The sequence below is a fragment of the Nocardioides lacusdianchii genome (genome assembly GCF_020102855.1).
Taxonomy (GTDB): Bacteria; Actinomycetota; Actinomycetes; order Propionibacteriales; family Nocardioidaceae; genus Nocardioides; species Nocardioides lacusdianchii.
This window is the reverse complement of record NZ_JADHZD010000024.1, coordinates 1-42081: the sequence shown is the minus strand read 5'-3', so window position 1 is coordinate 42081 and position 42081 is coordinate 1. Positions and strand designations below refer to the sequence as shown.

44 protein-coding genes are annotated in these 42081 nt (G+C 72.2%); 23 read left to right on the top strand and 21 right to left on the bottom strand.

Annotation, left to right across the window (positions count from 1 at the left end):
* The first annotated feature begins 177 nt into the window (after positions 1-177).
* Positions 178-1011, top strand: coding sequence for a CPBP family intramembrane glutamic endopeptidase (locus IRX98_RS21075; RefSeq protein ID WP_224280170.1), 834 nt, complete (start codon positions 178-180; stop codon positions 1009-1011).
* 19 nt (positions 1012-1030) lie between these two features.
* Here the strand turns inward: IRX98_RS21075 and IRX98_RS21070 are convergent, their stop codons facing one another.
* The 3 genes from IRX98_RS21070 to IRX98_RS21060 form a co-directional block, all read right to left on the bottom strand.
* Positions 1031-2869 carry a reprolysin-like metallopeptidase gene (locus IRX98_RS21070; RefSeq protein WP_224280169.1) on the bottom strand — a complete coding sequence of 613 codons (1839 nt, stop codon included), beginning with the start codon at positions 2867-2869 and terminating at the stop codon, positions 1031-1033.
* A 77-nt stretch (positions 2870-2946) separates the two neighbouring features.
* Entirely contained in the window at positions 2947-3369 is a 423-nt protein-coding gene (locus tag IRX98_RS21065) for a DoxX family protein (protein WP_224280168.1), read from the bottom strand.
* Positions 3370-3379: 10 nt separating this feature from the next.
* Positions 3380-4792, bottom strand: coding sequence for an FAD-binding oxidoreductase (locus tag IRX98_RS21060; RefSeq protein WP_224280167.1), 1413 nt, complete (start codon positions 4790-4792; stop codon positions 3380-3382).
* Between the two features lie 203 nt (positions 4793-4995).
* On the opposite strand from IRX98_RS21060, the gene IRX98_RS21055 reads away from it, so the two are divergent.
* The gene (locus tag IRX98_RS21055) at positions 4996-6801 is read left to right on the top strand and encodes a sensor histidine kinase (RefSeq protein WP_224280166.1); all 1806 of its coding nucleotides are present in this window, start codon (positions 4996-4998) and stop codon (positions 6799-6801) included.
* Here the strand turns inward: IRX98_RS21055 and IRX98_RS23805 are convergent.
* A complete protein-coding gene (locus IRX98_RS23805) occupies positions 6785-7252 on the bottom strand; it encodes a GNAT family N-acetyltransferase (protein ID WP_372456103.1) in 468 nt (155 codons plus the stop codon). The genes IRX98_RS21055 and IRX98_RS23805 overlap by 17 nt on opposite strands.
* 91 nt (positions 7253-7343) lie before the next feature.
* Here IRX98_RS23805 and IRX98_RS21045 point away from each other — a divergent pair, with 91 nt between their 5' ends.
* Together IRX98_RS21045 and IRX98_RS21040 are read left to right on the top strand one after the other, a co-directional pair.
* Positions 7344-8255 (top strand): glucose 1-dehydrogenase, encoded by a 912-nt coding sequence (locus IRX98_RS21045; RefSeq protein WP_372456102.1) that lies wholly within the window; start codon positions 7344-7346, stop codon positions 8253-8255.
* 87 nt (positions 8256-8342) lie between these two features.
* The gene (locus tag IRX98_RS21040) at positions 8343-8843 is read left to right on the top strand and encodes a hemerythrin domain-containing protein (RefSeq protein ID WP_224280163.1); all 501 of its coding nucleotides are present in this window, start codon (positions 8343-8345) and stop codon (positions 8841-8843) included.
* A 7-nt stretch (positions 8844-8850) separates the two neighbouring features.
* Here IRX98_RS21040 and IRX98_RS21035 read toward each other — a convergent pair whose 3' ends face one another.
* From IRX98_RS21035 to IRX98_RS21015, 5 genes are read right to left on the bottom strand one after another with little or no spacing between them, the layout of a single operon-like run.
* Positions 8851-9669 carry an NAD-dependent epimerase/dehydratase family protein gene (locus IRX98_RS21035; protein ID WP_224280161.1) on the bottom strand — a complete coding sequence of 273 codons (819 nt, stop codon included), beginning with the start codon at positions 9667-9669 and terminating at the stop codon, positions 8851-8853.
* On the bottom strand, positions 9666-10610 hold the full coding sequence (locus IRX98_RS21030; RefSeq protein WP_224280160.1) for a PfkB family carbohydrate kinase: 945 nt from the start codon (positions 10608-10610) through the stop codon (positions 9666-9668). The genes IRX98_RS21035 and IRX98_RS21030 overlap by 4 nt, the downstream gene beginning before the upstream one ends.
* On the bottom strand, positions 10607-11149 hold the full coding sequence (locus IRX98_RS21025; RefSeq protein ID WP_224280158.1) for a cysteine hydrolase family protein: 543 nt from the start codon (positions 11147-11149) through the stop codon (positions 10607-10609). The genes IRX98_RS21030 and IRX98_RS21025 overlap by 4 nt, the downstream gene beginning before the upstream one ends.
* A gap of 24 nt (positions 11150-11173) precedes the next feature.
* On the bottom strand, positions 11174-11998 hold the full coding sequence (locus tag IRX98_RS21020) for an ABC-2 transporter permease (RefSeq protein ID WP_224280156.1): 825 nt from the start codon (positions 11996-11998) through the stop codon (positions 11174-11176).
* Entirely contained in the window at positions 11995-12891 is an 897-nt protein-coding gene (locus tag IRX98_RS21015; RefSeq protein ID WP_224280154.1) for an ABC transporter ATP-binding protein, read from the bottom strand. The genes IRX98_RS21020 and IRX98_RS21015 overlap by 4 nt, the downstream gene beginning before the upstream one ends.
* Positions 12892-13033: 142 nt before the next feature.
* On the opposite strand from IRX98_RS21015, the gene IRX98_RS21010 reads away from it, so the two are divergent.
* Positions 13034-14173 carry a hypothetical protein gene (locus IRX98_RS21010; RefSeq protein ID WP_224280152.1) on the top strand — a complete coding sequence of 380 codons (1140 nt, stop codon included), beginning with the start codon at positions 13034-13036 and terminating at the stop codon, positions 14171-14173.
* Positions 14174-14219: 46 nt separating this feature from the next.
* Positions 14220-15050 carry a hypothetical protein gene (locus IRX98_RS21005; protein WP_224280150.1) on the top strand — a complete coding sequence of 277 codons (831 nt, stop codon included), beginning with the start codon at positions 14220-14222 and terminating at the stop codon, positions 15048-15050.
* Between the two features lie 18 nt (positions 15051-15068).
* Here IRX98_RS21005 and IRX98_RS21000 read toward each other — a convergent pair whose 3' ends face one another.
* Complete coding sequence (locus tag IRX98_RS21000) at positions 15069-16241, bottom strand: pyridoxal phosphate-dependent aminotransferase (protein ID WP_224280148.1); 1173 nt, start codon at positions 16239-16241, stop codon at positions 15069-15071.
* Positions 16242-16280: 39 nt separating this feature from the next.
* Between IRX98_RS21000 and pyrE the strand changes: the two genes are divergently transcribed.
* From pyrE to IRX98_RS20985, 3 genes are read left to right on the top strand one after another with little or no spacing between them, the layout of a single operon-like run.
* Entirely contained in the window at positions 16281-16817 is a 537-nt protein-coding gene (gene pyrE, locus IRX98_RS20995; protein WP_224280146.1) for an orotate phosphoribosyltransferase, read from the top strand.
* A 30-nt stretch (positions 16818-16847) separates the two neighbouring features.
* Positions 16848-17513, top strand: a complete 666-nt coding sequence (locus IRX98_RS20990) for a DedA family protein (protein WP_224280144.1) — start codon at positions 16848-16850, stop codon at positions 17511-17513.
* A 45-nt stretch (positions 17514-17558) separates the two neighbouring features.
* Positions 17559-18203, top strand: a complete 645-nt coding sequence (locus tag IRX98_RS20985) for a TrmH family RNA methyltransferase (protein WP_224280173.1) — start codon at positions 17559-17561, stop codon at positions 18201-18203.
* Positions 18204-18281: 78 nt separating this feature from the next.
* On the opposite strand, the gene IRX98_RS20980 is transcribed toward IRX98_RS20985, so the two are convergent.
* From IRX98_RS20980 to IRX98_RS20970, 3 genes are all read right to left on the bottom strand, one after another.
* On the bottom strand, positions 18282-19019 hold the full coding sequence (locus IRX98_RS20980; RefSeq protein ID WP_224280142.1) for a septum formation family protein: 738 nt from the start codon (positions 19017-19019) through the stop codon (positions 18282-18284).
* An 80-nt stretch (positions 19020-19099) separates the two neighbouring features.
* Positions 19100-19597: a SigE family RNA polymerase sigma factor gene (locus IRX98_RS20975; protein WP_224280140.1), complete on the bottom strand. Its 498-nt coding sequence runs from the start codon at positions 19595-19597 to the stop codon at positions 19100-19102.
* Positions 19594-20508: a hypothetical protein gene (locus IRX98_RS20970; protein WP_224280137.1), complete on the bottom strand. Its 915-nt coding sequence runs from the start codon at positions 20506-20508 to the stop codon at positions 19594-19596. Before IRX98_RS20970 ends, IRX98_RS20975 begins: the two co-directional genes overlap by 4 nt.
* A gap of 117 nt (positions 20509-20625) precedes the next feature.
* Here IRX98_RS20970 and fbaA point away from each other — a divergent pair, with 117 nt between their 5' ends.
* Positions 20626-21660 (top strand): class II fructose-bisphosphate aldolase, encoded by a 1035-nt coding sequence (gene fbaA / locus IRX98_RS20965; RefSeq protein ID WP_224280135.1) that lies wholly within the window; start codon positions 20626-20628, stop codon positions 21658-21660.
* 96 nt (positions 21661-21756) lie between these two features.
* Here the strand turns inward: fbaA and mctP are convergent, their stop codons facing one another.
* The 3 genes from mctP to IRX98_RS20950 all read right to left on the bottom strand — a co-directional run bounded on the left by mctP (position 21757) and on the right by IRX98_RS20950 (position 24266).
* Positions 21757-23475 carry a monocarboxylate uptake permease MctP gene (gene mctP / locus IRX98_RS20960; RefSeq protein WP_224280134.1) on the bottom strand — a complete coding sequence of 573 codons (1719 nt, stop codon included), beginning with the start codon at positions 23473-23475 and terminating at the stop codon, positions 21757-21759.
* Positions 23472-23759: a DUF3311 domain-containing protein gene (locus tag IRX98_RS20955; RefSeq protein WP_224280132.1), complete on the bottom strand. Its 288-nt coding sequence runs from the start codon at positions 23757-23759 to the stop codon at positions 23472-23474. Before IRX98_RS20955 ends, mctP begins: the two co-directional genes overlap by 4 nt.
* A gap of 84 nt (positions 23760-23843) precedes the next feature.
* Positions 23844-24266, bottom strand: coding sequence for a DUF3151 domain-containing protein (locus tag IRX98_RS20950; RefSeq protein ID WP_224280130.1), 423 nt, complete (start codon positions 24264-24266; stop codon positions 23844-23846).
* Between the two features lie 37 nt (positions 24267-24303).
* Between IRX98_RS20950 and IRX98_RS20945 the strand changes: the two genes are divergently transcribed.
* Positions 24304-24768, top strand: a complete 465-nt coding sequence (locus IRX98_RS20945) for an acyl-CoA thioesterase (RefSeq protein ID WP_224280128.1) — start codon at positions 24304-24306, stop codon at positions 24766-24768.
* Positions 24769-24890: 122 nt separating this feature from the next.
* On the opposite strand, the gene IRX98_RS20940 is transcribed toward IRX98_RS20945, so the two are convergent.
* Together IRX98_RS20940 and lysS are read right to left on the bottom strand one after the other, a co-directional pair.
* Entirely contained in the window at positions 24891-25943 is a 1053-nt protein-coding gene (locus tag IRX98_RS20940; protein ID WP_224280126.1) for a type IV toxin-antitoxin system AbiEi family antitoxin domain-containing protein, read from the bottom strand.
* Between the two features lie 224 nt (positions 25944-26167).
* Positions 26168-27889 carry a lysine--tRNA ligase gene (gene lysS, locus IRX98_RS20935; protein WP_224280124.1) on the bottom strand — a complete coding sequence of 574 codons (1722 nt, stop codon included), beginning with the start codon at positions 27887-27889 and terminating at the stop codon, positions 26168-26170.
* A 181-nt stretch (positions 27890-28070) separates the two neighbouring features.
* On the opposite strand from lysS, the gene IRX98_RS20930 reads away from it, so the two are divergent.
* Positions 28071-29060: a helix-turn-helix transcriptional regulator gene (locus IRX98_RS20930; protein ID WP_224280122.1), complete on the top strand. Its 990-nt coding sequence runs from the start codon at positions 28071-28073 to the stop codon at positions 29058-29060.
* 15 nt (positions 29061-29075) lie between these two features.
* Here IRX98_RS20930 and IRX98_RS20925 read toward each other — a convergent pair whose 3' ends face one another.
* Positions 29076-29990 carry a diacylglycerol/lipid kinase family protein gene (locus tag IRX98_RS20925; RefSeq protein WP_224280120.1) on the bottom strand — a complete coding sequence of 305 codons (915 nt, stop codon included), beginning with the start codon at positions 29988-29990 and terminating at the stop codon, positions 29076-29078.
* Between the two features lie 117 nt (positions 29991-30107).
* On the opposite strand from IRX98_RS20925, the gene IRX98_RS20920 reads away from it, so the two are divergent.
* Genes IRX98_RS20920 through purB form a run of 4 tightly spaced genes read left to right on the top strand, consistent with a single transcriptional unit; the run spans position 30108 to position 34616 of the window.
* Positions 30108-31391: an adenylosuccinate synthase gene (locus IRX98_RS20920; protein ID WP_224280118.1), complete on the top strand. Its 1284-nt coding sequence runs from the start codon at positions 30108-30110 to the stop codon at positions 31389-31391.
* Positions 31388-32656: a phosphoribosylamine--glycine ligase gene (gene purD / locus IRX98_RS20915; protein ID WP_224280116.1), complete on the top strand. Its 1269-nt coding sequence runs from the start codon at positions 31388-31390 to the stop codon at positions 32654-32656. The genes IRX98_RS20920 and purD overlap by 4 nt, the downstream gene beginning before the upstream one ends.
* Positions 32649-33194: a ribonuclease FAU-1 family protein gene (locus tag IRX98_RS23685; RefSeq protein ID WP_224280113.1), complete on the top strand. Its 546-nt coding sequence runs from the start codon at positions 32649-32651 to the stop codon at positions 33192-33194. Before purD ends, IRX98_RS23685 begins: the two co-directional genes overlap by 8 nt.
* A 3-nt stretch (positions 33195-33197) precedes the next feature.
* On the top strand, positions 33198-34616 hold the full coding sequence (purB, locus tag IRX98_RS20905) for an adenylosuccinate lyase (protein ID WP_224280111.1): 1419 nt from the start codon (positions 33198-33200) through the stop codon (positions 34614-34616).
* Here purB and IRX98_RS20900 read toward each other — a convergent pair.
* The gene (locus tag IRX98_RS20900) at positions 34613-36064 is read right to left on the bottom strand and encodes an MFS transporter (protein WP_224280109.1); all 1452 of its coding nucleotides are present in this window, start codon (positions 36062-36064) and stop codon (positions 34613-34615) included. The genes purB and IRX98_RS20900 overlap by 4 nt on opposite strands.
* A 48-nt stretch (positions 36065-36112) precedes the next feature.
* Between IRX98_RS20900 and IRX98_RS20895 the strand changes: the two genes are divergently transcribed.
* The 7 genes from IRX98_RS20895 to IRX98_RS20865 all read left to right on the top strand — a co-directional run bounded on the left by IRX98_RS20895 (position 36113) and on the right by IRX98_RS20865 (position 41318).
* A complete protein-coding gene (locus IRX98_RS20895) occupies positions 36113-36382 on the top strand; it encodes an acylphosphatase (protein WP_224280107.1) in 270 nt (89 codons plus the stop codon).
* 85 nt (positions 36383-36467) lie between these two features.
* Positions 36468-37016 carry an antibiotic biosynthesis monooxygenase gene (locus tag IRX98_RS20890; RefSeq protein ID WP_224280105.1) on the top strand — a complete coding sequence of 183 codons (549 nt, stop codon included), beginning with the start codon at positions 36468-36470 and terminating at the stop codon, positions 37014-37016.
* Positions 37017-37035: 19 nt separating this feature from the next.
* Entirely contained in the window at positions 37036-37929 is an 894-nt protein-coding gene (locus IRX98_RS20885; protein WP_224280103.1) for a phosphoribosylaminoimidazolesuccinocarboxamide synthase, read from the top strand.
* Positions 37818-38369 (top strand): SRPBCC family protein, encoded by a 552-nt coding sequence (locus tag IRX98_RS20880; RefSeq protein ID WP_224280172.1) that lies wholly within the window; start codon positions 37818-37820, stop codon positions 38367-38369. The genes IRX98_RS20885 and IRX98_RS20880 overlap by 112 nt, the downstream gene beginning before the upstream one ends.
* A gap of 32 nt (positions 38370-38401) precedes the next feature.
* Positions 38402-39976, top strand: coding sequence for a long-chain-fatty-acid--CoA ligase (locus IRX98_RS20875; protein WP_224280101.1), 1575 nt, complete (start codon positions 38402-38404; stop codon positions 39974-39976).
* Positions 39976-40161, top strand: a complete 186-nt coding sequence (locus IRX98_RS20870) for a hypothetical protein (RefSeq protein WP_224280099.1) — start codon at positions 39976-39978, stop codon at positions 40159-40161. Before IRX98_RS20875 ends, IRX98_RS20870 begins: the two co-directional genes overlap by 1 nt.
* Positions 40162-40304: 143 nt before the next feature.
* A complete protein-coding gene (locus IRX98_RS20865; RefSeq protein ID WP_224280097.1) occupies positions 40305-41318 on the top strand; it encodes a hypothetical protein in 1014 nt (337 codons plus the stop codon).
* Here the strand turns inward: IRX98_RS20865 and IRX98_RS20860 are convergent.
* A complete protein-coding gene (locus IRX98_RS20860; protein ID WP_235746070.1) occupies positions 41300-41965 on the bottom strand; it encodes a DUF72 domain-containing protein in 666 nt (221 codons plus the stop codon). The genes IRX98_RS20865 and IRX98_RS20860 overlap by 19 nt on opposite strands.
* Positions 41966-42081: the final 116 nt, after the last annotated feature.

Here is a 42081-nt window from a genome sequence, read left to right as displayed (position 1 = left end):
GGAAGCTCAACACCCGACCACGCAAGACGCTGGGCTGGGCCACCCCAGCCCAGCGACTCGAAGAGCTACTCTGCGGACACCAAATCAATCGTGGTGCAACGACCGGCTGAATCCGCCCGGCGTTACAGCGCGCGCGGCCCGCCGACGCCGGTTGCGGCGTGGGGGATGCTGGGGCGCGTGAGTGCCACCGCCGACGACGTACGCCCGTGGTGGCGGTTGCGCGACACCCCGGTCCCCGGCGGCGTGCCCGACCTGGCGCGGGCGCTGCTGTGGACCGAGCTGGCGATCGTGCTGCTGCTCTCGCTCGGCCGGTCGGCCGTCTACAGCATCGTCAGCATCGTCTCGGCGCTCACCGCACCGGGTCCGTTGTCCTCGCAGGCCGCGAACCTCAACAACTCGCTCGCCCCCGACCGGCCGTGGCTCGACCTGACCTACCAGCTGCTGAGGATCGGGTTCGCGCTCGTCCCGGTGGCGCTGGCGGCGTACCTCCTCGTCCGGTCGGGAAGCCGCCTCAAGGACGTCTGGGCGCGCGACGGCGGCTGGAGCACGTGGCGGGACTGGGGTCGCGGGGCGTGGCTCGCGGCGGGCGTCGGCTCGGTGGGGGTGGTGTTCTATCTTGCGACCTTTGCCCTCGGCACCAACCTGACCGTCGTCGCGCAGTCGCTGCCGGGACAGTGGTGGCAGGTGCCGGTGCTGGTGCTGGCGGCCGTCGAGGCGGCCGTCGTGGAGGAGTACATCGTCCTCGGCTTCGTGATCGTGCGGTTGCGCCAGCTCGGCTTCGGCGACACCGCAGCCATCGGGCTGGCGGCCCTGCTGCGCGGCAGCTACCACCTCTACCAGGGCCTCGGCGGCTTCGTCGGCAACCTCGCGATGGGGCTGCTCTTCGGCTGGCTCTTCCGCCGCTGGGGACGGGTGATGCCGTTCGTCGTCGCCCACACCCTGCTCGACGTGGGCGCCTTCGTGGGCTACGCCGCCCTCGCCGGGCGGGTCAGCTGGCTGCCGACCCTCTGACCCGCCCGGCACGAGGCGGTCAGCGCCGGATCTTCACCTTCTTCGACGACCGCACGGCCTTGTCGTACGCCTTCTTCTTCGCGGTGACGCGGACCGAGATCTTCTTGCCGCGGTCCTTGGCGCGCACCCGGTAGGTCGCCTTCTTCGCGCCCTTGATCTTCTTGCCGTTCTTCAGCCACTGGTAGCGCACCTTGACGCTCTTCTGCTTCGGCTTGGGCTTCCAGCCCTTGACCGACACCGACAGCAGCCGCCCGGCGCGCGGCACGCCACGGAGCTTGGGCCGCTTGGTCCGGAAGAGCGCCTTGCCCACCACGACCGGCGCGCTCATCGTGGCGACCGAGGCGTAGTAGGGGGCGGCGCCGACGACCTGCACCGACACGGTGCGGCCGATGTCGCGCCGCGAGAACCGCACGGCGCTGGTGGTGGCGCCGGGGACGGGTACGCCGTCGAGGAACCACTGGTAGCCCAGCGACACCGCCGGTGCCCACGGGGTCGAGCTCGCGACGGCCGTGCCGCGGTAGCGCGCCCGGCCGGTGACGGACACCGCGCCCGGGTAGATCTGGGACTGTCGGTAGCCCGCGACGGCGGCGGCCTGCTCGGCAACGGCCTGTGCGTTGTTGTCGGCCGGCGTGCCGGTCACGCGTCCGTTCAGGGCGACGTTGGGGTTGGAGAAGTGCGTGATGCGGGTGCAGCTGAAGCCGGCCCGGGTGCACTGGTCGTTGTAGGCCATGATCGTCGTGGTTTGGGCGTCGAGGTCGACGTAGCCGCGCGCGTAGGGCTTGTAGCCGTACGGCGGCGACGAGGCGCCGGCGTCGTGGTCGGCGCTGAGGTTGTGGCCGATCTCGTGGGCGAAGGTGAGGTTGCCCGTGGCGCACCGGTCGCCGTACATCACCGTCCACGCGCCGCGCTCGGCGTCGGTCTTCGGCTGGGTGCCGCCGAGCGAGCCCAGGCCGCACGAGGATCCGGCGGGGTACTGGCCGCCGAGCCACAGGCTGACGAGGTCGGCGTGGGTCTCCTCGCGCAGCGCCTGCGCCTCGTCGAAGACGCCGTCGCCGGGGGTCTGGAGCGAGTTGTAGTTGGCCAGCAGCGTCGAGGCCTGGGTGGCGGCGACCTGGCGGGTGCCCACCAGTCGCACCTGGGTGCCGACGCCCGAGGCGGCGAGGCCCTGGTTGGTCTGGGCGATGCCGAGCGCGAACTGCGCCTGCATCTCCGCGGGCCCGAACCACGCGGGCAGCGAGGCGGGGTAGACGATCGCGACGTCGATCACCGACGGGGCGTCCGCCCCGGCGACGGGGGCGCCGGTCGTGCTCGGGACCCGGGCCGACCCCTCATCGGCGTGGTCGGCGTGGTCGGCGTGCCCGGCCCCGGGCTTCGGCACCACGGCGTCGTCGCCGGTGGGCAGCGGGGCGACCTCGGTCACCTCGTAGCTGCCGCCGCGGACGCGGCTGACCTCGAAGGTGCCGTGCTCGGCGGAGGCGATGCTGAGGTGCACCACCCCGTCGACCTCCGCGGCGGTGAAGGTGCCGCCGTCGCCGACGAGCCCGCCGGTCCACGTGGTGGCGTCGCCGCTGGTGTCGCGACCGTCGATCGACGCGGTGACGGTGGTGCCGTCGAAGAGCGTCAGCGCGAGGCGGTCGCCGGCGCGTACGTCGTCCAGCGCGGCGGTGTCGATGCGGACCGGCCGCGAGCGCTCGCCGTCGGTCTCCGTGGTGGTGCGCGCCGAGGGCGCGGTGAGCAGCTCGACGCTGCGGGTGTCCTGGTCGTCCGCGGCGGCTGCGGTCGTGGCGGGTGCGGTCGTCGCGGCCAGCGCGAGCGCGCACAGGCCGGCGACGCCGGCCCAGCTCCTGGTGGTGGGCATGGTGGGTCCCCCTCTTTCGTGTCGGACCCCTCGTGCCCCCCGTGGGCGCGCGCCAAACCAGCAGCGCGGGGTCGGTCTCAGGAGGAGTGTGCAGGCAGGTCACGGTCCGTGCGCGACCGGTCCCCGAGCAGGCCTCCGCCCCACAGCGCCCACAGCACCAGCACCGGCTGGAAGAACAGGCGCACGAGCCGGGCCCGGTCGGTGTCGAGACCGAACGCGTCGGTGCCCTCGACGTACTGCGCGATGTTGCCGGGGAAGATCGCGACGAAGAAGGCGGCCAGCAGCATGCCGATCGTGCGGCGGTGGCGCGGCAGCGCGACGAACGCCGCGCCGAGCCCGATCTCGACGACCCCGGAGCCGAGCACCGTGAGGTCCTCGTCGACCGGGAACCAGTCGGGCACCTGCGCGCGGAACTCCTCGCGCTGGGTGGTGAGGTGGAGGACGCCGGCGGTGACCATGAAGCCGCCGAGCAGGACGCGACCGAGTGTCTGGGCCTTCATGGAGGCCAGCCTACGGAGCGGTCAGCAGCACGCCCGGGTTCATCAGGTCGTGGGGGTCGAGGGCTCGCTTCACCGCGCGCATCAGGTCGACCTCCACGTCCGACTTGTACGCCGCCGCTGCCGCCGCCTTGCTGCGCCCCAGGCCGTGCTCGGCGCTGATGGAGCCGTGCGCCGCGGCGACCGCGTCGTGGATCGCCGTCGTGAGGTCGCCGGCCGCCGCACGGAGGTCGTCGTCGCGACCGACCGGCGCGTTGAGGTTGTAGTGGAGGTTGCCGTCGCCGACGTGGCCGTAGGTCACCGGCCGGACCCCGGGCAGGACCTCCTGCAGCACCGGGCCCATCGCATCGGTCCACCTCGCGAGGTCGGCGATCGGCAGGGTGACGTCGTGCTTGAGGGTGGCGCCCTCGACCTTCTGCACCTCCGAGATCCCCTCGCGCAGCGACCACAGTGCGCTCCGCTGAGCGGGACTGCCGGCGACGGCCGCGTCGCTCGCCGTCCCAGCCTCGACCGCTTCGCCGAGCAGGGCCTCGAGCGTCGCGTCGAGACCGTCGTCGGAGGCCGACCCGGCGAGCTCGAGCAGGACGTACCACTCGCTCGGCGCTGCGAGCGGGTCGACGGCTCCGGGCAGGTGCGCGAGGACGAGGTCGACCGCCTGCCGGTTGGCGATCTCGAAGGTCGACAGGTGCACCCCGGAGTGCTCCTGCGCGGTGCCGAGCAGTGACACCGCAGTCGCGACGGACGGCACCGCGACCCACGCGGTCGCGTGCCGGGGCGTCGCCGGGAAGAGCCGTAGGACGGCGCCGGTGATCACCCCGAGCGTCCCCTCGGAACCGACGAAGAGCTGGGTGAGGTCGTAGCCCGTGTTGTCCTTGCGCAGGCCCCGCAGTCCGTCCCAGACGCGGCCGTCGGGCAGCACGACCTCGAGACCGAGCACCAGCTCGCGCGTCATGCCGTAGCGGAGCACTGCTGTGCCGCCGGCGTTGGTGGCGAGGTTGCCGCCGATCGTGCAGCTGCCCTCCGAGCCGAGCGACATCGGGAAGAGGCGGTCGGCGGCTGCGGCCGCGGCCTGCACGTCGGCGAGCACCACCCCGGCGTCGACGGTGATCGTCCCGGCGACCGGATCGACGTCGCGCACGGTCCGCATCCGGCCGAGCGAGAGCACGACCGCGGTCCCGGAGCCGTCGGGCACCCCGCCGCCGACCAGCCCGGTGTTGCCGCCCTGCGGGACGAGAGGCGTACGCGTCTCCGCGCACGCGCGCACGACCTCGGCCACCTCGGCCGTCGCCCCGGGTCGGACCACCGCGAGCGCACGCCCGCGGTGGGTGCCGGTCCAGTCGACGACGTGTGCCGCCACGTCGTCCGGCGCGGTCAGCACGTGGTCGTCGCCGACGGCGGACCGCAGGCGGGCGAGAAGGTCGTTCATGCGCACTCCTTGGGGTGGGGGCGTTGGCCATCCTGCCCCGGAGGGTGAACCTCCGGAGGCCGCCTGGCGCGATCCTCCTGCGCGGCGGTCCGTGTACCGCGCGGTCGTCACCGCCTGACGGGTGGACTAGTCAGGGTTTCCCTGCGCTCTGCGCCGCCTGAGGCTTATGGTCGTCCTGTTCCGCGCCGATGGCAGGGGGTGCGATGTCGGACGACACACGAGGCGAGCGCCGCGTGGCGGCTGCGACGTGGGTCGACGACCAGACTCGTGAGCACCTCCAGGTCCTCGTCGAGAGCGTCGCCACCCTCGCCGGGTTCGAGCAGTCCTCCCTGACGCTGCGCCGCGACCACCACTTCGAGGTCGTGGCCGCCGCCGGGGTCGCGGACGGCTTCGTCGGCACGCAGGTGCCACTGCAGTCGATCGAGGACGACCTCGCCGGCGCGGACGAGTGGGGCGTGTGGCGCTTCGTCCCGCACGACCGCGCGAGCGCCGAGGCCCTGGCCTACAGCCACATCCCCGACGTGACCCCGCTCGACGGCGAGGACGCCTGGCATCCGCTCGACCTCCTCGCCGCACCCATCTTCGACGACCAGGGCCGGCTGCGCGGCCTGCTCTCGGTCGACAGCCCGCGCGACGGTCGGCTGCCGGGCCCGGAGAAGCTCGAGGTGCTCACCCAGTACGCCGGTGTGGCGCGGACGCTGGTCCTGCTCGCGCTCGAGCGCGAGGAGCTCTCCGAGCGGGTCCGACTCGCCGGCGAGGCGCGCGCGATCGTGCGCAAGGCCCTGGGCGAGCCGACCCTCGAGCTCGTGCTCGGGGCCTGCCGCCACGCGGTGGTGTCCTGCTTCGACGCGGTCGGGATGTGGCTCACCGCCTTCGACCCCGCCGGCGGGGCCACCACGACGTCGTACACGTTGGGTGACGCCTACGTCGTGCCGTCCTTCGCGGAGATCGACGACGTCGTCGTGCGCCTCGCCCACCGCTACTGGACCGAGCAGTACGTCGCCCCCTTCTCCCGCCTGCACGCGGCCCAGCCCGGCCTCCCTCCGGAGGACGCCGAGCGGCTGCTGGGCGTCCTGGACCGCATCGGGATCGGCTCGGTGCTGTTCGTGCCGTTGGGGGTGGGTCCCGAGTGCGTCGGCTTCCTCGTCCTCACCCGGGTCTCGGAAACCCGGCAGTGGACCGACGTCGAGCTCGACACTGCCCGCGAGATCGGCCACGACCTGGGCCGCGCGGTCGCCAACGCTCGCCAGCTCGCCCTCGAGCGCGCCGTCGTCGACCGGCTGCGCCGTCTCGACAGCTATCGGGTCGAGGTGGTCAACACCCTCGGGCACGAGCTGCGCAACCCGCTCTTCTCGATGAGCGCCAACCTCGAGCTGCTCGAGGTCGGGCCCCTCGACCCCGAGGCACGGCGCTCGGTGCAGGCCGCCTCGCGGGGCGCGTCCCGGATGCGCGCGGTCATCGAGGACATGCTCACCATGGCGCAGATGGCCGACCCCCACCGGGAGTTCGACCCGATCGACGTGGACCTGCGCCGGGTGCTGCGCGACGTCCACCAGGAGTGCCACGCCGCCGCGAGCGCGGCGCAGGTCGTCTGCGAGCCGGACCTCCCCGCCGAAGCCGTCGTGGTGCGGGGTGAGCCGGAGGAGCTCTTCCAGCTGTTCTCCAACCTGGTCGGCAACGCCATCAAGTACTCCGACCCCGGCGGCCGGGTCGCCGTACGGGTGGAGCTGCGTGACGGCGCGGTGGTCACGACGGTGGAGGACACCGGGATCGGCATCTCCGCCCACGACCAGGAGCAGCTCTTCCGCGAGTTCTTCCGCTCCACCAACCCCGAAGCCCTCTCGCGCCCGGGCACCGGCCTGGGCCTGGCGATCGTGGCCCGCATCGTCAAGCGGCACTCCGGCACCATCGAGGTCGACTCCGAACGCGGTCGAGGCACCACCGTGACGGTCACGCTGCCCGTCTGGGCCGGCGCGGTGGCCAACGACCACGTCAGCGCAGAGCGCTGAGCCCGAGCGTCATGAAGGTGCTCAGCGGGTCCTCGACGTAGTCGCCGAACGGCGGGCACCACACGAACCCGGCGCGCGCGTAGAACGCCCGCGCCGGCGCGAAGAACTCCATGCTCCCCGTCTCCAGCGAGACCCGCTCGACACCCCGCGAGCGGGCGTCGTCGAGGAGGTGGGCGAGCAGACGCGACGCGACGCCACGGCCGCGGAGCCGGGGCTCGGTGCGCATGCTCTTGAGCTCCTCGTGGTGCGGCCCCAGCCCCGCCAGGGCCGCGGTGCCGACCAGTTCTTCGCCGTCGATCGCCACCCACAGCCGCACGTGCGGCTGGCGGAGCGCCGACAGGTCGAGCGCGTGCCGGCTCTCCGGCGGCGCGGTGGGCTCCATGTCGTCGAGGTGCGCCTGCAGGAAGGCGGACAGCCGTGGGTCGCCGAAGTCGGCACGGGAGATCTGCACGGGCCCATCATCGTCGAGCCCACGGCGGGCGCATCGGTGGCACGGGTGCGGGTACGGACGGGGTCCGAACGCCCCCGAGGAAGGACGCGACGTGAGCAACGACGACCAGAGCCGGCAGGACCCCACCCGCGCGCACGCGCAGCCCGACACCGAGGGCGAGGAGCTGCCCCGCCCCGGCGACGAGGACTCCGTGACCCGGGAGATGGACGAGAAGCCCGACCACGGCGAAGAGTCGTACGTCGGCCACGACCGGTTGCTGGACCAGGTGGCCGTCATCACCGGTGGTGACTCCGGCATCGGCCGCGCGGTCGCACTGGCCTTCGCGCGCGAGGGCGCGGACGTGGTGATCGCCTACCTCGAGGGGGAGGACGACGACGCCCGCGAGACCGCACGCCTCGTCGAGGACGCGGGGCGCCGGGCCGTGCTGGTGCCGACCGACCTCGTCCGGGAGGAGGCGTGCCAGGCGCTCGTCGACAGGGCGGTCGACGAGTTCGGCCGCATCGACGTCCTGGTGAACAACGCGGCCTACCAGATGGCCCAGCCGGGCGGGATCGCCGACATCACCACCGAGCAGCTCGACCGGGTGATGCGCACCAACGTCTACGCCATGTTCTGGCTGTGCCGGATGGCGCTGCCGCACATGAGGGCCGGGTCGTCGATCATCAACACCTCGTCCATCCAGTCCTCGCAGCCGTCGCCCGCGCTGCTCGACTACGCCTCCACCAAGGCCGCGATCGTGAACTTCACGCGCGGCCTGGCGCGCTCGGTCGCCGACGACGGCATCCGGGTGAACTCGGTCGCGCCCGGCCCGATCTGGACGCCGCTCATCCCGGCGACGATGCCGGACGACAAGGTCGCCTCGTTCGGCGAGGACACCCCGCTCGGCCGCGCCGGCCAGCCGGCCGAGGTGGCGACGGCGTTCGTCTTCCTCGCCTCTGCCGAGTCGAGCTACATCACCGGCGAGGTCATCGCGGTGACCGGGGGCAACCCGGTCACGATGTGACGCAGGGCGCGGGGTGCGGGGCGTTGTCCCGCGCCCCGACGGGTACTGAGCCGCACACGCACGACCGAGGCCGGGAGGCACGCCCACATGTCGAATGACGCCATCGTCCTGCTCAAGGACGACCACCAGCAGATCCGCAAGGTCTTCAAGGACTTCCAGGCAGCCGGCGACAACGCCGAGAAGCGCAAGGGACAGCTCGTCGACAAGATGATCGAGCTGCTCACGCAGCACACCTACATCGAGAACGAGGTCATGTACCCCCGCGTGCGGGAGCTGCTCCCCGAGCTCGAGGACGACGTGCTCGAGTCCTACGAGGAGCACCATGTCGCCGACGTCCTGGTCGTGGAGCTCTCGTCCATGAAGCCCAGCGACGAGCGCTTCGACGCCAAGACCACCATCCTCATCGAGAACGTCACGCACCACATGGACGAGGAGGAGCAGGACTGGTTCCCGAAGGTCCGTGAGGGCCTCGGGCGCAAGACCCTCCAGGAGATCGGCGAGGCCATGCTCGAGGCGAAGAAGACGGCGCCGAAGCGGCCCTCTCAGCCGAGCGCGCTGAAGAAGACCATCGACGCCGTGATCTTCTGACGATCCCTCACTCCTCCGTCGCGCCGGCGTAGCCCTCGCGGTAGGACGGCAGCGCCGGCGCCCAGCCGGTCGCGCGGAGCCGGGCGTTGGACAGCCGCTTGCCGTGGCCCTGCGCCGGGTCCGCGGCCGGGGGAGCGGGCGCACCGAGGAGACCGGCCAGGTGGGCGGCGACGTCGCCGAGCTGGGCGGGTTCGTCGTCGGTGCCGAGGTAGAGCCGCTCCGGGGTCTGCGCCATCGTGAGCAGGTGGACCACGGCAGCGGCCGCGTCGCCGCGGTGGATGCGGTTGGTCCAGCGGTGGGGATCGTCGATCCGGCCCTCGCGGACCTGGTCGAGCAGCCGCGTGCTGCTGCCGCCGTACAGCCCCGAGAGGCGCAGCACCGTGCCGTGCGGAAGCCGCTCGTGGAAGGCGTCCTCGGCGGCGACGAGCATCCGCCCGGGACCGTCGGCCGGTGCGGTGGGGGCGGTCTCGTCCTCGAGTTCGGGCAGGTCGCGGCTGCCGTGGACCGCGGTGGACGACACCAGCACCGCCCGCTCGGGCGGCTCGGCGAGCGCGTCGAGGGCGCGGGCCATGCCGTCGACGTAGGTCGCGCGGTAGGACTCCTCCGAGCGCGGTCGGGCGGTCAGCGCGACGACCACGAAGCGGGGGCGTACGTCGGACAGGTCGGGCGCCTCGCGGGTCAGGTCGACGGCCCGGCCGACCAGCGGTGCCGGCACCTTCGCTGCGTTGCGGCGCAGGGCCAGCACGTCGTGGCCGAGTGCGGCCAGGCGCAGGCCGACCTCGGCACCGAGGTCGCCGGCGCCGACGAGGAGGACGTCGGCGCTCATGCGACCACCCCAGCCAGGAACTCGTCGACCTCGGTCGCCGTCGGGGCCGACTCCGGCCCGCGCCGGGTCACCTTGATCGCAGCGGCAGCGTTGGCCCGGCGGCACCCCTCCACCCAGGGCGTGCCGGCGGCGACCTCGGCCAGGAGGGCGCCGGTGTGGGTGTCGCCCGCGCCGTTGGTGTCGAGCGGCTTCTGCGGGAACCCCGGCACGTCGGTCGTCTCGCCGTCCACGTGCACCGCGCAGCCCTCGGGGCCGTCGCGGACGATGGCGACGGCGTCGCCGCGCAGCAGCGGGGCGACGGCCGTCGTGAGGCCGGCCAGGTCCTCGGGGACCGGCCTGCCGGCCGCGCGCAGCAAGCCCTCGGCCTCCTCGGCGTTGCTCGACCACACGTCGGTCACCTCGAGCATCGCCGCGCGCACGTCGGTCGGCAGCTCGGCGAAGGCCGCGCCCGGGTCGAGCACGACGACGACGTCCGGGTCGAGCGTCGGCAGCCAGGCGAGCAACGGGTCGCGGGTGCGGTCGAGGGCCAGCGAGAAGCCGGTGACGCACACGAGGTCACCGGCGCGCGGGGCGGAGGTGGCCAGGGACTCCACGCTGATCTCGCGCTCGGCGCCGAGCGTCGTGACGAAGGTGCGCTCCGCGCTCGGCTCGACCATGACGACGCAGATGCCGGTGTCGAGAGCGGCGACGGCCGGGGCGGAGACGGCGATGCCCTCCGAGTCCAGCGCCGCGCGGACCAGGTCGCCGTGCGGGCCGGTCCCGTGCGCTCCGGCGTGCACGCACGCGGCGCCGAACCGGGCGGCCGCGACGAGCACGGTGACGGCTCCGCCTGCATAGTCGGTGGCCGATGCGGCCATCACGTTCTGGCCGCGCACCGGCAGGTCGGGCACCTCCACGACCACGTCGACCAGGGCCTGGCCGGTGTGGATCACCCGGCTCACGCGAGGACCTCGTCCGTGGTGGCGAGCGTGATCTGCGGCGGGTAGAGCGACATCACGTCCATGGCCGCGCGGTGGTTGTCCGGGGTCGAGCCGGCACAGGCGTCGGTCACCACCGTGATCGTGGCGCCGGCGTCGGCGGCGGCCAGGGCGGTAGAGACGACGCAGCAGTCGGTCGACACCCCCGCCAGCACCAGGTGCGGTGTCGGGCCGGTGACCGCTTCGAGGGCCGGGCCCCACTTGCCGAAGGTCGGGAGCGAGACGACCTCGCTCCCCAGCCCCTGCGCCTCAGGCACCAGCTCGAGCAGCGGGTCGTCCTCGGGCACGTCCGCGAACGGCCAGGCCTCGAGGTACGCCGCCCAGCTGCCCCGCGGCTCGGCGGCGGGCACCCACCGGGTCACGACCGTACGCCGACCCGCCGCGGTGGCGATTCGGCGTACGGGATCGACGATGGCGGGGAACATCGGGGAGCCCCACGGGCTCGAGGCGTCAGCGAAGATGCGCTGCGGGTCGATGACGACCAGCCAGGCGTCGGGATGCATGGCGCCCAGCCTGTCAGAGCCGCGCTACTTCACCTCGGCGCGCAGCACCGCGCGGAGGCCGATGGCCAGCGGGATCCACAGCCACACGAGCGTCGTGACGCCGAGCTGCTGCCAGTACTCCGCCGTCATCGAGGAGTCGAAGAGACGCGTGGTGGCGTAGTTGACGTCGACCCACGGCTGCAGGTCGCGGAACCACTCCTGGAAGGCGGCCAGCGTGCCGAGGGCGGCGGGCAGGACGAGGGAGTAGACGAAGTAGCCCACGATCGCCGCGGCCGAGCTGCGCATCAGCACGCCGAGGGTGAAGCCGATGAGCATCCCGAGGACGTTGGCCAGCACGATCTGGCCGAACTCGGTGACCGTGACGTTCCAGACCGGGTCGAGCCCGGTGATCGCCGACCCGACGAGGTTGCCGACGGCACCGACGGCCAGCGCGAGGAACATCGAGGCGACGCCGATGGCGAGGGTGACCAGCATCTTCGCGGTGATCACCCGACCCCGCCAGGGGACGAGGGTGTACGTCGTCAGGCCGGTGCGCTGGCTGTACTCGCTCGTCACCGACAGCAGGCCGATGATCGGCAGGATCACCGACAGCGGGAAGCCGATCGCGCTGGAGAAGGTCTCCTGGTCGATGGCGGAGTCGGGTGCCCAGATGATCACGGCCGCGGTGGCGAGCACCGACACGATGCCGACGCTCGCCATCAGCCAGAAGCCGGCGCGGGTGTCGAACATCTTGCGCAGCTCGACGCCCATCAGGCGGGTGAGCGGGATGGGAGCGATGGCGCGGGTGGCGCGGGCGGGCCGCTCGTCGGGCGGAGTCGTCGGGATCGGGGTGGCGGTTGCGGTGGTCATGCTGCTGCTCCTTCACGGGCGGTGTCGGCGGTGAGCTCGAGGAACATCTCCTCCAGGCCGGCGCCGTCGGCGCCGCGCAGCTCACGGAGGGGTACGGCGGCGCGCAGCGCGACCTCGCCCACGGTCTCGGGTTCGGCGTCGACGCGCAGTCCGCCGTCGACGGGGTGGGCGACGAGCCCGGCCTCGGTCAGCGCCCGGGCGAGGACGTCGGTGTCGTGGGTGCGCACGATCGTGCCGGCTCCGGCCAGCAGCTCGGCCTTGGTGCCCTGGGCCACGATGCGGCCCTGGCCGATGACGACGAGGTCGTCGGCGATGACCTCGATCTCGTGCAGCAGGTGCGAGGACAGCAGCACGGTGCCGCCGTCGTCGGAGAAGCCGCGCAGCAGGTCGCGCATCCATCGGATGCCGGCCGGGTCGAGGCCGTTGGCGGGCTCGTCGAGGATGAGCACGTCGGGGTCGCCGATGAGCGCGGTGGCGAGGCCGAGGCGCTGGCGCATGCCGAGGGAGTAGTTGCGCACGCGGCGCTCGGCCTCGTCCTCGGTGAGGCCCACCCGGGCGAGGGTCTCCGCGACCCGGGTGCGGGGCAGCCCCATCGTCTGCTGGGCGATGGCGAGGATCTCGCGACCGCTGCGGCCGGCGTGCTGGGCGGAGGCGTCGAGGAGGACGCCGACCTCCAGGCCGGGGTTGGCCAGCTCGCGGTAGTCGCGACCGCCGATGGTCACGCGACCGCTGGTCGGACGGGTGAGGCCGACCATGACGCGCATGGTGGTGGACTTGCCGGCGCCGTTGGGGCCGAGGAATCCGGTGACGCGGCCGGGAGCGGCTGTGAAGGACACGTGGTCGACGGCCGTGAAGCGGCCGTACTGCTTGGTGAGGGACTCGACGCTGATCATGGGTCGAGCCTCGCGGCGCCGGGGTGTCGCGCGCATCGGGGACGAGGCCCCGTCCGTCCCTGAGGGCGACCCTGAGAAACCCCGCACCGCCCGCGCGCGACCGCGATGAGGGCTCTTGGGGGCCACTGGGGACAATGGAGGGGTGAGCAAGCCCACCGAGCAGCGTCCGCCCCAGGTCACCCTTGCGTCGGGCATCGTCATGTTCGCCTCGTTCATGGTGCTGGTCACCGCCTGGGAGCAGGTCTCCACGATCGGCTCCCTGGAGACGCAGGAGTCGATCCGCGACGTCCTCGCCGAGTCGCCGTTCTCCTCCCTCGGCCTCGACGTCAGCAGCGCCTCGGACCTGCTCCGCTACGCCTGCATGGTCGCTGCGGCCGCCGCCTGCGCCACCGGCATCCTGGGCTGGTACGTCCGCAAGCCCGACCGCTCCGCGCGGCTGGGGCTCACGATCTTCGCGATCCCGGTCTTCGTCACCGGCCTCGCCGCCGGCGGGCTGGCCGGCTCCTTCGTCGCGGCCGGTGCCGCGATGCTCTGGATGGCCCCCGCACGCGAGTGGTTCGCCACCGGCCGCTGGACGCCCCCGGCGCCCGCGCCCGAGAAGGACAAGGGCAAGGACAAGGGCAAGGGCGCCGACCGCGCGGCCGACCCCTGGCGTACGCCGACCAGCGTCGGTGCGCCCGACGCCCGGTCCACGCAGCCGGGCGGGCCGTCGACGCCCCCGCCGGCCACGCGGCCCTTCGGCCAGCCCGACACCGCGACCCACTCGCCCTACGGCCAGCCGCTCGCCCGGCGCGGTGGCGACGACCGCCCCGCCCCGCCCGCCGCTCGGCAGCAGCAGCTGCTGCACGAGCGTCCCGGCGCGATGGTGGCGGCCTTCGTGATCACCGTCGTGACCGCGGGCGGCCTGCTCAGCCTGTCGCTGCTGTGGATCGCGATCGCCGGGCTGTCCCCGGACTTCCTGATGAGCGTGATCGAGGAGCAGCAGCCGCAGGTCGTCGAGGACGGACTGAGCCTCGAGCAGCTGCGCGGCACCGTCCTGGCGCTGGCCGGCGGGTTCGTCGCGTGGTGCACGGTCGCGCTGGTGCTGGCCGGCTTCGCGATGGCGCGCCGTGACTGGGCGCGCCGCGGGCTGATCGTCAGCGCCGCCTTCAGCGCCGGTGCGTGCTTCGCCCTGGTGCTCAGCACGCCCCTCACCCTGATCCCGGCCGCCGCGGCGGTGGCGACCGTCCTGTGCCTGCGCCGGGTCGAGGTGCGGCGCTGGTTCGCGGTCGACGCGCGCTGAGCCTCGCGCCCTGCGCCGACCACCGAGCTCGTGGTGAGATAGCCCCATGAGCGACCAGGAGCCCGGGCCGACCCACACGCCGTACGGCCAGCAAGACCCGTACGGCCAGCAGGGACAGTCGTCCCCCTACGGACAGCAGCCGTCCTACGGCGCGCCGCCGGTGCAGGGCGACCGACGTCCCGGCACCGTCACGGCAGCGGCCTGGATCACGATCGTCTTCTCGGGCCTGACCGCGGTGCTCTTCGGCTTCGCAGGTCTCGCCCTGCTGGTCGCCCGTGACCAGGTGATCACCGAGATGGAGCGCGTCCCGGAGTTCCAGGACGCGGGGATCGACGCCGACGCCGCGGTCGGCGTCCTCGTCGCCTTCATCCTGGGCCTCGTCGTCTGGGCGGTCATCGCGCTCGTGCTCGCGGTCTTCGTCCTCCGCCGCTCCAACGTGGCGCGCATCCTGCTGGTCATCTCCAGCTCGGTCGTCGCGCTGCTGTCGCTGCTCGGCATCACCAGCGGCATCTCGGCCATCACCCTGATCGCCTCCGTGGCCACCATCGTGCTGCTCTTCGTCGGCGGCGCCGGCGACTGGTTCGCCCGCAAGGGCTCCGGCGGCGGCCACCCCGGCGGTGGCTACCCCTCCGCCGGCTACCCCGCCACCGGTTACGGCACCGACCCCTACGGCACCGGCAGCCAGGGCGACGGCGCCTACGGCTCCAACCCGTACGGCACCCAGCCGGCGCCCGAGGCGCCGCGGGCCGACAACCCCTACGGCCAGCCGCCGTCGTCCGACAACCCCTACGGCCAGCCGCCGTCGTCCGACAACCCCTACGGCCAGCCGCCGTCGAGCGGGTCGGACTACCCGCCGAAGGACTACCCCGGCCGCTGAGGCCCGCGCCGCCCGGCGTCAGCGCGCGAGGTCGGCCGCTGCGAGGCGGCGTACGCCCTCGGCGATGACGTCGGGCTGCTTGCAGAAGGCCCAGCGCACCAGCTGCCGACCGGCGTCGGCGTCGTCGTGGAACCCCTGCGTGGGGATCGCGACCACGCCGGCGCGCTCGGGCAGCGCGAGGCAGAACTCGCGGCCGTCGGCCCAGCCGAGGTGCGAGATGTCGGTGGTCGTGAAGTAGGTGCCCTCGGGCACGCGGGGCGCGAGCCCGGCCGCGGTGAGGCCCTCACACAGCAGGTCGCGACGCGACTGCAGGTCCCGGGCGAGCTCGATCGGCCAGTCGGGCTCGTGGTCGAGCGCGTGCGCGACGGCGGGCTGCAGGGGCGAGCCCGAGGTGAAGGTGAGCCACTGCTTGGCCGCGAGCACCGCGCCCACGAGCGGCGCGGGGCCGGTGGCCCAGCCGACCTTCCAGCCGGTGAAGGACCACGACTTGCCGGCGCTCGAGAGCGTCAGCGTGCGCTCCCACATCCCCGGCAGCGTGGCGATCGGGACGTGCGAGTGGCCGTCGAAGACGAGGTGCTCGTAGACCTCGTCGGTGATCACGAGCACGTCGTGCGCGATCGCGAGGTCGGCCACGACCTGCAGCTCGTCGCGGGTGAGCACGGTCCCGGTCGGGTTGTGCGGGGTGTTGAGCAGGATGGCCTTGGTGCGGTCGGTGACCGCGGCCCGCAGCTCGTCGAGGTCGGGCCGGAAGGCCGGCGACCGCAGCGTCACCGCGCGCCTGACGGCGCCGCACATGTCGAGCATCGCGACGTAGGAGTCGTAGTAGGGCTCGAGCACGACCACCTCGTCGCCGGGGTCGACGAGGCCGAGCAGGGCGGCAGCGACCGCCTCGGTGCAGCCGGTCGTCACGACCACCTCGCGGTCGGGGTCGACCTCGAGGCCGTAGTGGCGCTGCTGGTGCCGGGCGATCGCGGCGCGCAGCGACGGCACGCCGATGCCGGGGGCGTACTGGTTGGCGCCCTCCTCCAGGGCCCGCTCGGCCGCCTCCACCACCGACCGCGGACCGTCGACGTCGGGGAAGCCCTGCCCCAGGTTGACCGCACCGGTGCGCAGCGCGAGCGCCGACATCTCGCTGAAGACGGTGGGCGGGATGTGGGCCAGGCGTCGGGAGAGCGGGTTCGCAGTGGGCACGCCCCCACGCTACCCAGCGGCGTCGCTAGGGTCGGGGGCGTGAGCACCGACCCCACCCTCGCCGCCGACATCGACGCCACCTGCCGCCTCACGGGGGAGTTCACCCTCCGCTCCGGGCAGGTCGCGGACACCTACTTCGACAAGTACCTCTTCGAGGCGCAGCCGGCCCTGCTGGACCGGGTCGCCGCGCAGATGGTCGACCTGCTGCCCGAGGACACCGAGCTCCTCGGCGGCCTCGAGCTCGGCGGCGTGCCGATCGCCACCATGGTCAGCGCCCGCACCCGCCTGCCCGCGCTGTTCGTGCGCAAGCAGGCCAAGGAGTACGGCACCGCGAAGCTCGCCGAGGGCCCGGACGTGTCCGGACGGCGGGTCACTCTCATCGAGGACGTCATCACCACCGGTGGCGCGGTCCGCGACGCGACCCGCGCGCTGCGCGAGCTCGGCGCGGTCGTCGAGGTCGTGGTGTGCGCCATCGACCGCTCGCCCGAGGGCGACGACCCGTTGGCCGACGTCGGGCTCGAGATCCGGTCGGTGCTGACCCGCGCCGACCTCGACGCCGTACGCGCCGTTGGCTGACTCCGCGGACCCGTGATCTAGGGTCACGGGGTGCTTTCCCGCCTCCTCGCTGCCCAACCCGGTGCTGAGCTCGACGGCGTCGCCGGCTGGGCCGTCGACCTCATGGAGCGCCTCGGGCCCGTCGGCGCGGCCGTGGTCATCGCGGCGGAGAACCTCTTCCCGCCGCTGCCCAGCGAGGTCATCCTGCCGCTGGCCGGCTTCACCGCCAGCCAGGGCTCCTTCACCCTCGCCGAGGCCCTGATCTGGACGACCGTCGGCTCGGTGGTGGGCGCCTCGCTGCTCTACGCCCTGGGCGTGCTGTTCGGTCGCGACCGGATGTACTGGGTCTGGGAGCGGCTCCCGCTGACCAAGACCTCGGACCTCGAACGCACCGAGGAGTGGTTCGCCCGCCACGGTCGCAAGGCGGTCTTCTTCGGCCGGATGGTGCCGATCTTCCGCAGCCTGATCTCGGTGCCTGCCGGGATCGAGCGGATGCCGATCTGGCAGTTCCTCGGCCTGACGCTCGCCGGCAGCGCCATCTGGAACACGATCTTCGTCCTCTCCGGCTACTACCTCGGCGAGCAGTGGCACGTGGTCGAGACCTACGCCGGCACCTTCCAGAAGCTCGTCATCGTCACGGTCGCCGCGGCCGTGGCGTGGTGGGTGCTGCTGCGGGTCCGCTCGCTGCGCCGCCGCTCCTCCTCGCCGACGGACTGAGCCGTCGTGGGTGAGGAGCCGCAGGAGCGGGCGCCCTACGACCCGATGCCCCACGGCGCGCCCGAGGTGGGCGTCGGCCCGTGGGAGGGCCCGTGGCCCGAGGGCGAGCGGTGGGACCCCGACCTGCTGCGCGAGGGCGACCGCCGCAACGTCGTCGACCGCTACCGCTACTGGACGATGGAGGCCATCGTCGCCGACCTCGACACGCGCCGGCACGGCTTCCACGTCGCGATCGAGAACTGGCAGCACGACTTCAACATCGGCACGATCGTGCGCACCGCCAACGCCTTCCTCGCCGCCGAGGTCCACATCGTCGGCAACCGCCGCTGGAACCGGCGCGGCGCGATGGTGACCGACCGCTACCAGCACGTGCGCCACCACCCGGACGCCGCGGCGCTGGCGGCGTACCTCCACGGGCTCGAGCAGCCCGTGCGCCTGCTCGGCATCGACAACCTCCCGGGCAGCGAGCACCTCGAGACGATGGAGCTCCCGCGCCGGGTCTGCTTCCTCTTCGGCCAGGAGGGACCCGGGCTGTCGGAGTCGGCGCGCGAGGTCTGTGACGGGACCTTCTCGATCGCGCAGTTCGGCTCCACCCGCTCGATCAACGCCAGCTCCGCCGCGGCGATCGCGATGCACAGCTGGGTCAGGGCGTACGCCGACCTCGGCAGCGCCGACGCCTGGCGCGGGTAGTCCTGCCTGGCCGAGCGCGGCCGGGGCCGGGATGTCCCCACGGCACCCCGGACCCGACCGCGGGTCCTCGTGGTGCGCCTAGCGGCGCGTCTTGGAGTAGCAGAGAAGCGTGTGGTCGCCGGCCTTCCACGCCACCTTCGACGGCCAGCCGAAGCGGTAGGTCCGCGAGGTGACCGCGGTGCGGCAGCGCTTCGTGCCGATGCGCTTCCACGCCTTCTCGCTGGGGAACCGGTCCGCCTTGATGGTGATCGCGGCCGTGGCGCGGTAGGTGTGCTTCGCCGAGCAGACGGTGAGATCGAAGTCGCGGCCGGCCAGGCAGCGCGAGACCGACTTCTCGAACGGGTAGGAGCCCACCCGGAGCTTCGCGGGCAGCGGCTGCAGGTCGTCGGGGCTGCCCAGCACGAGGTCGCAGCGCAGCCACCGCGCGCCGGCCGCCTGCTGCTCGGGGGTGGGACCGAAGTAGCCGAGCGTGTACGCCGTCAGGCGCAGGCCGCGGATGCTGGTGCCGAGCACCTTGCGCTGCACGGGCACGCAGGTCTCGAGGGCGAACCGTGCCAGTGCGCGGCTCTCGTAGGCGAGGCCGTCGGGGAGCACGGCCACCGCGATGGTGGTGGAGGTGTGGGTAGCCGCGCAGTCGACCGGGGCCTCGGTGTAGGCCGCCGAGGCGAGCTCGGCGGAATCCATGTCGAAGCACTGGCCCACGACCGGGGCCTGGAACAGGGGGTCGGCTGCTGTGGCCGACTGGCCGCCCGCGAGGGTGATCGTCGCGGTGAGGAGTCCGGTGAGGGCGGCGCCCCATCCGAGTCGTCGGGTCATGGGCGTCAACCTAGGCCTGACGCAGCGCAGACGCCATACCCGTGCGGGTGCAGTTCCGCCCCCTCCGGAGGGCAGATGGCTCAGCCGTGCCGCTGCGGCGCCAGCACCGCCTCGAGCGCGGCCAGCCCGCGGCTGCTGTGGCTCTTCACCGTCCCCTCGACGATGCCGAGCTCGGCAGCCGTCTCGCGCACCGACAGCCCGAGCCAGTGGCGCAGCACGACCACCTTGCGCTGCTGCTCCGGCAGTGCCTGCAGGGCGTCGAAGAGCGCCGAGCGTTCCTCGGTCGAGGTCGGCCCCTCCGCAGCCATCTCGGGCAGGTGCTCGCTGGGCCGTTCGCGCCGCCACGGCCGGCGGGACTCGTCGATGTTGGCCCGCACCATGATCTGGCGGCAGTAGGCCTCCTCGTTGCCCTCGTGGCGGATCCGCGGCCAGGCGACGTACAGCTTGGTGAGGGCGGTCTGCAGCAGGTCGTCGGCGCGGTGCCAGTCGCCGCAGAGGGCGTACGCGATGCGGCGCAGGTGGGTCTGCCGGGCGGCGACGAAGTCGCTGAAGGCCGCGTCGCGGTCGGCGCTCCTCATCGCATGCCGTCGCCGGTGGCGTACTGAGCGGTCGCCCAGGTGATGAACGCGCTCATCGACTCGAAGGTGCCGCCGGCTGGTTCGATGTTGAGTTCGTCGTCCCACACCGTGAAGGCCGCGAACTCGCTGCGCCCGTCCACCAGGAGTCGTACGACGCCGGCGCGGGTCGCGCCCTGGCCGAAGTTCCCGCCCAGGTCCACGTCGGTGCGCAGCTCCACGATCACCACGCCCGGACGTGCGGCCTCGATCTCGCCGCCGGGCGAGAGTGCCAGCCATGGCATCCCGCTGATGTCACCGCTGGCGGGAGTGACGCCGTTCGCGACGTCGAGGGTCGACTGGCTCCGCACCGCCTGGGCGAGCCAGCCGGCGAAGTCGCCGGTCTTCCAGACCATTGTCGCCGACGAGCTGTTGGGATAGACGGTGAGGAAGCCGTACTGCTCCTTGCCGTCCTTCATGACACGGACCCCGACCGAATGGCCCTGGGCGGCGGTGTACCCCATGGGGTTCGGCACCTCCTCCAGCACGGGCCCCTCGCCGGGTGCGAGGACCAGCTCACCGTCCTGGGTCAGGGCGACCGGGTTGTCGAACTGCACGGCCTGGTTGCGCGCCATGTCCCGCATCCGTGTGAGCGAGCGCTTGCGCTGCGCCGCGTCCTCGGACTTCTCGGTCGGGTCGTCGGGGTGAGGGCTCGCGGGCTGCGTGGCGACCGGCGCGTCGCCGCGCGGCGTCGTGCCCGGGCCGCCCCAGGCGGCGCCGGCGCCCACCGTCATGGCCACCACGATCGCGACGGACACCGCCCTGCGACGGCGTACGGCCCGGTGGCCGGCTGCGACGTAGTGCCCGGCCGGCACGTCGGCTCCGCTGCCGAACGACGAGTCCAGCTCCCGCTGCCAGTCGATCTCGGTGTCCATGGAGCCGGGGCGTGATCGGTTGTCACGTGCTGAGACGGGGCCTCACGAAATTCCCGACCGATCAGTAGCCACTAGGGTTGGGAGCGCCTGTAGGACCCCTTCTGAGGAGAACCGCCGATGCCCATCGCCACCCCCGAGGTCTACGCGCAGATGCTGGACGCCGCGAAGGCCAAGTCCTTCGCCTACCCGGCCATCAACGTGTCGTCCTCCCAGACGCTCAACGCCGCGCTGAAGGGCTTCGCCGACGCCGGCTCCGACGGCATCATCCAGGTGTCCACCGGCGGTGCGGAGTACCTCTCCGGCCCGTCCGTGAAGGACATGGTGTCCGGCTCGGTGGCCTTCGCCGCCTACGCCGCCGAGGTCGCGAAGAACTACCCCGTCAACATCGCGCTGCACACCGACCACTGCCCCAAGGACAAGCTCGACGGCTTCGTCCGCCCGCTGCTCGACATCTCCGCCGAGCGCGTCGCGCGCGGCGAGGCCCCGCTCTTCCAGTCGCACATGTGGGACGGCTCCGCGGTGCCGCTGGAGGAGAACCTCCAGATCGCCGAGGAGCTGCTCGCCAGGTGCGCCGCGGCCCGGATCATCCTCGAGATCGAGGTCGGCGTCGTGGGCGGCGAGGAGGACGGCGTGGCCAACGAGATCAACGACCAGCTCTACACCACGCCCGAGGACGCGATCGCCACGATCAAGGCGCTCGGCGCCGGCGAGCGTGGTCGCTACATGACCGCCCTCACCTTCGGCAACGTGCACGGCGTCTACAAGCCCGGCAACGTCAAGCTGCGCCCGGAGATCCTCAAGACCGCGCAGGAGGCCGCCGCCTCCGAGCTGGGCCAGGGCTCCGACGCCCGCCCCTTCGACCTGGTCTTCCACGGTGGCTCCGGCTCGAGCGCGCAGGAGATCAGCGACGCGGTCGACTTCGGCGTCATCAAGATGAACGTCGACACCGACACCCAGTACGCCTTCACCCGCCCCGTCGCGGCCCACATGTTCGCCCACTACGACGGCGTGCTGAAGGTCGACGGCGAGGTCGGCAACAAGAAGCAGTACGACCCCCGCGCCTGGGGCAAGGCCGCCGAGAACGGCATGGCCGCCCGCATCGTGGAGGCGTGCCAGAACCTGCGCTCCGCGGGCACCTCGCTCGCCGGCTGACTGCACCGACACGAACCGAGCGGTGCCCCACCCACCTCCGCGTGATGCGGAATGTGGGTGGGGCACCGCTCGAGTGCCGTCCGGGGGCGTACGCCGTCAGCGCGCCGGCGCGTTGCCCGGGATGTCGTCCGGGTCGCCGTACGGCGTCTCGTGCGAGCTGTGCTCGACGAGGTCCTTCTGCACCCGCGGGTCGTCGGCGTCGGCGAAGTAGTCGAACGGGATCGTCTCATCGCGACCGTTGGACACCTTCGCCGCCCGCAGCGCCACCGTCAGCACGGCCGCGATGGCCACGTTGATGACGAAGGCCGTCATCGCGATGTAGCCCATCTCGCCGATGCCGGGGATGTTGTCGAGCGAGCCGCCGAAGGCCTTCCCGGTGACGGGGTTCTTCACGTTGTAGGCCCCGACGGTTCCGTAGACCATGCCGACGGCCCAGCCGACGAGCAGGCCGTAGCGGTGGAACCACCGCGTGAAGAGGCTGAACACGATCACCGGGAACGTCTGGAGCATCCAGATGCCGCCGAGGAGCTGGAAGTTGATCGCGTTCTGCTTGTCGAGGGTGAGCACGAAGATCAGCGCGAACGCCTTCACCAGCAGCGACATCAGCTTCGAGACCTTGGCCTCCTGCGCGGGGGTGGCGTCCTTCTTGAGCCACTCCTTGTAGATGTTGCGGCTGAAGGTGTTGGCCGCGGCGATCGACATGATCGCGGCCGGCACGAGCGCGCCGATCGCGATCGCGGCGAAGGCGACACCTGCGAACCACGCCGGGAACATGTCCTCGAACAGCTGCGGGATCACCAGCTGCGCGTTGGGCTCGCCGTCGAGGCCGATCGGCTGCGTGCCTGCGGCGATGGCGACCCAGCCGAGCAGGGCCAGCAGGCCGAGCACGAAGGAGTACGCCGGCAGGATCGCGGCGTTGCGACGGATCGTGTTGCGCGAGTTCGACGACAGCGACGCGGTGATCGAGTGCGGGTACATGAACAGCGCCAGCGCGGAGCCCAGCGCCAGGGTGGCGTACGCCCAGCCCTGGCCGGCGCCGGGGATGAACGACCCGGTGGGTCCGCCGGTGGCCTCGTTGGTGGCGGCCATCTTGTCCTCGGCCGCCCCGAAGATCGCCTCCCAGCCGCCGACCTGACCCGGTAGGTAGATGATCGCCACGATGATGACGAGGTAGATGAGGATGTCCTTGACGAACGCGATCACCGCGGGCGCGCGCAGGCCGCTGGAGTAGGTGTAGGCGGCGAGCAGCGCGAAGGCGATGAAGAGCGGCGCGTCCTTCTCGATGATGTTGTCGCCGCCGCCGAGCCCGGCCACCTCCAGCACCGCCTGAATGCCGACGAGCTGGAGCGCGATGTAGGGCATGGTGGCCACGAAGCCGGTGACCGCGACGGCGAGCGACAGCCCGCGGTCGTCGTACCTGCCACGCACGAAGTCGGCCGTGGTGACGTAGCCGTGGCGGTGGCTCACCGACCACAGCCGCGCCATGAAGATGAAGATGATCGGATAGAGCACGATCGTGTAGGGCACGGCGAAGAAGCCCGCGACCGCACCGGTGGCGAACATCGCGGCCGGGACGGCGACGAACGTGTACGCCGTGTAGAGGTCGCCACCCAGCAGGAACCATGTGATCCAGGTGCCGAACTTGCGCCCGCCCAGTCCCCACTCCTCGAGCGACTCCAGCGAGTCGGCGCGCTTGAAGCGGCTGGCCATGAAGCCGGCGATCGTCACCAGTGCGAACAGGGCGATGAGCACGGACAGGGCGACGCCGTTGATGCCGTCGGTCTCGGCGGCCATCACCGTCAGCTGGGGCGTCATCGGTCCCCACCGACCTTGTGCGTGGTCTTCCCGCGGGCCGACAGCGTGAGCTTGTAGGCCGTCCAGGTCAGGGCGGAGCAGATGAAGACCCAGAGGAACTGGTACCAGAAGAAGAACGGGAAGCCGAGCAGCGTCGGCTCGACCTTCGCGTAGTGCGGCACCCAGAGGAGCACGACGATGGGGATGAGGAGCAGGACGGCGGCGAGCGCCATCTTGCCCTTGTCGGTCGGGGGGACGCCCGGGTCTTCAGGGCGCGACTGTGGAGGTGTGTTCCCGGAATTCACCCGCGAGACCTTACCGGCGCCGTGACGGCCGTCACCCCTCCGTGGGGGTGGCTCGACCAGCGGTCGATCTCGCGCGACGAGCGGTCAGAGCAAGTCGTCCGCCGCCGCCGGGCTGGAGTCGCGCAGGAAGGTCGAGCAGCGCTCCCACTCGGCGGTCTCGCCGATGGCGCGCGCAGCGATGGCGAGGAGGGCGAGCGAGCGCAGGAAGCCACGGTTGGGCTCGTGCTCCCACGGCACGGGGCCGTGGCCCTTCCAGCCGTTGCGGCGCAGCTGGTCGAGCGAGCGGTGGTAGCCGACGCGGGAGTAGGCGTAGACGGTGACGTCGTCGGCGCCGGCCTGCTGGGCCTCGGCGGCCATCGCGGCCCAGGCGGCGGGCGACTCCGGGTGGCGGCGTACGACCGCGGCGGGGGCCTCGCCACCGGCCAGCTCGGCGTCGGCGGGGTCGGCGGGAAGGAGGGTGGGCGGGGGACCGGCCATCAGGTCGCCGCCGAAGGGTCCGGAGGTCATGGCCCAACCCTAGGCGTGCGTCCGACACACTTCGGTCATGGGCCAGACCTTCACCACCGAGATCCAGGCGCGCTACCGCGACATCAACCTCGCCGGGCACGTCGACAACGTCGAGGCCGTACGCGTGCTCGACGAGGCGCGCTACGAGTTCCTGCGCTTCGCGCACCTGCCGGGCCTGCCCGAGGGCGCGACCGGGTTGCTGCACGCGGTGGGGGACGGCGTCTCGGAGCTGGTCGCGTCCCAGGCCATCGAGTACCACGGCGAGATGCGCTTCGTGCCCTACCAGCCGTTCCTGGCCTCTCTCTGGGTGACGCGGGTCGGCCGGTCGTCCTTCACGGTCGCGGCGGAGCTGCGGGTCGAGGCGGGTGGCGCCCCGGCGGCGGTCTGGGAGTGCGTCAACGTCCTGTGTGACCACGCCGCGCAGTCGGCCTGGCCGATCAGCGACGACGTACGCGCCGACCTCGAGCGTTACCTCGGCGAGCCGGTCAGCTTCCGCAGCTGACCGGCCCGCTCGGGCGGTGGTCCGGGTCCAGATCCCGGCTCGAGCGGACCAGGGTCCGCTCGACGCGCGCCATGCCGTACGTCAAGCGTCCACGTCGGGGTCCCAGCCCGCGGCGCCGCTCCTCAAGCCGCCCTGCCGATCCCCGGTGTCCAGAGCCGTGACGTGGGCCTCCGCGGGTTCGCCTCCGCGAACTCGAGGAGGTGAGGCGCAGGCGTCCGCCCGAACCTGGCCTCGGTGACCTCGTACTCCTTCCGCAGGCGTTCGCGAGCCCTGTCCCGACCGGAGCCGAAGCAGTCGGCCCAGACGATGCGTGACATTCCGAACCCCTCGGAGCAGATGTCCGTCCGGCGGGCCTGTTGCTTCCAGACCACTGCCTCCGGCGTCTCCGACGCCACACCACCGCGGTCGGCGGGGATCAGCTTCAGCATGCCCTCGCACTCGAACAGGTGGCACCCGACGCGTATGTCGCACCAGACCACCCGTCCGCCAGTGAGACGTATCGCGAACTGGGTCTGCACCTCACCGATCCCGAGCGAGGCCACGAGCTCGCGACCGAGGGACTCGAGCACGGACTCGGCTCCGTCGTCGGAGTCGGCGAGTGCAGCATGTGCGCGGGCGATGTGGGGGTGGTGCCTCATGCGGTCGAGCTCGGCCGCGAAGTCTGCCTCCGGCACTCCGAGCCACCGCGCTGAGTCGATCGCGACCAAACCGTGTCGATAACCGTGCCAGCGGGCGATGTCGATTGCTGTCCGTGCGTACGACGTGGCGACCAGGTCGTCGACGCGCTCGACGCACAGCGGTTGGAGGTCGCGATGCCGGGTCAGCCCACTGTTGGTGCGCGTGCCGCGCAGCCCGTGGAGGGTGAGGTGGCTCGCTGCCGATGGCGGATCGAGTGTGTCGAGCTGCAACAGCCTCGCCGCAGAGTCGTGGCTCAGCACGGCCGGTCGCCGGCTGGACAGAACGGCGGCCCGGTCCTTGAGCAGCCATCGGGCTCGCGCATCCAAGGGCTCCAAGAAGTCGCGCTGACAGTAGACGCCCATGCGCACCACGGCCCATTCTCCGTCGGGTCGTGTGAGCGCCTTGATCTCGCGCTCGGTGTAGCCGGCGCCCAAGGCCTGGCTGCGCGAGAAGATGCCGTGCTGTCGGTCGGCCGCAGGGACGAGTGAAGGTCTCATGACGTCGAGGTTGGTCATGCGCGGCGCGGTCCACCAGTACGCCAGGTACGCGCTGTGGACAGCCCACGTCGACGTCGATGTGTGGACGGATGCTGGCCTTGGTCTGCCCTGTGGGCCCGACTGGGAAGCCGTCGTGGACGCCTGACGTACGGCATGCCGGTGGTTGAGCGGACCGTGGTCCGCTCAACCGGCCCCGTGCCGGAGGTCGCCCGACCTGAAACGGCTCAGGCGCCGAGCAGCCGGCGTACCTTCTCCGGTCCGAGCGCCAGCACCAGCGTCGGCAGGCGCGGGCCGCGGTCGGCGTCGACCAGCAGGTTGTAGAGCAGCCGGAAGAAGTCCTTCTGGTCGGCCTTCACCTGGTCCGTGGGTGCATCCTCGAAGCCGAGCCCTCGGGCGACCTTCGGCACGCCGTAGACGACCGAGGTGACCGCGTCGAGGTCGCCGTCCTCGGGCAGCCGGTCGAGGAAGATCCGCAGCCACAGCTCCTCGTCCTCGCTCAGCGAGGCCAGCCGCTCGGTGTCGGGCGTCTCGCGCACCGTGGTCCGCTCGTCGGAGGGCACGTGCTCGACCGTCCACTGCATGGCCTTGGACAGCCGCGGCTCGAGGTCGGCGACCGAGTCGTGCGGGAAGCCCGAGGACTCCACGATCCGCGAGATGAGCTCGGCCGATCCCGCGGTCACGTCGGCGACCGAGGAGAGGGTGCGGAACGGCACGGGGACCGCCGGGGTGGGCAGGCGGCCGGCGGACGCCGTCTCGGACGCCCGGTGCCAGGCCAGCGTGGCCACGTCGGCCTTGGCGGGGTCGGCGGCCTTGCGGCCGAGCGCGTCCCACTCGTCGTAGAGGCGCACGACGGCGGGGCCGAAGTCGATGTCGAAGGCCTGCGTGGGGGCGCGGCGGACGTAGAGCCAGCGCAGCATCGGCGCCTCGAGGATCCGCAGCGCGTCGGTCGCGGTGGGCACGCCGCCGGCCGACGAGGACATCTTCTGCACGCCGGCGAACCCGACGAAGGCGTAGATCACGCGGGCGGGCGCGCGCCAGTCGAAGATCGAGGGGGCGATCTCGGTGCCGACGGTGTAGGACGACCCGGGCGTCATGTGGTCGCGACCGGCCGGCTCGAAGTTGACCTTCTCGTAGGCCCAGCGCATCGGCCAGTCGACCTTCCACACGAGCTTGCCGTCGTTGTCGCTCGACAGGTCGGTGGTGCCGTCGTGGCCGCAGGAGGAGCAGGTGTAGGACAGGGTCGTGGTGGCCTCGTCGTACGCCGTCGTGGTGACGGTGTCGCGGCCGCACTCGCGGCAGTAGGGGCGGTAGGGGAAGCGGGCGATCGAGTCGGGGGAGCCGCCAGCGGTCGCCTCGTCGGCGTCCTCGTTGGCGACCGAGTCGGCGAGGTCGGCCGCCTCCTGCGCGGAGGCGTCCTCGCCGGCGCTCACCTTCTTGGTGCGGTGCTTGGCCAGCACCGCCTCGATGTCGTCACGGCGCGCCACGGCCTCGAGGACCTGCTGGCGGTAGGCGCCGGAGGTGTACATCTCGGTCTGGGAGATCTCCTCCATCTCCACGCCGAGCTCGCGCAGCGCGTCCTGCAGGGGTGCCTTGAAGTGCTCGGCCCAGCTCGGGTGGCACTCCCACGGGTCGGGCACCGCGGTGAGGGGGCGCCCGATGTGGTCGGCCCACTCGGCCGGCACGCCGGCGGGGACCTTGCGGAAGCGGTCGAAGTCGTCCCACGAGTGGAGGTGACGCACCGGCTCGCCGCGTCGGCGCAGCTCCTCGGCGACGAAGTGGGGCGTGATGAACTCGCGCAGGTTGCCCAGGTGGATCGGACCGCTCGGCGAGGCGCCCGAGGCGACCGTCACCAGGTTGCCCTCACCGGCGTGGCGTACGGCGTCGTCCGCCGCGCGCGTCACCCAGTCGACCGGCTCACCCTGTCCCTGACGTCCACCTCGTGCCATGGCGCCAAGGCTATCGGTGGACATGGGAAGCGCCGGAGCCGTCCCCCGAGGCGACTCCGGCGCTGTGCTCCCAAGGAGCTGACCTGGCCGCACACCCCCGCACGCGACTGGTCGACTCAGTATGGAGTGGCCGGTCGCTGCCAGATGGGTCGCGAGTGCCGCTGGCACTAAACTGCCAGCTATGGCCGGTGACCCCTCCTCCGTGCTCGCGGCGCTCGGGCTCGCCCGCGACGCCGAGCAGCTCTACTTCCGCCTGGTCCCGGTCTCGGGCCACACGCTCGTCGGCGTCGCCCGCCTGGTCCAGGAGCGGCCCGAGGGCCTGCTCCGTGCGCTGGCGCCGCTGCAGGAGCGCGGGCTGGTGGCCCTCGACGGCGAGCGGCTCGTCGTACCCCCTCTGGCGGAGGTGCTGTCCGAGCTGGTGCGCAAGGAGTCGCAGCAGGCAGCGACCTCCGCGGCGCGGCTCCGCGAGCTCGCGAACGCGGTGCCGCACCTGGTCGCCGCCGCGACCCGGCCCGACGAGGACGACCTCACGGAGATCCGCCCACTCGACGGGGAGCTGAGCTCGGGTGGCAACCCGCTGGAGCTGCTCCAGCTCATGCTCCGCACCAGCCGCGGCGACATGCTCTGGCTGCGGCCGGACGCGTGGGCGATGCCGCGTGAGTCGCGGGTGAGCACGGTCCTCGCCGAGGCGATGGCGACGGGACGCCGGTCCCGCGCGATCTACCCCGTGCGCGCCCTGACCGAGGCGCCCGACGCCCTGCGCACGCGTGCCCAGCTCGGCGAGCAGGTGCGGGTGATGTCCGAGCTGCCGACCAGGATGTTCATCCTCGGCGACGCGCACGCGGTGCTGCCCGAGCCGCTCGGCTACGCCGACGAACCGCGCATCCACGTGCGGCAGCGCTCCATCGTCTCGGCGCTCACGCTCTGGTTCGAGCTGCTGTGGGCGCGGGCCGCCCCCGTCCCCGAGCTGGAGTCGGGCCAGGGGCGCCCGGACGAGCGCCAGTTCCTCCTCGAGCAGCTGATGGCGGGCGTCACCGACGAGGTGATCGCCCGCAAGCTCGGGATCGGCCTGCGCACGGTGCGCCGCCGGATCTCGGCACTGATGACCGAGCTCGGCGTCGACACGCGCTTCCAGGCAGGCGTGGAGGCCGTGCGCCGCGGCTGGCTCTGAGCCGCGGCAGGAGCGTCAGGCAGGCAGGATGAGACGGTACGCCGCCGGCTCGAGGCGCCAGCTCCGGCTGCGCTCGGGACCGGAGATCTCGCCGTCGGCCGACAGCCAGAACTCGTCGCCGCTGACCTTGACCGTGCGTCCGCGCAGGGTCACCACGTCGTCGCGCTCGTCGTGGTCGCCCGTACGCAGGCGAGCGACGTAGCCGATCTTGGCGAGTGGCTTCACCGCACGGCTGATCATCACGTCGAGGCGCCCGTCCTCGGTGTCGGCGTCGGGGTTGAGCTCGGTGCCGCCGCCGACGTTGCCGCCGTTGCCGATCGCGACCATCAGGACGGGGCGGTCCACGTCGTTGACGACCCGGCCGTCGATCTCCACGCGCATCCGCCAGCTCGGCGGGTGGAAGGCCGACAGCGCGGCGCCGATCGGGTAGCCGAGCTTGCCGAGGTTGACCCTGCCCACACCGACCGCGCCGAGGCGGGTCTTCCACTTGTGGCCCTTGCGGCTGGCCTGGGCGCCGACGCCGACGTGGACGTTGTTGACGACGATGTTGCCGACCTCGTCGACGAGCAGGTCGACCGGGCGGGCCTCGCCGGTCAGCACCAGACGGGCGGCGTCCTCGATCTCCAGGGGGATCTGGTTGCCGCGGGCGAAGTCGTTGCCGGTGCCCATCGGCAACAGGGCCAGGGTGGCCTCGGCCAGCTCGTGGCGCTTGTGGAGGGCCTTCACGACCGCGTGCATGCTGCCGTCGCCGCCGGCGACGACGACGGTGCGGCCGCCGGCGCGGTGCAGCACGCCGTCGAGCTCGCCCGGGTTGGAGGTCTTGGTGACCTCGACGGAGGCGTCCTCGCGCAGGATGGCGAGGGCAGTGGCCAGGCGCTCCTCGTCGGAGGTCCCGGCATCGGCGTTGGTGATGACGAGGAGTGAGCGCACGAGGCGGACACTAGTCCACGGCGCCCAGTCCGAGGTGCGGTAGCGTGGCTCCGCAAGAGCCCCGATGCCTTGTGCCGGGGCTGTTCTCATTTCTGCCTAAGACAGAGGAGGGCTGAGATGCCCGCAATCGTCGTGCTCGGCGCCCAGTGGGGCGACGAGGGCAAGGGCAAGGCCACCGACCTGCTCGCCACCACCGACCCGATCGACTTCGTGGTCCGCACCAGCGGCGGCCACAACGCCGGTCACACCATCGTGATCAACGGCGAGAAGTACGCCACGCACCTGCTGCCCAGCGGGATCCTGACGCCGGGCGCCACCTCGGTGATCGCCGGTGGCGTGGTCGTCTCGCCGGAGGCGCTGTTCCGCGAGCTCGACGGCCTCGTCGCCCGCGGCGTGGAGGTGGCCGACCTCAAGGTGAGCGCCAACGCCCACGTGATCGCCAGCTACCACGCGACGATCGACAAGGTCACCGAGCGCTTCCTGGGCAAGAACCAGATCGGCACCACCGGGCGCGGCATCGGCCCCGCCTACGCCGACAAGATCAACCGGGTCGGCGTACGCATCGCGGACCTCTTCGACGAGAAGATCCTGACCCAGAAGGTGGAGGCGGCGCTCGACGTGCGCAACCACCTGCTGACCAAGGTCTACAACCGGCGCGCCATCGAGGTCGACGCCGTCGTCGAGGAGCTGCTCTCCTACGCCGACCGCCTGCAGCCGATGGTGTGCGACACCTCGCTCCTGCTCAACCAGGCGCTCGACGCCGGCCAGACGGTGCTCTTCGAGGGCGCCCAGGCCACCATGCTCGACGTCGACCACGGCACCTATCCGTTCGTCACGTCCTCGAACCCCGTCGCGGGCGGCGTCTGCGTCGGCGCTGGGGTCGGTCCGACCCGCATCGACCGCGTCATCGGCGTCATCAAGGCCTACACGACGCGCGTCGGGGCCGGTCCCTTCCCGACCGAGCTCTTCGACGAGGACGGCGTCCAGCTGCAGAAGCTCGGCGGCGAGATCGGCGTCTCGACCGGGCGCACCCGCCGCTGCGGCTGGTACGACGCGGTCGTCGCGCGCTACGCGAGCCGGGTCAACGGCCTCACCGAGTTCTTCCTCACCAAGCTCGACATCCTCGGCGCGTGGGACCGCATCCCGGTCTGCGTGGCCTACGAGATCGACGGCAAGCGCGTCGACGAGATGCCGATGACGCAGACCGAGTTCCACCACGCGAAGCCGGTCTACGAGTACTTCGACGGCTGGAAGAGCGACATCTCCGGGTGCCGCAGCTTCGAGGACCTCCCCGCCAACGCGCAGGCCTACGTCCGGGCCCTCGAGGAGATCTCGGGCGCGAAGATCTGGGGCGTCGGCGTTGGCCCCGGCCGGGAGCAGACCGTGGTGGTGCACGGGTGAGGGTCCTCGTCGTCGGCACCGGCGGACGCGAGCACGCCCTGGCCCTGGCCCTCTCCCGCGACCCGGCGGTGACGGAGGTGCACGCCGCCCCCGGCAACCCCGGCATCGGCGAGGTCGCCACGCTCCACCCCGTCGACCTGATGGACGGCGACGCCGTCACCGCGCTCGCGACGTCGATCGGCGCGGACCTGGTGGTCGTCGGGCCGGAGGCCCCGCTGGTCGCGGGTGTCGCCGACGCCGTACGCGACGCCGGCATCGCCGTCTTCGGTCCGTCCCGCGCCGCGGCCCTGCTGGAGGGGTCGAAGACCTTCTCCAAGGAGGTCATGGCAGCCGCGGGCGTGCCGACCGCCGGCTCGCGCACGTGCACCACGACCGAGGAGGTCGCGGCGGCGCTGGACGCCTTCGGTGCGCCGTACGTCGTGAAGGACGACGCGCTCGCCGCGGGCAAGGGCGTGGTGGTCACCACCGACCGCTCCGAGGCGCTCGCCCACGCGGCCGCCTGCGACCGGGTCGTGGTGGAGGAGTTCCTCGACGGTCCGGAGTTCTCGATCTTCGTCGTCTGCGACGGCACCGTCGGCCGCCCGCTGCTGCCGGCCCAGGACTTCAAGCGCATCTTCGACGGCGGCCGCGGCCCCAACACGGGCGGCATGGGGTCCTACGCCCCGCTGACGTGGCTGCCCGACGGCATCGTCGACACCGTGATGGCCGAGGTCGTGGGGCCGACGCTCGCCGAGATGCAGCAGCGCGGCGCTCCCTTCGTCGGCTGCCTCTACGTCGGCCTCGCGCTGACCGACGCGGGTCCGAAGGTCATCGAGTTCAACTGTCGCTTCGGCGACCCCGACATCCAGCCCGTGCTCGCGCTGCTGACCTCGCCGTTCGGCACGTTGCTGCGCGCCGCTGCCGACGGCGACCTGTCCACGGCGCCGGAGCCGACGTTCGCCGACGGCGCGGCGGTGTCGGTCGTGATGGCCAGTGCGGGCTACCCCGAGGGCTCGAGGAGCGGCGACGTCATCGTCGGCACCGAGACCCTGGCCGTCGAGACCGACGTCGACGTGATCCACGCCGGCACTGCGCGGACCGACGCTGGGCTGGTGACCGCCGGCGGCCGGGTGCTCGCGGTGCGCGCGACCGGCTCGGACGTCGCCGACGCCCGCGCGAAGGCGTACGAAGGCATCTCGTCGGTCAGCTTCCCGGGCGCCCAGTGGCGCCGCGACATCGCCGCGGAGCCGCTCGGTGTCGTCGAGGGTGCCGCCTCCCGTGGCTGAGCCGTACGCCGCCGGCGCAGCGCTCCGCGTCCGCGAGGTGCTGCACGGCGCCGAGTGGGCGTCGTGGGACGAGCGGGTGGTCAGCGACGACGGGGTCCTCGTCAGCGTCCGGGCCGACGGCACGCCGATGGCGTTCCCCGAGCACCCCGTCCCCCACCCGTGGGGGCACCTCGACGCCTGGCGCGGCACGACCGTGCTGAAGATGCGGCGCGAGGGCGACTGGTACTCGGTGTGGCGGTTCTTCGACGCCGACGGCGCGTTCGTCGGTTGGTACGTCAACTTCGAGACCCCCGTCGTGCGCACCGACGACGGCATCGAGGTCAACGACCTCCAGCTCGACATCGTCATCGCCCCCGACGGCGGCTGGCAGTGGAAGGACGTGCAGGATCTCGCGCCCTCGCTGGCGTCCGGTCGGATCACCCAGGACGAGCTGCTCGCGGTCCTCGCCGAGGCCGACCTCGTCGCCGGCCTGCTCGACCGCGACGAGCGCTGGTGGGCACCGTGGGACGGCTGGACGCCGCAGGGTGGGATGATCTGAGCCGTGAGCGTCCCCAACGTCCTGGCCACCCGCTACGCCGGAGCCGACCTCGCCGAGATCTGGTCGCCCGAGCACAAGATCGTCCTCGAGCGGCAGCTCTGGATCGCAGTGCTCAGGGCCCAGCGCGACCTCGGCATCGACGTGCCCGACGGCGTCGTCGAGGCCTACGAGTCGGTCGTCGACCGGGTCGACCTCGACTCCATCGCCGCCCGTGAGCGCGTCACCCGCCACGACGTGAAGGCCCGCATCGAGGAGTTCTCCGCGCTGGCCGGGCACGAGCACATCCACAAGGGCATGACCTCGCGCGACCTCACCGAGAACGTCGAGCAGCTGCAGGTACGCCGCTCGCTCGAGGTGGTGCGAGACCGTGCCGTCGCCGCGCTGGTCCGCCTCGGCCGGCTCGCTGCCGAGCACGAGGCCACCGTGATGGCCGGCCGCTCGCACAACGTCGCCGCGCAGGCCACCACGCTGGGCAAGCGCTTCGCGAGCATCGCCGACGAGATGCTCATCGGCGTGCAGCGGATCGAGGAGCTGCTCGCGCGCTACCCCCTGCGTGGCATCAAGGGCCCGATGGGCACCTCCCAGGACATGCTCGACCTGCTCGACGGTGACGACGCCTTGCTCGACGACCTTGAGCAGCGGGTCGCCGCGCACCTCGGCTTCGAGCAGACCCTGACCAGCGTCGGTCAGGTCTATCCCCGCTCGCTCGACTTCGACGTCGTCGCCGCGCTGGTGCAGCTCGTCAGCGGTCCCTCCAACCTCGCGACCACGGTCCGGCTGATGGCCGGCCACGAGCTGGTCACCGAGGGCTTCAAGGAGGGCCAGGTCGGCTCCTCGGCGATGCCCCACAAGATGAACACCCGCTCCTGCGAGCGGGTCAACGGCCTCGCGGTCATCCTGCGCGGCCACCTGTCGATGGTCAGCGAGCTCGCCGGCGACCAGTGGAACGAGGGCGACGTCTCCTGCTCGGTCGTGCGCCGTGTCGCACTGCCCGACGCGTTCTTCGCCACCGAAGGGCTCTTCCAGACCTTCCTCACCGTGCTCGACGAGTTCGGCGCCTTCCCGGCCGTCATCCAGCGCGAGCTCGACCGCTACCTCCCCTTCCTCACCACGACCAAGGTGCTCATGGCCGCGGTCCGCAACGGCGTCGGGCGCGAGGCCGCGCACGAGGCGATCAAGGAGGCGGCCGTCGGGACCGCGCTGGCGATGCGAGCCGGGCAGGCCGACAACGACGTGTTCGCCAAGCTCGCCGCCGACGAGCGGCTCGGGCTGACCCGCGAGCAGATCGAGGCGCTCGTCGCCGACCCGATCGAGTTCACCGGCGCCGCCGTGGCCCAGACCCGTGCGGTCGTCGCCCGGGTCGAGGCGCTCGCGGCCCGTCACCCCGGCGCAGCGGCGTACGTGCCGGGCGCGATCCTCTAGTCCCCGCGCCGCCAGGAACGTACGGCCGCGGCGAGGGCCGCGGCCAGCACCACGAGCGCCGCGAGGAGCGCCGCCCGGGCGGCCACCGGCGCGGACGCGACGGAGTCGACCGCGAGGTAGACCGTCATCAACAGCGCCGCGCCCAGCGCGGACCCGATCCGCTGGCCGGTCTGCAGCGCGCCGCCGGCGGCGCCGCCCATCCGGGGCGGGACCTCGGCGAGGGTGAGGGTGAAGTTGGGGGAGATGACGCCGCCGCCGCCGACACCGGCGAGGAACATCGCCGGAGCGAGCGTCCACCACAGCCGGTCGGACGGCTGGGTCACCAGCACGGCGGCGAGGGCGGTGCCCGTCATCATCACGCCGAGCGCGACCAGCGTGACGCGGCGCCCGATCCGACCCACCAGCCGGCCCGCGAGCGGTGAGGTGGTCGCCGCACCGACCGCGAAGGGCGTCATCAGCAGCGCCGCCCCGAGCGGGGAGAAGCCCTCGCCCTCCTGGAGGTGCACCGACAGCACGAGGAAGATGCCGGTGAAGCCGGTGAAGTAGAGGGTGCCGACCAGCAGGCCGTTGGCGTAGCCCGGCAGCCCGCGCAGCAGCGAGACGTCGAGCAGCGGCGGTCGCTCCCGGCGTACGGTCTCGCGCTCCCACCGCACGAACGCCCACGCCAGCACCGGGAAGGCGAGCAGCCCGAGCAGCGGCAGGCTGGCGCCGCCCTCGAGGCTGATCAGCGGGTAGAGGACCGACAGCACCGCGAGGCCGAGCAGCAGCGCGCCGACGAGGTCGACGCGGGGGTCCTTCTCGGCCGCGGCGCCGGCGTCGTTGTCGGGCACGAGGCGGCGGATCAGCACCAGCGCGACCAGGCCGATCGGGACGTTGATGAGGAAGAGCGAGCGCCAGCCGTTCTCCTCGCCGAGGAGGGCGATCAGCGCGCCGCCGATCAGGGGACCGGCCGCGGAGGCGACGGCCACGGTGAAGCCGAACATCCCGAAGGCGCGGCCTCTCTCCTCGCCGCGGAAGAGCTGCTGGATCAGCCCCGAGTTCTGCGGCGTCAGCAGCCCCGCGCTGGCGCCCTGGACGAGCCGGGCGACGACGATCGCCGCCGCGTTGGGCGCCAGACCGACCGCCAGGCTGGAGACGATGAAGCCGACCAGCCCGATCGTCATCATCCGGCGCCGGCCGTGCGCGTCGCCGAGGCGACCGCCCGCGACGAGCGTCATGCCGAAGGCGAGCGCGTAGCCCGAGACCACCCACTGGATGGTGGCCGCGCTGGTGTCCAGCCCGGCGCGGATCGAGGGGACCGCGACGTTGACGATCGTGACGTCGAGCAGCGACATGAAACCGACCACGAGCGACACCGCGAGCACGCGCCAGCGCCGCGGGTCGGGCTCGTACGCCGTCTCGCCGTCCGTCCCGTCGCGCGCGGTGCGCTGCTGCTCGTCCTGGCTCACGGCCGCCAGCCTTGCACCCGCCCCCACGCGTCGAGGCAGGATGTCCCCGTGAAGGCAGTCCAGGCGCGGGTGACCGGACGGGTGCAGGGCGTGTCGTTCCGCTGGTACACCCAGGAGCAGGCGCAGCGGCTCGGCGTGACCGGCTGGGTCCGCAACGAGCCTGACGGCTCCGTGCTCCTGCACGCCGAGGGCGAGGACGACGCCGTCGACGCGCTCGTCGCGTGGTGCCGGACCGGTCCATCGATGGCGAGGGTCGCCGACGTCGCGGTGCGCGAGGCCGCTCCGTCGGACGCGACCTCCTTCGACGTCGCCTACTGACCGGGCAGGTGCGGCCCCCGACGTGGCCGGGATCTCGTCGCCGCCGGCTTCACCCCGCACCCCGCTGCGCCCGACACTGGAGCCCATGAGCGCCCCCGTCACCGTGTCCGTCACCCGTCACGTCGACCCCTCGCACACCACCCAGATGCTGGCCTGGATGCAGGCGGGCACGTCGATGGCGGAGAAGTTCGACGGGTTCCTCGGCTCGGGCTGGGTCCGGCCGAGCACCGACTCGGCCGACTGGCACATGCTCTACCGCTTCGCCGACGCCGAAGCGCTGGCCGCCTGGGAGGCCTCCCCACAGCGCGCGTGGTGGCTCGAGGCGGCTGCCGGCGACGTCGAGGAGTCGCGCCGTGAGCGGCGTACGGGCATCGAGGGCTGGTTCGACGAGCCGGCGTCGGTCGAGCTGCTGAGCGCCGCCCCGGCGGCCCCGCCGCGGTGGAAGCAGATGATCGTCATCTACCTGGTCTTCCTCCCGCTCAGCCTGGCCGCCAACGCGGTGGCGTCGCAGACCATCGCCGACTGGGCGCTGGTGGCGCGCGTCGTCCTGGTGACCACGGTGATGACGCCTCTGATGACCTACGTCTTCCTGCCGTGGATCACGCGGCGGATGTCGTGGTGGTTGCACCGCTGACCAGCACTAGGCTGGCCGCGTGGCCGACCTCAAGATCCCCGAAGCCCCTGCGATCGAGGGCACCACCCACGTCCACTCCGGGAAGGTGCGCGACCTCTACCGCATCGACGCCGGCGAGCACGCCGGCCGGCTGCTGATGGTGGCCAGTGACCGCATCTCGGCCTACGACTTCGTCCTCGACTCCACGATCCCTGACAAGGGCGAGATCCTCACGCGGATGTCGCTGTGGTGGTTCGACCAGCTCGCCGGGCTCGTCGGCAACCACGTCGTGTCGACCGACGTCCCCGCCTCCGTCGCCGGGCGCGCGGTCATCTGCGAGGAGCTCGAGATGTTCCCGGTCGAGTGCGTGGCACGCGGCTACCTCACCGGCTCGGGGCTGCTCGACTACCACCGCAGCGGCGGGGTCTGCGGCATCGCGCTGCCCGCCGGGCTCCAGGACGGCAGCCGCCTCCCGGAGCCGATCTTCACCCCGGCCACCAAGGCCGAGCTCGGCGACCACGACGAGAACGTCGACTACGAGTCCGTGGTCGAGACCATCGGCGACGACGCGGCCGCCGAGCTGCGGATGCTGACCATGGAGGTCTACGGCAAGGCGCACGCCCAGGCGCTCGAGCGCGGCATCATCCTGGCCGACACCAAGCTGGAGTTCGGCCGTCGCCCGGACGGCACGACGATCCTCGCCGACGAGGTCCTCACCCCCGACAGCTCACGCTTCTGGCCGGCGGCCGACTGGCAGCCGGGCCGCGCCCAGGCGTCGTACGACAAGCAGATCGTGCGCGACTGGCTCACCACCGAGTCCGGCTGGGACCGGACCTCGGGCGAGGCGCCGCCGCCGCTGCCGGACGCGGTCGTCGAGCGCACCCGGGCGAGGTACGTCGACGCGTACGAGCTCCTGACCGGGGAGTCGTTCTGACCACCCGGGCGATCTCCGCAACCGTCGAGCTCCCGGTGACGGCGGAGGCGGCCTTCCGCTACCTCTGCGACCCGCGCAACCGGCCCGAGTGGCAGTCGTCCCTGCGCTCGGTCGAGGTGCCCGCGGACGAGGAGCCGCACCTCGGCCAGGCCTGGCGCGAGACCACCTCGGTCGGCGTACGCCCCCACATGGAGACCACCGAGCTCGTGCCGTTCCGGGTCTGGACCGAGCGCGGGACCTGGCGCGGGGTGAGCGCCACGCTGACGTTGCATTTCATCGACGTGACCGGCGGCTGCCGGGTGAAGGCCGACGGCACAGTTGAGGGACGCGGCGCCTGGGCGGTCCCGGCCGTCGCGGCCGGCCTCCTGGGATCGGCGGCGATCGCCGCCGATCTCCGCAAGGCGGGACGGATCATCGCCCGCTCGCGAGACGACGGGTGACGGCCGTCACGACCGCTGAGTAGGTTGGCCGCATGTCGAACCTCTCCTCGCTGCTCGAAGGCTCTGCCCAGGCCCACCCGGACCGTACGGCGGTCGTGCTGGGCGACACGCGGCTCACCTACGCCCAGGTGGACGGCGCCGCCAATCAGGTGGCCAACCTGCTGGTGTCGCGCGGCATCGAGCCGGGCGACAAGGTGGCGCTGAGCTGCCCGAACCTGCCCTACTTCCCGATCGTCTACTACGGCATCCTCAAGGCCGGCGCGACCGTGGTGCCGCTCAACGTCCTGCTCAAGGGCCGCGAGGTGGCCTACCACCTCGACGACTCGGACGCGAAGGCCTACTTCTGCTTCCAGGGCACCCCCGACCTGCCCATCGGCGCCGAGGGCCACGCGGGCTTCGAGCAGGCCGCGGGCTGCGAGCACTTCTTCATGATCACCGCCGACCCGTCCGCCGAGTCCCCGGTCGAGGGCACCCAGACGCTGGGACAGGCGCTGCAGGGCCAGGCGCCGACCTTCGAGACCCGCGAGGTCGGTGACGACGACACCGCCGTCATCCTCTACACCTCCGGCACCACCGGGCAGCCCAAGGGCGCCGAGCTGATGCACCGCAACATGATCTCCAACGCGCTCGCAGGCGCGTCGATCTTCGGTGCCGACGCCGACAACCCCGACACGCTGCTGTGCGTCCTGCCGCTCTTCCACTCATTCGGCCAGACCGTGATCATGAACGCCGGCTTCGCCTTCGGCGGCACGGTCGTGCTGCTGCCGCGCTTCGAGGCCGGCCCGGCGCTGGCGCTGATGGACAAGGAGGACGTCACGTTCTTCGCCGGTGTCCCGACGATGTACTGGGGACTGCTCGGCGCGCTCGACGACTCCGGCGTCGACGTCAAGAAGCTCGCCGACACCCTGCGCGTCGCCGCCGCCGGCGGGTCCGCGTTGCCGGTCGAGGTGCACAAGGAGTTCGAGCGCCGCTTCGGCGTGACCATCCTCGAGGGCTACGGCCTCTCCGAGACCTCGCCCGTCGCCAGCTTCTCGGTGTGGGGCGAGCCGGCCCGCGTCGGCTCCATCGGTAGGCCGATCACGGGCGTCGAGATGAAGCTCATCAACCCCGAGCCGGGCGTCCGTGAGGACCTTGAGGACGGCGACGACCCCGAGAACATGGTCGGCGAGATCGCGATCAAGGGCCCGAACATCATGAAGGGCTACTACGGCCGCCCGGACGCCACCGCCGAGGCCATCGTCGACGGCTGGTTCCGCTCCGGCGACCTGGGCCGCAAGGACGCCGACGGCTGGTTCTACATCGTCGACCGGTCCAAGGACATGATCATCCGCGGCGGCTACAACGTCTACCCGCGCGAGATCGAGGAGGTCCTGCTGACCCACCCCGACGTCTCGCTGGCCGCCGTCATCGGCGTGCCCCACGAGAGCCACGGCGAGGAGATCAAGGCCGTCGTGATCCGCAACGACGGCGCCACCGTCACCGAGGACGAGCTCGTAGGGTGGGGCAAGGAGCAGATGGCGGGCTACAAGTACCCCCGCATCGTGCAGTTCGTCGACCAGATGCCGATGACCGCGACGGGCAAGATCCTCAAGCGCGAGCTCACCTGATGCGTGCGCTCGGGATCGCGCTGGGCGCGCTGATGGTGGTGATGGGCGCGATCTGGACCTTCCAGGGCCTCGGCTACATCGAGGGCAGCGCGATGACCGACCAGACGATCTGGGCCACCCTCGGCCCGGTGCTCGCGGGCTTCGGGGTCGCGCTCGTCATCGTGGCGGCGCGCAAGCGCGAGTGACGTACGCCGTCCCCTGACGTCGACGGCTGGGGAACCACTCGCAGGTCGAATCGCTCGTCCAGCCTGCAGTTCGTTCCCCATGCTGTTGTCCACAGCCGCCGGCACGTGCGCGTACGCCGTCCGCGACGGGGCAGGTGCCCTGCGTGGACGACTTCCATCCCTGCTGCCCCGCGCCGGTCGGACTGGTGCGTCCGGTCCGGGTCGACCCGGACGGTGACTCCGGGCCACGCCGTGGCACCGCTGCCGGCCCGTCGTGGCGCACCAGCAGTCACGGCCTCGTGGTCCCCGCCGACGTGTCGCAGACGGTCGAGCAACGCGTCCTCGAAGCAGCGGTGCGCCTTCCCGGGCGCGGGATGGTCACGGGCTGGGCCGCGCTCCGGCTGGCCGGCGCCGCCTACTTCGACGGCCTCGCCGGGCGGACGCCACGGCCAGTGCCGGTACTGCTGCCGCACACGTCCCGCATCCGCGGCCCGGGGGTCCTGGTCGAGCGCACGCGGGGCCGGCTGCCCGACCCGGTCGGGCGGTACGGCATGCCATGCGCTCCCGGTGACCTCGCTCTGCTGCACGAGCTGAGGCGAACGGCGTCTGCACGCGCAGCCGGGGTGATGGTCGACATGGCCCTCGCAGCGCGTGTCGTCGACCTCGAAGGGCTGCGTCAGGTCGCCTCGGTGCGACGCCTGCCCGCAGCAGCGGCGTACGCCCTCGAGCGGGCGTGCGGCGAGTGCCGGTCGCCGCGCGAGTCCGAGATGCTGCAGGTCTGGGAGTCCGACGTCGGGTTTCCCCGACCGCTCATGAACCGCGAGGTGCTGGACCTGTCCGGCCGGGTGATCGCCGTCGTCGACCTGCTGGAGGTCGAGTCCGGAACCTATGGCGAGTACAACGGTGCGTCACACCGCAGTCGCGAGCGCCAGCGTCGTGACGAGGCGCGGGCGGACGCGCTGCGGGGTGTCGGGCTGGAGGGTTTCGTCCTCGTGGCAGGCGACTCCGAGCGCGTCTGGCGCGAGCGGATGTCCTCAGCCCGTGGGAGAGCGCTGTGGCTGCCCCAGGACCAGAGACGGTGGCGCGTGGGCGCCTTCGTCCCCGCGCCGCCGCTGCCGGACGAGGACGAGGCGGCACTCGAGGCGATCATGCTCGAGCACTACCGGTCGCTGGAGTGACGTGGGGAACGATCTGCAGGGGCCCGGTGGGTCTGCGCATGCAGGTCGTTCCCCACGGGCCCGATCCCCAACCGCTCCTGCAGCGCCATCGCGTCGGAGGGCGCGTGCACCTTGGCGTCGTTGTCGAAGTAGACGAACACGTCGAGCCCGTCGGTGTCCCACGCCCGCACCCTGTCGGCCCACCGGTCGAGGGCGGCGGGGGAGTAGCCGCTCGCGTAGAGCTCGGTGTCGCCGTGGAGGCGGACGTAGGCCACGTCGCTGGTCACCTCGTCGAACATCGGCCAGGTGCCCGCGGAGTCGGCCACGACCATCCCGATCCCGTGCGCGCGCAGGAGCTCGCAGAACTCCGGCGTGCGGAAGGACGGGTGCCGCACCTCGAGCACGTGCTGCATCGGCCGGTCGACCGGCGTCGCGGTGTCGGCTGGCTCCTTGAGCTTCGACGCGTCGTGGTGCGCAGCGGCGTACGCCGACGCGGCGGAGGTGGTGCGCGGCAGCAGGTCGAAGAACGCGGCGAGACGGTCGGGGTGGAAGCCGAGGTTCGGCGGGAGCTGCCACAGCAGCGGGCCGAGCTGGTCGCCCAGCGACAGCACGCCGGAGGCGAGGAAGGTGCCGAGCGGCGCCTCGACGTCGACCAGCGGTGGATTCAAGCGGTGGATGCAACACCGGTTGGTTTTGGTGGGTTCGACAGTAGGTCGTCGAGGGCTTGTGCGGGAGTTTGCCAGCTCAGGGTCTTGCGGGGGCGGCGGTTCAGCTTGGCCGCGAC

What these genes read in the sequence shown, in the direction of transcription:
- IRX98_RS20875 (WP_224280101.1), top strand. Translation starts at nt 38,402, where the DNA reads ATGTCGAACCTCTCCTCGCTGCTCGAAGGCTCTGCCCAGGCCCACCCG.
- IRX98_RS20920 (WP_224280118.1), top strand. Translation starts at nt 30,108, where the DNA reads ATGCCCGCAATCGTCGTGCTCGGCGCCCAGTGGGGCGACGAGGGCAAG.
- lysS (WP_224280124.1), bottom strand. Translation starts at nt 27,889, where the DNA reads ATGGCACGAGGTGGACGTCAGGGACAGGGTGAGCCGGTCGACTGGGTG.
- IRX98_RS20945 (WP_224280128.1), top strand. Translation starts at nt 24,304, where the DNA reads ATGGGCCAGACCTTCACCACCGAGATCCAGGCGCGCTACCGCGACATC.
- mctP (WP_224280134.1), bottom strand. Translation starts at nt 23,475, where the DNA reads ATGACGCCCCAGCTGACGGTGATGGCCGCCGAGACCGACGGCATCAAC.
- IRX98_RS21060 (WP_224280167.1), bottom strand. Translation starts at nt 4,792, where the DNA reads ATGAACGACCTTCTCGCCCGCCTGCGGTCCGCCGTCGGCGACGACCAC.
- IRX98_RS21035 (WP_224280161.1), bottom strand. Translation starts at nt 9,669, where the DNA reads ATGAGCGCCGACGTCCTCCTCGTCGGCGCCGGCGACCTCGGTGCCGAG.
- IRX98_RS20870 (WP_224280099.1), top strand. Translation starts at nt 39,976, where the DNA reads ATGCGTGCGCTCGGGATCGCGCTGGGCGCGCTGATGGTGGTGATGGGC.
- IRX98_RS20985 (WP_224280173.1), top strand. Translation starts at nt 17,559, where the DNA reads ATGCCCCACGGCGCGCCCGAGGTGGGCGTCGGCCCGTGGGAGGGCCCG.
- IRX98_RS21040 (WP_224280163.1), top strand. Translation starts at nt 8,343, where the DNA reads ATGTCGAATGACGCCATCGTCCTGCTCAAGGACGACCACCAGCAGATC.
- IRX98_RS21015 (WP_224280154.1), bottom strand. Translation starts at nt 12,891, where the DNA reads ATGATCAGCGTCGAGTCCCTCACCAAGCAGTACGGCCGCTTCACGGCC.
- IRX98_RS21020 (WP_224280156.1), bottom strand. Translation starts at nt 11,998, where the DNA reads ATGACCACCGCAACCGCCACCCCGATCCCGACGACTCCGCCCGACGAG.
- fbaA (WP_224280135.1), top strand. Translation starts at nt 20,626, where the DNA reads ATGCCCATCGCCACCCCCGAGGTCTACGCGCAGATGCTGGACGCCGCG.
- IRX98_RS21025 (WP_224280158.1), bottom strand. Translation starts at nt 11,149, where the DNA reads ATGCATCCCGACGCCTGGCTGGTCGTCATCGACCCGCAGCGCATCTTC.
- IRX98_RS21005 (WP_224280150.1), top strand. Translation starts at nt 14,220, where the DNA reads ATGAGCGACCAGGAGCCCGGGCCGACCCACACGCCGTACGGCCAGCAA.
- IRX98_RS20975 (WP_224280140.1), bottom strand. Translation starts at nt 19,597, where the DNA reads ATGAGGAGCGCCGACCGCGACGCGGCCTTCAGCGACTTCGTCGCCGCC.
- IRX98_RS20950 (WP_224280130.1), bottom strand. Translation starts at nt 24,266, where the DNA reads ATGACCTCCGGACCCTTCGGCGGCGACCTGATGGCCGGTCCCCCGCCC.
- IRX98_RS20970 (WP_224280137.1), bottom strand. Translation starts at nt 20,508, where the DNA reads ATGGACACCGAGATCGACTGGCAGCGGGAGCTGGACTCGTCGTTCGGC.
- IRX98_RS20890 (WP_224280105.1), top strand. Translation starts at nt 36,468, where the DNA reads ATGAGCGCCCCCGTCACCGTGTCCGTCACCCGTCACGTCGACCCCTCG.
- IRX98_RS21065 (WP_224280168.1), bottom strand. Translation starts at nt 3,369, where the DNA reads ATGAAGGCCCAGACACTCGGTCGCGTCCTGCTCGGCGGCTTCATGGTC.
- IRX98_RS21070 (WP_224280169.1), bottom strand. Translation starts at nt 2,869, where the DNA reads ATGCCCACCACCAGGAGCTGGGCCGGCGTCGCCGGCCTGTGCGCGCTC.
- IRX98_RS21055 (WP_224280166.1), top strand. Translation starts at nt 4,996, where the DNA reads ATGTCGGACGACACACGAGGCGAGCGCCGCGTGGCGGCTGCGACGTGG.
- IRX98_RS20980 (WP_224280142.1), bottom strand. Translation starts at nt 19,019, where the DNA reads ATGACCCGACGACTCGGATGGGGCGCCGCCCTCACCGGACTCCTCACC.
- IRX98_RS20940 (WP_224280126.1), bottom strand. Translation starts at nt 25,943, where the DNA reads ATGAGACCTTCACTCGTCCCTGCGGCCGACCGACAGCACGGCATCTTC.
- IRX98_RS20930 (WP_224280122.1), top strand. Translation starts at nt 28,071, where the DNA reads ATGGCCGGTGACCCCTCCTCCGTGCTCGCGGCGCTCGGGCTCGCCCGC.